The organism is Streptomyces sp. NPDC043861, assembly GCF_056435905.1.
In genome coordinates this window covers 227881-284523 of the sequence record NZ_JBWKDP010000007.1, presented here as the reverse complement: position 1 = coordinate 284523, position 56643 = coordinate 227881, and the positions used below count along the sequence as shown (strand labels likewise).

The 56643-nt window shown below is 70.2% G+C and carries 49 protein-coding genes, 1 tRNA gene and 7 pseudogenes (2 of these 57 cut by a window edge); 30 read left to right on the top strand and 27 right to left on the bottom strand.

Annotation, left to right across the window (positions count from 1 at the left end):
* Window positions 1-624, bottom strand: partial view of a LysR family transcriptional regulator gene (locus AC068D_RS18945; protein WP_478824146.1) — the 5' portion only. Its footprint begins 228 nt before the window's first position; only the first 624 of its 852 coding nucleotides appear in the window; the start codon lies at window positions 622-624; its stop codon lies beyond the left edge, outside the window.
* A gap of 95 nt (window positions 625-719) precedes the next feature.
* On the opposite strand from AC068D_RS18945, the gene AC068D_RS18940 reads away from it, so the two are divergent.
* A complete protein-coding gene (locus AC068D_RS18940) occupies window positions 720-1451 on the top strand; it encodes an SDR family oxidoreductase (protein ID WP_478824145.1) in 732 nt (243 codons plus the stop codon).
* Between the two features lie 393 nt (window positions 1452-1844).
* Window positions 1845-2761 (top strand): annotated as a pseudogene (locus AC068D_RS18935) (IS982 family transposase).
* 881 nt (window positions 2762-3642) lie between these two features.
* Here AC068D_RS18935 and AC068D_RS18930 read toward each other — a convergent pair.
* A complete protein-coding gene (locus tag AC068D_RS18930; RefSeq protein WP_478824144.1) occupies window positions 3643-4017 on the bottom strand; it encodes a VOC family protein in 375 nt (124 codons plus the stop codon).
* A 405-nt stretch (window positions 4018-4422) separates the two neighbouring features.
* Window positions 4423-5160, bottom strand: a complete 738-nt coding sequence (locus tag AC068D_RS18925; RefSeq protein ID WP_478824143.1) for a rhodanese-like domain-containing protein — start codon at window positions 5158-5160, stop codon at window positions 4423-4425.
* A gap of 61 nt (window positions 5161-5221) precedes the next feature.
* Between AC068D_RS18925 and AC068D_RS18920 the strand changes: the two genes are divergently transcribed.
* On the top strand, window positions 5222-5377 hold the full coding sequence (locus AC068D_RS18920; RefSeq protein WP_478824142.1) for a hypothetical protein: 156 nt from the start codon (window positions 5222-5224) through the stop codon (window positions 5375-5377).
* Between the two features lie 494 nt (window positions 5378-5871).
* Here AC068D_RS18920 and AC068D_RS18915 read toward each other — a convergent pair whose 3' ends face one another.
* Together AC068D_RS18915 and AC068D_RS18910 are read right to left on the bottom strand one after the other, a co-directional pair.
* Window positions 5872-6369, bottom strand: coding sequence for a hypothetical protein (locus AC068D_RS18915; protein ID WP_478824141.1), 498 nt, complete (start codon window positions 6367-6369; stop codon window positions 5872-5874).
* A gap of 488 nt (window positions 6370-6857) precedes the next feature.
* Window positions 6858-7139 (bottom strand): hypothetical protein, encoded by a 282-nt coding sequence (locus AC068D_RS18910; RefSeq protein ID WP_478824140.1) that lies wholly within the window; start codon window positions 7137-7139, stop codon window positions 6858-6860.
* A 406-nt stretch (window positions 7140-7545) separates the two neighbouring features.
* On the opposite strand from AC068D_RS18910, the gene AC068D_RS18905 reads away from it, so the two are divergent.
* On the top strand, window positions 7546-7830 hold the full coding sequence (locus tag AC068D_RS18905; RefSeq protein ID WP_478824139.1) for a hypothetical protein: 285 nt from the start codon (window positions 7546-7548) through the stop codon (window positions 7828-7830).
* A 114-nt stretch (window positions 7831-7944) separates the two neighbouring features.
* Here AC068D_RS18905 and AC068D_RS18900 read toward each other — a convergent pair whose 3' ends face one another.
* Together AC068D_RS18900 and AC068D_RS18895 are read right to left on the bottom strand one after the other, a co-directional pair.
* Window positions 7945-8409, bottom strand: a complete 465-nt coding sequence (locus AC068D_RS18900) for a hypothetical protein (protein WP_478824138.1) — start codon at window positions 8407-8409, stop codon at window positions 7945-7947.
* A 149-nt stretch (window positions 8410-8558) separates the two neighbouring features.
* On the bottom strand, window positions 8559-9038 hold the full coding sequence (locus AC068D_RS18895; protein ID WP_478824137.1) for a VOC family protein: 480 nt from the start codon (window positions 9036-9038) through the stop codon (window positions 8559-8561).
* Between the two features lie 310 nt (window positions 9039-9348).
* On the opposite strand from AC068D_RS18895, the pseudogene AC068D_RS18890 reads away from it, so the two are divergent.
* Window positions 9349-9561, top strand: a pseudogene (locus AC068D_RS18890) (IS1380 family transposase); the annotation flags it as partial.
* Window positions 9562-9642: 81 nt separating this feature from the next.
* On the opposite strand, the gene AC068D_RS18885 reads toward AC068D_RS18890, so the two are convergent.
* Complete coding sequence (locus tag AC068D_RS18885; protein ID WP_478824136.1) at window positions 9643-10056, bottom strand: ABC transporter permease; 414 nt, start codon at window positions 10054-10056, stop codon at window positions 9643-9645.
* 82 nt (window positions 10057-10138) lie between these two features.
* Between AC068D_RS18885 and AC068D_RS18880 the strand changes: the two are divergent.
* From AC068D_RS18880 to AC068D_RS18820, 13 genes and pseudogenes are all read left to right on the top strand, one after another.
* A pseudogene (locus tag AC068D_RS18880) lies at window positions 10139-10420 on the top strand (IS5/IS1182 family transposase); the annotation flags it as partial.
* 183 nt (window positions 10421-10603) lie between these two features.
* Window positions 10604-11128: pseudogene (locus AC068D_RS18875) on the top strand (P-loop nucleotide/nucleoside kinase family protein).
* 170 nt (window positions 11129-11298) lie between these two features.
* Entirely contained in the window at window positions 11299-12039 is a 741-nt protein-coding gene (locus AC068D_RS18870) for a class I SAM-dependent methyltransferase (RefSeq protein ID WP_478824135.1), read from the top strand.
* A 925-nt stretch (window positions 12040-12964) separates the two neighbouring features.
* The gene (locus AC068D_RS18865) at window positions 12965-14926 is read left to right on the top strand and encodes an AfsR/SARP family transcriptional regulator (protein ID WP_478824134.1); all 1962 of its coding nucleotides are present in this window, start codon (window positions 12965-12967) and stop codon (window positions 14924-14926) included.
* 133 nt (window positions 14927-15059) lie between these two features.
* Complete coding sequence (locus tag AC068D_RS18860) at window positions 15060-18089, top strand: AfsR/SARP family transcriptional regulator (RefSeq protein ID WP_478824133.1); 3030 nt, start codon at window positions 15060-15062, stop codon at window positions 18087-18089.
* A gap of 326 nt (window positions 18090-18415) precedes the next feature.
* Entirely contained in the window at window positions 18416-19675 is a 1260-nt protein-coding gene (locus AC068D_RS18855) for a cytochrome P450 (RefSeq protein ID WP_478824132.1), read from the top strand.
* A gap of 4 nt (window positions 19676-19679) precedes the next feature.
* Window positions 19680-20813, top strand: a complete 1134-nt coding sequence (locus AC068D_RS18850) for an acyl-CoA dehydrogenase family protein (protein WP_478824131.1) — start codon at window positions 19680-19682, stop codon at window positions 20811-20813.
* Window positions 20803-21996, top strand: a complete 1194-nt coding sequence (locus AC068D_RS18845; protein WP_478824130.1) for a GNAT family N-acetyltransferase — start codon at window positions 20803-20805, stop codon at window positions 21994-21996. The genes AC068D_RS18850 and AC068D_RS18845 overlap by 11 nt, the downstream gene beginning before the upstream one ends.
* Window positions 21997-22114: 118 nt before the next feature.
* Window positions 22115-22567 (top strand): type II toxin-antitoxin system RatA family toxin, encoded by a 453-nt coding sequence (locus AC068D_RS18840; protein WP_478824129.1) that lies wholly within the window; start codon window positions 22115-22117, stop codon window positions 22565-22567.
* 121 nt (window positions 22568-22688) lie between these two features.
* Window positions 22689-23945 carry an aspartate aminotransferase family protein gene (locus AC068D_RS18835; protein ID WP_478824128.1) on the top strand — a complete coding sequence of 419 codons (1257 nt, stop codon included), beginning with the start codon at window positions 22689-22691 and terminating at the stop codon, window positions 23943-23945.
* Window positions 23946-24045: 100 nt separating this feature from the next.
* On the top strand, window positions 24046-24348 hold the full coding sequence (locus AC068D_RS18830; protein ID WP_478824127.1) for an acyl carrier protein: 303 nt from the start codon (window positions 24046-24048) through the stop codon (window positions 24346-24348).
* Window positions 24345-25616, top strand: a complete 1272-nt coding sequence (locus AC068D_RS18825; protein ID WP_478824126.1) for a beta-ketoacyl-[acyl-carrier-protein] synthase family protein — start codon at window positions 24345-24347, stop codon at window positions 25614-25616. The genes AC068D_RS18830 and AC068D_RS18825 overlap by 4 nt, the downstream gene beginning before the upstream one ends.
* Before the next feature lie 21 nt (window positions 25617-25637).
* On the top strand, window positions 25638-26678 hold the full coding sequence (locus AC068D_RS18820) for an SDR family oxidoreductase (protein WP_478824125.1): 1041 nt from the start codon (window positions 25638-25640) through the stop codon (window positions 26676-26678).
* Between the two features lie 284 nt (window positions 26679-26962).
* Here AC068D_RS18820 and AC068D_RS18815 read toward each other — a convergent pair whose 3' ends face one another.
* Together AC068D_RS18815 and AC068D_RS18810 are read right to left on the bottom strand one after the other, a co-directional pair.
* Entirely contained in the window at window positions 26963-27142 is a 180-nt protein-coding gene (locus tag AC068D_RS18815) for a hypothetical protein (protein WP_478824124.1), read from the bottom strand.
* Between the two features lie 24 nt (window positions 27143-27166).
* Window positions 27167-27242: transfer RNA gene (locus AC068D_RS18810), tRNA-Trp, on the bottom strand.
* A 592-nt stretch (window positions 27243-27834) separates the two neighbouring features.
* Between AC068D_RS18810 and AC068D_RS18805 the strand changes: the two genes are divergently transcribed.
* The gene (locus tag AC068D_RS18805) at window positions 27835-28269 is read left to right on the top strand and encodes a VOC family protein (protein WP_478824123.1); all 435 of its coding nucleotides are present in this window, start codon (window positions 27835-27837) and stop codon (window positions 28267-28269) included.
* Window positions 28270-28761: 492 nt separating this feature from the next.
* Here AC068D_RS18805 and AC068D_RS18800 read toward each other — a convergent pair whose 3' ends face one another.
* Entirely contained in the window at window positions 28762-29340 is a 579-nt protein-coding gene (locus AC068D_RS18800; protein ID WP_478824122.1) for a TetR/AcrR family transcriptional regulator, read from the bottom strand.
* A 69-nt stretch (window positions 29341-29409) separates the two neighbouring features.
* Between AC068D_RS18800 and AC068D_RS18795 the strand changes: the two genes are divergently transcribed.
* Window positions 29410-30003 (top strand): dihydrofolate reductase family protein, encoded by a 594-nt coding sequence (locus AC068D_RS18795; RefSeq protein ID WP_478824121.1) that lies wholly within the window; start codon window positions 29410-29412, stop codon window positions 30001-30003.
* A gap of 11 nt (window positions 30004-30014) precedes the next feature.
* On the opposite strand, the pseudogene AC068D_RS18790 reads toward AC068D_RS18795, so the two are convergent.
* Together AC068D_RS18790 and AC068D_RS18785 are read right to left on the bottom strand one after the other, a co-directional pair.
* Window positions 30015-30873: pseudogene (locus tag AC068D_RS18790) on the bottom strand (IS5 family transposase).
* 388 nt (window positions 30874-31261) lie between these two features.
* On the bottom strand, window positions 31262-32221 hold the full coding sequence (locus AC068D_RS18785) for a GlxA family transcriptional regulator (protein ID WP_478824120.1): 960 nt from the start codon (window positions 32219-32221) through the stop codon (window positions 31262-31264).
* A 139-nt stretch (window positions 32222-32360) separates the two neighbouring features.
* Here AC068D_RS18785 and AC068D_RS18780 point away from each other — a divergent pair, with 139 nt between their 5' ends.
* A complete protein-coding gene (locus AC068D_RS18780) occupies window positions 32361-33320 on the top strand; it encodes a proline dehydrogenase family protein (protein WP_478824119.1) in 960 nt (319 codons plus the stop codon).
* Here AC068D_RS18780 and AC068D_RS18775 read toward each other — a convergent pair.
* Together AC068D_RS18775 and AC068D_RS18770 are read right to left on the bottom strand one after the other, a co-directional pair.
* Window positions 33251-33493 carry a Clp protease N-terminal domain-containing protein gene (locus AC068D_RS18775; protein WP_478824232.1) on the bottom strand — a complete coding sequence of 81 codons (243 nt, stop codon included), beginning with the start codon at window positions 33491-33493 and terminating at the stop codon, window positions 33251-33253. The genes AC068D_RS18780 and AC068D_RS18775 overlap by 70 nt on opposite strands.
* A gap of 15 nt (window positions 33494-33508) precedes the next feature.
* Window positions 33509-37108: a WD40 repeat domain-containing protein gene (locus AC068D_RS18770; RefSeq protein ID WP_478824118.1), complete on the bottom strand. Its 3600-nt coding sequence runs from the start codon at window positions 37106-37108 to the stop codon at window positions 33509-33511.
* 466 nt (window positions 37109-37574) lie between these two features.
* Between AC068D_RS18770 and AC068D_RS18765 the strand changes: the two genes are divergently transcribed.
* Window positions 37575-37814, top strand: a complete 240-nt coding sequence (locus AC068D_RS18765) for a hypothetical protein (RefSeq protein WP_478824117.1) — start codon at window positions 37575-37577, stop codon at window positions 37812-37814.
* 265 nt (window positions 37815-38079) lie between these two features.
* On the opposite strand, the gene AC068D_RS18760 is transcribed toward AC068D_RS18765, so the two are convergent.
* Window positions 38080-38202: a hypothetical protein gene (locus AC068D_RS18760; RefSeq protein WP_478824116.1), complete on the bottom strand. Its 123-nt coding sequence runs from the start codon at window positions 38200-38202 to the stop codon at window positions 38080-38082.
* Window positions 38203-38395: 193 nt separating this feature from the next.
* Between AC068D_RS18760 and AC068D_RS18755 the strand changes: the two genes are divergently transcribed.
* The gene (locus AC068D_RS18755) at window positions 38396-41767 is read left to right on the top strand and encodes a tetratricopeptide repeat protein (protein ID WP_478824115.1); all 3372 of its coding nucleotides are present in this window, start codon (window positions 38396-38398) and stop codon (window positions 41765-41767) included.
* 209 nt (window positions 41768-41976) lie between these two features.
* Window positions 41977-44433: a SpoIIE family protein phosphatase gene (locus AC068D_RS18750; protein WP_478824114.1), complete on the top strand. Its 2457-nt coding sequence runs from the start codon at window positions 41977-41979 to the stop codon at window positions 44431-44433.
* Between the two features lie 252 nt (window positions 44434-44685).
* Here the strand turns inward: AC068D_RS18750 and AC068D_RS18745 are convergent, their stop codons facing one another.
* Window positions 44686-45126 carry a hypothetical protein gene (locus AC068D_RS18745; RefSeq protein WP_478824113.1) on the bottom strand — a complete coding sequence of 147 codons (441 nt, stop codon included), beginning with the start codon at window positions 45124-45126 and terminating at the stop codon, window positions 44686-44688.
* 205 nt (window positions 45127-45331) lie between these two features.
* On the opposite strand from AC068D_RS18745, the pseudogene AC068D_RS18740 reads away from it, so the two are divergent.
* Window positions 45332-45451, top strand: a pseudogene (locus tag AC068D_RS18740) (DUF3626 domain-containing protein); the annotation flags it as partial.
* Window positions 45444-45572 (top strand): annotated as a pseudogene (locus AC068D_RS18735) (IS5/IS1182 family transposase); the annotation flags it as partial. The pseudogenes AC068D_RS18740 and AC068D_RS18735, both read left to right, overlap by 8 nt.
* A 68-nt stretch (window positions 45573-45640) precedes the next feature.
* Here the strand turns inward: AC068D_RS18735 and AC068D_RS18730 are convergent.
* Window positions 45641-46060 (bottom strand): STAS domain-containing protein, encoded by a 420-nt coding sequence (locus AC068D_RS18730; RefSeq protein WP_478824112.1) that lies wholly within the window; start codon window positions 46058-46060, stop codon window positions 45641-45643.
* Between the two features lie 118 nt (window positions 46061-46178).
* Between AC068D_RS18730 and AC068D_RS18725 the strand changes: the two genes are divergently transcribed.
* Complete coding sequence (locus AC068D_RS18725; protein WP_478824111.1) at window positions 46179-46514, top strand: MarR family transcriptional regulator; 336 nt, start codon at window positions 46179-46181, stop codon at window positions 46512-46514.
* 125 nt (window positions 46515-46639) lie between these two features.
* Here the strand turns inward: AC068D_RS18725 and AC068D_RS18720 are convergent, their stop codons facing one another.
* Together AC068D_RS18720 and AC068D_RS18715 are read right to left on the bottom strand one after the other, a co-directional pair.
* Window positions 46640-47467 (bottom strand): MOSC domain-containing protein, encoded by an 828-nt coding sequence (locus AC068D_RS18720; RefSeq protein WP_478824110.1) that lies wholly within the window; start codon window positions 47465-47467, stop codon window positions 46640-46642.
* 16 nt (window positions 47468-47483) lie between these two features.
* Complete coding sequence (locus tag AC068D_RS18715) at window positions 47484-48152, bottom strand: O-methyltransferase (protein ID WP_478824109.1); 669 nt, start codon at window positions 48150-48152, stop codon at window positions 47484-47486.
* A gap of 87 nt (window positions 48153-48239) precedes the next feature.
* Between AC068D_RS18715 and AC068D_RS18710 the strand changes: the two genes are divergently transcribed.
* Complete coding sequence (locus AC068D_RS18710; protein WP_478824231.1) at window positions 48240-49133, top strand: winged helix-turn-helix transcriptional regulator; 894 nt, start codon at window positions 48240-48242, stop codon at window positions 49131-49133.
* 160 nt (window positions 49134-49293) lie between these two features.
* Complete coding sequence (locus tag AC068D_RS18705) at window positions 49294-49590, top strand: antibiotic biosynthesis monooxygenase family protein (RefSeq protein ID WP_478824108.1); 297 nt, start codon at window positions 49294-49296, stop codon at window positions 49588-49590.
* A 349-nt stretch (window positions 49591-49939) separates the two neighbouring features.
* Here AC068D_RS18705 and AC068D_RS18700 read toward each other — a convergent pair whose 3' ends face one another.
* Both AC068D_RS18700 and AC068D_RS18695 read right to left on the bottom strand, forming a co-directional pair.
* Window positions 49940-50317 (bottom strand): fic family toxin-antitoxin system, toxin component, encoded by a 378-nt coding sequence (locus tag AC068D_RS18700; RefSeq protein WP_478824107.1) that lies wholly within the window; start codon window positions 50315-50317, stop codon window positions 49940-49942.
* Entirely contained in the window at window positions 50317-50556 is a 240-nt protein-coding gene (locus tag AC068D_RS18695) for a hypothetical protein (protein WP_478824106.1), read from the bottom strand. Before AC068D_RS18695 ends, AC068D_RS18700 begins: the two co-directional genes overlap by 1 nt.
* Window positions 50557-51411: 855 nt before the next feature.
* Here AC068D_RS18695 and AC068D_RS18690 point away from each other — a divergent pair.
* The gene (locus AC068D_RS18690; RefSeq protein WP_478824105.1) at window positions 51412-51975 is read left to right on the top strand and encodes a dihydrofolate reductase family protein; all 564 of its coding nucleotides are present in this window, start codon (window positions 51412-51414) and stop codon (window positions 51973-51975) included.
* Window positions 51976-52045: 70 nt separating this feature from the next.
* Here AC068D_RS18690 and AC068D_RS18685 read toward each other — a convergent pair whose 3' ends face one another.
* The 5 genes from AC068D_RS18685 to AC068D_RS18665 all read right to left on the bottom strand — a co-directional run.
* Window positions 52046-52465, bottom strand: a complete 420-nt coding sequence (locus AC068D_RS18685; protein WP_478824230.1) for a transposase family protein — start codon at window positions 52463-52465, stop codon at window positions 52046-52048.
* Window positions 52466-52484: 19 nt separating this feature from the next.
* Window positions 52485-53129 carry an HAD-IA family hydrolase gene (locus AC068D_RS18680; RefSeq protein ID WP_478824229.1) on the bottom strand — a complete coding sequence of 215 codons (645 nt, stop codon included), beginning with the start codon at window positions 53127-53129 and terminating at the stop codon, window positions 52485-52487.
* 106 nt (window positions 53130-53235) lie between these two features.
* The gene (locus AC068D_RS18675) at window positions 53236-53730 is read right to left on the bottom strand and encodes a hypothetical protein (protein ID WP_478824104.1); all 495 of its coding nucleotides are present in this window, start codon (window positions 53728-53730) and stop codon (window positions 53236-53238) included.
* A gap of 682 nt (window positions 53731-54412) precedes the next feature.
* Window positions 54413-54622 carry a DUF5988 family protein gene (locus tag AC068D_RS18670; RefSeq protein ID WP_478824103.1) on the bottom strand — a complete coding sequence of 70 codons (210 nt, stop codon included), beginning with the start codon at window positions 54620-54622 and terminating at the stop codon, window positions 54413-54415.
* A gap of 90 nt (window positions 54623-54712) precedes the next feature.
* Window positions 54713-56643 carry the final stretch of an SDR family NAD(P)-dependent oxidoreductase gene (locus AC068D_RS18665; protein WP_478824102.1) on the bottom strand. It continues 4405 nt past the right edge of the window, so the window shows 1931 of its 6336 coding nt (coding positions 4406-6336); its start codon lies off the right edge, out of view; it ends in the stop codon at window positions 54713-54715.

The window sequence follows — 56643 nt, the reverse complement described above, 5'->3', positions numbered from 1 at the left end:
TGGGTAGGTGCCGTCGGGGTCGGGCCAGCGTGGGAGGGGCAGGCCCGGCAGCCCGGTGATGTCGGCCATGTGCACATGGGCCCGGGCGGTGAGCGGATGCCCGGCCGGCAGGACCACAACCTGACCCTCCGTGCTGAGCTCTTCGGTGTGGAATCCGGCCGTCGAGTCGAACGGCCGGTGCAGCAGCGCCACGTCGGCCCGGCCCTCGCGCAGGAGTCGTTCCTGCTCGGCCGGACCGCACAGGATGACGTCGACGGGGACCGCGCCGGGTTCGGCGGCGTAGGCGTCGAGCAGTCTCGCCAGCAGTTCCCTGGACGCGCTGGCCTTCGTGACCAGGACCAGGCCGGGGCGGCCGGTCACGGAAAGGGCGGCGCGGCGGGTTCGACGCTCGGCGGCCTCGACCGCGTCGAGAGCCGCCCGGCCCTCGACCAACAGCACCGAGCCGGCCTCGGTCAGCGTGACAGCGCGACTGGACCGATCCAACAGCACTGCCCCGAGCCGGCGTTCGAGCCGCTGGATCGCCCGTGACAACGGTGGCTGCGCGATCCCGAGCCGCTGCGCGGCACGCCCGAAGTGCAGCTCTTCAGCGACAGCGACGAAATACCGCAGTTCCCGGGTCTCCATCCGGCCACGCTATCCCGGATCAATACCCTGACGGTATCGTTGCGCACCCGATCGGTCTTGGACCCCCGCCGAGGCTCGAAGGCAGCATCGTCCCTATGACTGAACGGACGATCGCGCTGGTCACCGGCGCGAACAAGGGAATCGGCTACGAGATCGCCGCAGGCTTGGGCACCCTCGGCTGGAGCGTCGGCGTCGGCGCCCGCGACGACCAGCGCCGAAGCGCCGCGGTGGAGAAACTGCGCGCCGCTGGCATCGACGCGTTCGACGTACCGCTGGACGTGACCGACGACGCGAGCGCGACCGCCGCCGCACGGCTGATCGACGAACAGGCCGGACGCCTCGACGTGCTCGTCAACAACGCCGCCATCGCCGGCGACATGCCACAGGAGCCTACCCGGATCGTCCCCGCCACCATCCACACGGTCGTGGGCACCAACGTGATCGGCGTCATCCGCGTCACCAACGCGATGCTGCCGCTGCTGCGCCGCTCCGCCGCACCACGGATCGTGAACATGTCCAGCAGCGTCGGCTCCCTCACCAAGCAGTCAGGACCCGCCGCCGACCAGACGGCAGGTCCGGTGTCCGCAGCGTACGCGCCGTCGAAGACGTTCCTGAACGCCATCACCGTCCAATACGCCCGGGAGCTGAGCGGCACGAACATCCTGATCAACACCGGCTGCCCCGGCTACGTCGCCACCGACCTCAACGGCTTCCGCGGCGTGCGCACCCCCGAACAGGGCGCGGCGATCGCCATCAGACTCGCGACCCTGCCCGACGACGGCCCCACCGGACAGTTCTTCGACGACGCCGGCGTAGTGCCCTGGTGATGTGCACGACAGCCATCACCCGCCAGGCTGATGCCGCTGCGCCCACGCATCTCGAACAGATCCGTGGTGGCCGTCCCTGCCAACGCTCCGGTGCCCGGGGCAACGCCCCGCACCGCTACCGGCTCCACCATCGTGACCCGGGGGATCCGAATCGCAAGACCTCACTGCTGTTCACCAATCCTCTGACCTGCCGAATCTCCATGCGCTCGGTGACAACTGGGCCGAAAATTCGGAGCAGGTGGCAACGAGGTCGACCATCTGGTGGCAAGTGGCTCGACCGCTGCGCCACCGAAGACCAGGTCGGCCCGCAGAATTGGTGACACCTGTCTTGGCAAGTCACAGAAGGGCTCGCTGGCGCGCATGACATGAAGCGAGGGAGTCCAAAGGTCGGTTGTGACGCCAGACCTGGACTCCCTCGCGACCGCGCTCTACGTGAAGACCGACGACCTGCTGAAGGAATCGCCGTACCTGGCGCCGTGGCGCCCCGTCGTCGGGATCCCGCCCCGGCTCACGGATGCCGAGCTGGTCACCCTCGCGGTGATGCAGGCCCTGCTCGGCTTCACCTCCGAACGCCGCTAAATCCGCCATGCCCAGGCCCACCTGCGGCACCTGTTCCCCTACCTGCCCGGACATCCCGGCCACAACCGGCGCCTGCGCAAGGCCACCGACCTGATCGCCCAGGTCAACCGCCTCCTCGCAACAGACACCTCGCTGTGGACCGACACCGTGTGGGTCGTCGACTCCACCCCGGTGGAATGCGGCCGCTCCCGCGAGACCGCAAAGCGATCCGACCTGGCCGGCTGAGCCGAGTACGGCTAATGCGCCAGCCACTCCCGGTACTTCTGGGGCCTGCGCGCCTGCACCTGGTGTGCACTCTGCACGGCCTGCCCGTCGCCTTCACGCTCGCCGGCGCGAAGGCCGACGAACGGCAGACCCTGCTCGACATGCTCCACGCCGGGCCCGACCTCGTAGCCTCCCGCCCGGGACAGACCCTCATCGCCGACCGGCACTACTACGGCCGCACCTTCGAACACGAGCTCACCGAGTGGGGAGTCCGCCTGCTGCGGCCGGCCCGCAAGGGCGAACCCCCACGGGCCGGATCCGCCCTGTTCAAGCCGCTACGACAGGTCATCGAGTCCGTCAACCAGACCTTCAAGGCCCAACTCGACCTCGAACGCCACCAGGGCCGGACCCTGTGCGGAGTGATGGCCCGCGTCCTACAACGCATCCTCGCCCTGACCAGCGCGATCTGGCGCAACGACCACACCGGCCAGCCCGTCATGCGCTCGCTGACCGCCTATGACCACTAACCTTTCGCATCATTCATCTAGACAGGTCGGGGTGCCGATCGGCGATCGAGGAAGCGGTCCCGACTCCGTGGCAGCCCCGGATACGGGCTCGCGTGCGTGCCCGGGCCGAAGCGGAAGGCTCCGTCTTCCACACCAGGGCGCGATTCGGGTTCGCCGCGCCAGCAGGATCCTCGGACGATCCGGCGGGTGCGGTGGATCACCCAGGACCTGCCGGAGAGGTCGCCGCAAACTGTCCACCGCCCGGGACGCCGGCGCGTGCTCGCAGCAGCAGGATCCTCGGCCCGCGCGCCGGGACACGCCTGCTTCCGCGACGCAGGCCGCACCGGAACGTCTGCGCTCCGGCTTCTCCACGGAACCGGTCTGCTCGGCCTGCGCCGGCCAGAGCCACACCTGCCGCACGCTCACACCCACCGACCCGGCAGCCAACCGCACATGAGCCGTGGTCAACTCCCCCGCCCCGCCCACGCAACTGAAGCAGCCGGGCCACAGCAGCAGGCCGCAACTCGTCCCGATGCGGCCCGAAATCCTCCTGAGAGTTGTCGAACTCGATGAACAGCAGCGGCACCTTGTCCTGCGGGCGGTGAGCACGATGTCGGCCTGGGCGCCGCCCTTGCCGGGCGCGTTCCACGTGCCCGACCGTCATTCTGGAGGCACCCACCCTGTCGGCACCTGCTGAAGCCACCGATGCGGTATCCGGCTGCCTCACCCGCATCGCCGTGGCTCGTCACGGCTTCCTTCCGGTAATGCGCCCCCTGGCCCGCCGCGAACGCGTCTGCGAGCCGATCGCGGCGTTTTGGCCCGCTGAGGCAACAGTAGGGTTTCGCCGGTTGGTTGCCTGGTCGGGCGCCTCGTTTCGGGTGCCCGACCAGGCACTTCCTCGGTTACAGGTACGGGCGGGTGATCAGCTCAATCGCGTGACCGGCAGGGTCTTTGAAGTACACCCCTCGACCGCCGTGCCCGTTGTTGATCTCGCCCGGGCGTTGCATCTGCGGATCGGCCCAGTGCTCGATGTCGCGATCACATAGCCGCCGATACGCCCGGTCGAACAGCTCGTCGTCGACCAGGAACGCGTAATGCTGCATCTGGATCTCCACCGGCGGCTCGGCGAACTGAAGCAGCACGCCGTCGGGGAGCTGGATGTTGGTGAACGGGCCCCAGGACGGTGCTTCCGGGACTTCCAACAGCTCGCGGAAGAACTGAGCCGACTCGTTGCGATCCTTGGCGGCGATGATCGTGTGGTTGAACGTGACTGACATTCAGCTGACCTCGTTGTTTTCGACACGGAGAATGGACTCGCGGTGCGCGAGCATTGGGAGGTCCGCGTGCCGAACTGAGGGGGTGCCTTCTGCGCACCCGCTGTGCGATCAGCCCCCCACCGGGTGGCCAATCTGTGCGTGGCGTTGCGCCGGTCCGGTGTTCACGTCGGCTGACCTTACTTGATCTTGTTGGTTGCGACAACAGGACAGCGATCGCGGGTGGCTCGTCGGCGCCTTGGCCGGGTAGGCGATGCACTGACGGATGAGGCGAGTTGGGGGGCGGAGCGGGTCTTCGGCTCGGCGCGGGCGTGAATGGAAGTTCTGGCGAATCCAGGACACCTCGCAGTCGCCTGAACCGAGATCACCGGACTCTACGAAACTCGAGGCAGCGCAACTCCGAGGCGGTCATGCCGTCGGGGACGGCATGCAGACGCCACGGCCCCCGGCACGGTCGGCAGTGACGAACGCGGTGGCGGTCTGGGGCTTGCCGTCGGCGAGCCAGGCAGCCATCCCGCCGGCGAGGCGGCCGGCCAGGCGTTCGTATCCGATCCTGTAGGACTGCCAGACGATCTCGCTCAAGTCCTGGTCCTTGCCGGTGACCAAGACGAGGGGTGCGGTGTCAGGCAGGAGCCAGCCGAGCCAGGTGGCGAACTGGTCACGCAGCGGGATGGACAGGGCACCGGGGATGTGACCGGCGGCGTAGTCAGCGGCCGGACGGACGTCGACGACGTGGCCACCCCCCGACATCAGGGCCCAGACCTGCTGCGCGGACAGGGCAGGCAGCAACGGGTCCACGGTCAGTACGGCGGAGCCGCGGCGGTTGATCTCGGCGAGCCGGTCGAAATAGGCGGGGTAGGTGCCCAGGCTCGCGATCAGCTGGGACACGAAGGTTTCCTCGTCCGGTGCGGCCAGCAGCGGGTTGGTCTGCTTCTGGGCGCCGATGGTGGTGGTGCGCTCGGTGCCGGGCGGGGCAGAGCAGAAGGACCCGGCGCCGTGGGTGGACCACACCGCGGTCTCGTCCGGCAGCGCCGTCAGGCGCTTCAGCGACCGGTACTGGGCCCGGGCGAGTTCCGCGGTGCGCTCCGGGCCGAGGAGGTCGGTGCGGGCGGCGGAGTTCACGATCAGCGACCCGCCGGTGAACACCCCGAGCTCTCCGGAGCCGTCCAGCAGCAGGAAGGACAGATGCTCGTCGGTGTGTCCCGGGGTGGCGAGAGCCCGCAGCGTCAGCCCGCTCAGGTCGGCCTCGCCGCACCTGACGGACTTCTTCGGCGACCCCTCCAGCAGCCACCCCTACTCGAACGTGCCGCGGCGGGCACTCGTCGAGGACCCCACCCAGGTCGCCGGCCTGCTCGGCGCCTGATCCGGCCAGCTCGTCCTCACCGCGTCCGGTTCCGAAGCAGACCTGCTGGCGCTGCGTGGCGCGGTCCTGGCCGCCGGTCGCCCGCGCCCGCACGTGATCACTCAGGCCACCAAGCACCCTGCCGTGCTGGAGACTTGTACGCACGGGAGCGGCTGTACGGCGCGAGGGTGACGGTGCTTCCTGTCGACGGCGACGGGCTCCTTCGGGCCCAACCTCGCCGCACCCACGGCTCCAGGCGCTTTCCGCTGGCCAGCGGAGCTGTGGCGCGTCGAGTGGGCGGTCGCGTACGGGGAAGACCCGGTGCGGGTCTGCGCCAGCACATGCGGTCGCTGCTCGGCACCTCACCGGGCCTGTACCGGCGCACCTTCCGGTCGGGCGCACAGGCCGCACCGGCACCCACCCGGCTTTACTGCGATCCTGCGCGGAAGCACCGACGCGGCCCGCCGGAGAGAGAGGGCGGCGGGCCGCGGATCCAGGAGGATCAGTGCAGTCGATCAGGAGATCGAGGCAGCCGTGGGAATCGAGCCCAGTGCCACCGGGGAGATGCTGACGATCCTGTTCCACGCGAAGTGGTACTTGTCCATGGCGGCCGGGCTGGTGATCCAGCGTTTGACGCCATTGCTCACGAGATAGACCTCGGGGGCGTTCGGGGCCTTGCCGAGAAATGCGCCGTCGGAGAGCGGGCCGCCGTTGTCGATTGCGGCAGCGTCGACGACGTGTTGAATTCCGTTCCAGTCGCGGAACAGGTTGTTGTACGTTTCGGGGTTCGGGACGTGACGGCGCTTCCCGTCCAGGATGAGGTAGACCGCCGGGCCGCTGACGTCCTTGATGCGCAGGCCGTTCAGGTCGGGCCTGACCCTCGGGGGCTGCGCGGTGGCCGCCTCTGCGGAGGACGCGGAAGTGGCAGCCGTGGCGGCGGTCGCGGAGCCGGTGAGAGCCGCGAGGGTGGCGAGCAGGACGGTCAGGACGGCTAACCGCGGGCGTCTGGGCACAGTACCTCCGTGAAATCGATGAGATGAGCGGAAGGAGCCGGTGCCAGCATTTCACTGGACCCGGTCCGGCTGTCAACGGTGATTTCCTCCGGACGCCCCGGGTCCGCGATTATCAGCCAGAGGTTGAATCCGGAGATATTCAGCATTCATGTTCGGAAAGACATGCGGAGGAGAACTCTCACCCCAGGAAAGCCGAGTTGGTGAATACCGCGAGCGGCTGGGAGGAGGGCGACGGCCGGGTGCCGTACCTCGCACGTCCGCGTACGCCGCCGTCGTACGCCCTCCACTCCCAGACAGGGTCTCGACGACACCGACGGGAACGAGCCGGGGCAACGCGGGCTCCGGCTCCCCGCGAAGGGAGCGCAAGACAGGCCGGCAGGTGCCCGAGTCCGTGACCGGCCCATTCCACCGCCGTATGCCCGGAGCAGGCAACGGGTCGCCACGTCCGCTCGGTGTGCGCGACGGGCTTTGGTGGAGCTCGATGTAGGTCACCCACAGCGGCTGGCCCTCGTCGTGCACGTCGTCGAGAGCAGATTCCACGGCCCGCCGAGCTTGCTGATCAGCGCTCCGTTCGTGAGTCTCGGGCGCCAGCCCCGGCCTCCGCCACTGCGGCCGCCGCCGCTGGACACGTGGGCGACTAGCAGGCGGTTGCCTCGGGCGAAGTGCCGGGCCCGGGCGGTCAGGTCATGGACCAGCACGTAGAGACCGAACAGCGTGTGCCGGATGTCCCGGCTGGAGAGTTGGCGGCCGCGCACTGGAAGCGGGCTCAAGGACCGATCAGCAACCCGTCCACGCCTGCGCGCTGTGCACCCACCGCCACGGCACCACCGGAACCACACCACCCACCGCCGGCACAGCCGCCTCGCTCGGGGATACCCAGGACGACCATGGGCAAGACCGGTGCGCGTCCGCACAAGGGCTTGGATCTGCAGCTCTCGTCCACCGCGAAGACCCCTCGGGCGTCTCAATGCCACATGGCCGCCTGCCGCGCACCGACCGCTCCAGCCACCTGAGTGCGCAACGGCTGGAAAGGTACCGGAAACCACCGTTTCGGAGCACCAGAAGACGGCCCTTCCGGTGATTGCCGCACGCCTTGCGAGCAAAGTGGGCGTCACGGGGGTAAGGCGTCTGCGCCAAGAACCGAACCGCGCACCCAAACCCGCGAGGAGATCCGCCATGTACGCAGCAGTCCGGCGATACGAAGGGGTGACCGATCCAGCCGAGGCGGCACGCCTGGTGAACGAGGGATTCGTGCCACTGATGCGCCAGACCCCCGGGTTCGTGGCGTACTACTGGATCGATGCCGGGAACGGGGTCATGGTCTCGACCAGCATTTTCCAGGACCAGGCCGGAGCCGAGGAATCAGTCTCGAAAGCGGCAGACTTCGTCCGGGACAACCTCGCGTCCCTGCTCCCCAACCCTCCCCAGGTCACAGCCGGGAAAGTCGTCGCTTCCGCATGACAAGGCGCGGTCGGGACGCGGGCCGCTTGCCCCGAGTCAGGGCGCTGCCAGGGGGCGTGGCGAAGGTCCGAGGCTGCCCGACCCACCGAGCAGGTCAGATGGTGGCGGCGAAGGTCACGGCTGCTGATCCCATGCGGTCACCAGGCCGTAGGTGACCAGGCCGAAGACAAGGTGCGGTACCACGTCCGAGGCCCAGTCGCCCGCTGACCAGGTGCGAGGATGGCTGATCCCGAGGCGGGCAATCGGCACGTCGGCGACGACCATCACCAATGCTCCGGTAAGAGCTCCTCCCAACCACAGGGGCATCCGAGCGCCTGTCCGGTGGACCAGCGATACAACGGCGCCCGTCGCGCATCCCACGGCGGTACCCGTCACCGCTGCGAGACCGGTGAGCCGGTTGCCCTTTTCTTCCGAGTCCGGGAGCGGAAGCCCGATCCGGGTGGCGATCGTGTCCACCAAAGTTTCCGGCACACTGCTGGCGGGCCTTCCCCGCAAAGCCATGTCGGCATAGGACACGGTGTTCAATGCGGTCGTCCCCGCGGCCCCCGCTGCGCAGCCGCGCACAATGGCTCGGATCATGCTCCTCGCAATCCCCGGCGCTGCCCGTACCCAAACAGCCACAGGGACCAGACCACTCGGATCACGGACGACGTGCGGCCGACTGGACGGCGCCTCTCGCAGCACGGCGGCCACCGTTCCCGGACCCGGCCTGGCCGCCTCCTGGCTCGTCATCGTCCAGGTAGTCGCTCCTGCACCTCTTGCAGCACCCATCCGTTTCCGTCCGGGTCGCTGAACGAGGCGTAGGAGGCGTAGCTGCGGCCGTCTGGATCGCGGCCGTCGACCCGTACTTCAGCGCCGGTGTCGTAGACCTTGTGGAAGATCTTGCTCACCTCAACACCGCGGCTGGCGAGGTCGGCGCGGGCCTTGTCGAGGTCGAAGACCACGAGGTAGCCCTCTGCGGATCCAGGCGCCGCGGAGATGACCCCGCGGCCGAAGATGATCGAGCACTCCGACCCGGGCGGCGTCAGCTGAACGATGCGGAATTCTGGGCCGGCCTCGAAGTCCGCATCGAGTCGCCATCCCAGGCTCTGGTAGAAGCGCAGGGCACGGTCGACGTCAGCGACCGGGATAATGTGGACCTCGATCTTCATATCCACGATCGGCTCTTTGACGCCACCCTGTGCGCCGCCCTGCTCTTGAGTGTTCATATCGTTCTCCCGCGCCCGATGCCCTGAAATCCATGAGGACGACGTGGCCGCGCAGCTCTGGGCGGCCGAGCAGCTCGGCATTGACGCCCCGGGCATGCGTCGTCGGTGGGCACGGGCCTACCGGAGGGGCTGAAGGCGTGCGCCACTCGTCCACGAGGATTTCCGGCTGCTCCCAGCGGCGAAGTGCCGTCCCTGGGCAACTCGTTGCAGTGTCAACCCCATGCCACCTACATCTCCACGTTAGACCGACGGGGTACGCGATGCACCCGGGGTGCATCCCGTGGCTGCACCCCGGGGGTATGGACTTCGTCTCGAACTGCGTCACCGCCAGCGGGCACGCGCCGAGGAGCGCATCCGAGATGCCGCCGCGCCACCGGCCTGCCAACCTGCCCCTGCACAACACCACGCCGAACCAGAGCTGGCTGGAGATCGTCGAGACAGACCTCGACCTGCCGACCTGGATGCCCATGCCGCTCTGACCGGCAGAACCCGCAGGTCGGAACCCAGCCATCTCCGACTCCGCCGACGAGGCCTGTGCCTGGACGGGCAGCCCGACTTCGCGGACCTGGCGGATCTGCCCCAGCGGCTCGCGCTCCGCCGGACGCTACTCGGTGCGCAGCGCCGTGGCCGTACGCGCCCTGGCCGCCCAGCCGGCCGGGACCAGCGCGCCCAGTACCGCGATCACGACCCCGCCCAGCCCCAGCAGGAGCAGCTGATCAGGCTCGTACACATCGAGGACCGGCGACGGCAGACTGGTGCCTACGGCACGCCCCATCACCGGCATGATGAGGCCGTGCAGCGCGTACCCCGCCGGCACGCCGATCAGCCCGCCGAGCACGCCGATCGCGGCCACCGAGGAGAGCACGAGGCTCGTGATCTGCCGCGGTGACATGCCGATCGCCTTGCAGACGCCCAGGTCGTGGATGCGTTCCCGGGTGTCCAGGATCACGGAGTTGAGTACGCCGAGGCCGGCCACGCAGACCAGCATCAGGGTGAGCAGCACCGCCATCGCGGACATGATGAGGATGACGCCCTCCTGCCCCGAGGAAGTGTTGGTCGTGGCGTCGCCGCCCAGCGGCTGTACGACGGCGGCGACCTTCCGGGCGTACTCCCGCCGCAACCGCCGCTACCTGCGCCGACGCCAGATCAAGCACACCATCCCCGAACCCAAGGACCAACGGGCCCACCGCAAAAGACGCGGCAGTCGCGGCGGGAGGCCCACCGGGTTCGACAAGACGATCTACAAACGCAGGAATGAAGTGGAGCGGACGATCAACGCTCTCAAGAACTTCCGAGCCGTGGCCACGAGGTTCGACAAGCGCGCCTACGTCTTCTACGGCACCGTCACCGTGGCTTCGATCCGCCTGTGGCTCAAGCCGTGATCAGCCGGTTTGTAGGGCATCGGCCCGCCTGTTCCTACGACGTCGTGATCACCGGAGAGAGCACCTGGGGGGCGTGCGCCACCGCCACTCACGCCACCGCGCTGTCGGGGCCGCGATGGGGCCCCGGCGATCCCGGCAGAGAAAACAGTTGTCGTCCACTCGATTTCCCTGAACGATGCGGGTGTGACCATGTTGTTCTTGACGGTCGGCCTGCCAGGGGCTGGAAAGACCACGAAGGCTCGGCAGCTAGCCAAGGAGCACAGGGCACTGCGGCTGACGCCGGATGAGTGGATGATTCCACTGTTCGGCGAGCCGGAGGCAGACGGGAAACGCGATGTGCTGGAAGGACGGCTGCTCTGGCTTGGACTGGAGGCGCTGAGGCTTGGAACCAACGTGGTCCTGGATTTCGGATGCTGGTCTCGTGACGAGAGGTCCGCGATCCGCTGGTTGGTGACGTCCGTGGGTGCGTCCTGTCACCTTGCGTACGTGCCCGTGGACCATGAGACCTAACGTGCTCGGGTCGTCCATCGCCACTCGACCACGCCGGATCAAACCTTCCCGATGAGCGAGGCGGACCTCTTGCACTGGAGGACGCTGTTCGAGGAGCCCGACGCCGCGGAACTCGAGGGCCATCAGGTCGGCGGTCCGCCTCCTGGGTGGCCGGGATGGCGGGAGTGGGCGGCCGATCGGTGGCCATCGCTCGTGTGACTATCCGGACCAACCACGGTATGACCTGGCTCTGAGCGGGCGGGAGCTAGGGGTAGGCCGTGGCTGCACTCGGGTAGCTCGACAAGTGCCATGCGTGCCGCCCGGGAAGATCCGCCGGACAGGCCCTAATCGTGTTGACCGCCCCCGGCAGGCAGTGCTGGAGTCGGCACGTGGACAGCATCCCCGCCAACCGGCGGCTCTGGAACCAGATCAGCAGCGCCTACCAGCACGAGCACGACCCGCAAATCGGCGCCACACCCCGGCTGTGGGGCATGTACTCCATCCCCGACGCGCACCTGCACGCCCTGGGCGACGTCACCGGCAAGCGCGTCCTCGAACTCGGCTGCGGCGCCGGCCAGTGGTCCAGGGCGCTCGCCGCCGAGGGCGCCACCGTGGTCGGTCTCGACCTGTCCGAAGCCCAACTCTCCGCAGCGGCCCGCACGATGGGAGCGGCCCGCTACCCGCTAGTGCAAGGCGCCGCCGAACAACTCCCCTTCGCCGCCGACAGCTTCGACCTGGTGTTCTGCGACTTCGGTGGGCTCAGCTGGGCGCCCCCGCACCTGGCCGTCCCGCAGGCCGCACGCGTCTTGGGCCGAGGCGGGCGCCTGGTGTTCAACGTCGCCAGCCCATGGTTCGAAGCTTGCTACGACGAAGCCGCCAGCCGCGTGACCACGACGCTGCAGCAGGACTACTTCGGGCTGAACACCATCGCGGAAGGCGGCGGCGCGACCAGCTATCAGCTCACCTACGGCGACTGGGTCAAGGTCCTGCGCGGCGCGGGTCTCATCATCGACGGCCTTATCGAGCCGCGGCCCGAACTCGGAACACCCAACGGCTACAACGAGACCGACCCACCCGACTGGGCACACCGCTGGCCGGCGGAACTGCTCTGGGTAACCCACAAACCGTAAGTTCCGCCGCGCCGAGACGTGAAGGCATCCCCCGCCGGGCAGGCCCAGGGGCCTGCCCAGCTGATCATGGGCGGAGCCAGAGCCGGATCGAGGCGAGGGTGACGGTCCGTGCGCCGACCAGGGTTTCCTCCTACGGCGCCGAACCGTAGACCTCGGACGTCCCGGCGAGGAGTCGATCGCGCTCCCCCCCGTGGCGGGTCCCGTGCGGTCGCAGCGAGTTCGGCGACGATGGCCTGTCCGCTGTCCGGCTCGGGGCGGTTGCTCGCGTGGACTCCGGCCGGCGGTGCAGCCTTCTGCGAAGGCCGTGTGCCGTTCGTGCGACCGACGTGCGCTTCCAGCGGCCGGAGTTCGGCGGTCAGGGCCGGTGGGGCGGTAGGAGTGTCGATGACGCAGGTCGGTGCTTCTCAGGAAGGTGGCCGAGTCGAGGGTGTCGGGCGACTCGGGAGAAGCTGGCGTCAGAACGTGCACCCCAGCGGGACCCGTTCAGGGATGCATTGCAGGGGTCGTGGCCGGCCTGCCGGTGCAGAGGGCCGAAGTGCGGGGAGCACGGGACCTCCGGGGAAGGCATCCCGTTCCGCTGAGTGTTGCCGCCCGTCAGCCGGCTCCCTCGGACCGGCGTTGTGTTGTGCATCACTCCCCCGGTCCTGAGCGGCGGTTGCCCACCGGGCTCGTCGACGACGTCCGGGCTCGATCGCGGCGTGCCGACCGGCGGCTCCCCCATCCCCGGACGCACTTTCGGGCCCCCGCCCCGGGTGCCGGTCGGCTCCTTCGCACACCACCGGTATGACAGAGATCTCTTCCCGGACGACAAACAAACCGCAGCGGCGATTCATGGCTCCTTCCCTGGTGGGGGATGTTTTACCGAGGTGGCCGGCGGTGCCGGACGCCTCCGGGCCTGCTGAGCGAGACAGTGCATGGGGAACAGATGACCGCCGGGGCTGAGACAGTGCGCTACGCGCTGCTCGATCGATTGCGCGCGTGGCGCGGCACGGAGGAGTTGGAGTTGGGGTCGCGCCAGCAGCGGACGCTGTTGGCACTGCTTCTGCTCCGCCAGGGGGCGCCCCTGTCGGTGGACGGGCTGGTGGCTGCCGTCTGGGGGGAGGAGCCACCGCTTCGGGCCGTCGGCGCATTGCGTACGTATGTGTCCCGTTTACGGAAGCTGCTCGAGCCCCGCCACGGCGCCGGCCACGCGCCGACCGTGCTCGTGTCCGAACACGGCGGCTATGTGCTGCGGGTTCCGGTGGAGGAGGTGGATCTGGGACGGTTCCAAAGGGACGTGGCCACGGCGGAGCTCGCGCGGGCGGCGGGCCGGCCGGGCGAGGCGCGGGATCTGCTGCGTACGGCACTCGCGCTGTGGGGCGAGGAGCCCCTGGCGGGCCTCGGCGGTCCGGGTATCGCGGCCGAGCGGGCCCGGCTGGCTGCTCGGCGGCTCTCCGCCCTCGAGTCGCGGCTCGCGCTGGATGTGGAACTGGGCGAGCAGGCCGCGGTGCTCGGCGAGCTCCGTGAGTTGACGGATCGTCATCCCTTGCGGGAGCGGCTGGGCGAGCTGCTCATGCGGGCGCTGGTGCTCAGCGGGCAGGAGTCGGAGGCGTTGGCCGTCTACGAACGCACTCGGCGGGTCCTCGCGGCGGAGTTCGGTCTCGACCCCGGGCACGAGATGTCCTCGCTGGCCGGGAGCCTCCCTCTGCGCGGGGCCCCGGCTGCCGTTCCTGCGCCCGGCGACCTCCCTGGAGCAGTCACGTCGGCCGGGATCGGAGCGGGCAGGGACGGTGTCCTCCGTCCGGCCCAACTCCCGCGTGACCTTTCCGACTTCTCCGGCCGGGGCGATGCCGTCGGGCGGGTTGCCGGGGCGCTCACCAGGGCCGTCGGTCATGCGGCGCCCGTGGTGCTGGTCTCCGGCATGGCCGGGGTGGGCAAGAGTGCGTTGGCCGTCCATGCCGCCCATCGGGTGCGCGGCCACTTCCCGCATGGGCAGCTCTACGCGGATCTGCGCGGCCGGGACAGCAGTCCCGCCGACCTCTCGGCGGTCCTGGGGTCGTTCCTGCGCGCGCTCCGGGGGCCGGTCGAGCCGATCCCGGCGGACTTGGCCGACCGTGTCTCCCTGTACCGGACGGAACTCGCCGAACGTCGGGTCCTGGTGCTCCTGGACAACGTCACCGACACGGACCTGGTCGGCCCCCTGCTGCCCGGTGGTTCTGCCTGTGCCGCACTGATCACCAGTGGCATCCGGCCCACGGCGCCGGCCGGTGCCGACCACACGCATCTGGACGTGCTCGGTCCGGACGAGGTCCTCGCCTGGCTGGAGAAGGTGATCGGTCCAGAGCGGGTCGCGGCGGAACCCGAGGCGTGCGCACGGCTGGCGGAGGTGTGCGGGGGGCTGCCTCTGGCCGTGCGCATCCTCGCGATGCGGCTCGCGACCCGGCCGTCGTGGACGGTCGCGTCCGTGGTGGAGAGTGTGGCCGGCCGGCAACGGCCTGCGGGGCTACGTGTGGCGGACCTCTCCGTGGAGGAGGTGTTCCAGCGGGAGTACGCGCGGTTGCCGATCCGGCTCCGCCGGGCGCTGTCCGCGGTGGTCCGGTCCGTGAAGCCGGACGGATCCATCGAGGTGGCCGCGGTGGCAACGGTCATCGGCAGGTCCCCGCACGACGTACATGATCTCTGTGAGGAGCTGGTGGATGCCAGCTGGGTCGAGTCCGCGGCGCCCGGCCACTACCGGATCCACGGTCTGCTGGTGGAGTTCGTCGGCGCCCGGGAGGCGGGCGGCGGCCCGGGGCGGGACGACGGTCCGTCGCCGGAGATCCACTTCGCGCCCGGGGACCAAGGCCGCTGCGGCGGTGAGACGACGCGGCGGTTGCGCCGGGGCGGGCACGACGACCTGGCCTCGTGAGAGCACCGGCCGTTCCCGCGCGGCCCGCACAACCGATAATGATCATGGACGGAGCATCAGGCAGGCGGCTCCGCCGGCCAGTTGCAGCCTGCGGGCCCGGTCACCGGGCCACTGATCCACAGGGAGGCCCTTCGTGCCGTCGCACCGCCCCGTCCCGGCGTCCGGATCTCCGGGTCTGTCCTTCCGGGTGCTCGGCCCCCTGAGCGTCCGGGCCGACGGCCGGGACACCGAGGTACGGCCGCCCCTGTGTGCGGCCCTGCTCGCCACCCTGCTGTTGCGCCACGGCCGCGGAGGCAGCACCTCGACGCTCATCGACGCGGTCTGGGGAGACCATGTGCCGACTCGTGCCGCCGGTTCGCTGCGCGGCCATGTCGCCCGGCTGCGAGAGTTGCTGGAGCCCGGCCGCCCGCCCCGCGCTCCGGCACGTGTCCTGCTCACCCGGTCCCACGGATACGCCCTGCGGCTGGAGCCGGACGCCCTGGACCTCACGGTCTTCGACCGCCGGGTGGGCACCGCCGAGCGAGCGCTGCGCGCCGGGCGCCCGCAGGAGGCACGGCGCCTCTACGACGCGGCGCTGGGCCTGTGGTACGGCGAGCCGCTGGCCGGTGTTCCCGGCCCGTTCGCCGCCGCACAGCGCGCCGCCCTGCACGAGCGGCGGCTGGCGGCGGTGGAGGCGCGCTGGGACATCGAGCTGACGCTCGGTGGCCACGCCCGTGCCGTTGACGAATTACGGGCGCACGCCGAGGAGCACCCGCGGCGCGAGAGGTTGCAGGAACTGCTGATGACCGCGCTGCACGAGACGGGCCGGCAGACCGAGGCCCTGGACGTCTACGCCCGCACCCGCCGCGCCCTGAACGGGAGCGGAGGCGCCGTACCCTCCACCGGACTCGAGCGGGTGCACCGGCGCATTCTGGCCGGTGACCGTGCACGTGAACACGACTTGCCCGTTCCCCGACGCGCCGCACTCCGCGGCGGTCCTGACGACCCGGCGGCGGCCGCCGTGCGCTCCGCGGCACCGTTCCGACCGGTCGCCCCGGTGTCCGTCACGCTGAACCTGCCGTCGGACATCACCGACCTCGTCGGCCGGGACGCCGTGGTGGACCAGTTGCGGAACGTCCTGGAGCGCGGCCGGGTGGTGGCGCTGAGCGCCATCAGCGGCATGGGCGGCGTGGGCAAGACCGCGGTGGCCGTACGGGTCGCCCACGCCGTCCGCGCCCGCTTCCCGGACGGGGTGTTCTTCGTCGACCTGTCCGGCATGGACTGCCGGCCGGCGGACCCGAACCAGGTGCTGGGCGACATCCTGCGGGCTCTGGGCGTGGCTCCGGCCCACCTTCCGGTGGAATCCGCCGAGCGCGCCGCCCTCTACCGGTCACTGCTCGCCGACCGGAAGGTCCTCCTCGTCCTCGACAACGCCAGGGACTTGGACCAGGTGCACGATCTGCTGCCCGCCGGTCCCGGCTGCGGCGTCCTGGTCACCAGCCGGACCCGGCTCGCCGGACTGAGCGGCGCCACGCTGGTCGACCTGGAGGAGCTGACGGAGAGCGACGCACTGGCGCTGCTCGCCCGGCTCGTCGGCGAACGGCGGGTGCGCTCCGAGGAGGAGGCGGCCCGCGGACTCGTCGCCGACTGCGGCCGACTCCCCCTGGCCATCCGGATCGTCGCGGCGCGGCTGGCGGCGAGGCCCACCCTGCAGATCGCGGAGATCGGCCGGGCACTCGCCGACGAACGACGGCGGCTGGCGGAACTGAGCGGCGAGACCGCAGCCGTCGAGCCGACGTTCCGGCTGGGGACCGGGCTGCTCACCTCCGAGCAGCTGCGAGCGTTCCGGCTGCTCGCGCTGCCTGCCGTGCCGGAGCTGTCCCGGGCCGCCGCGGCCGCCCTGCTGGACCGGCCCGAGCACGTCGCCGAATTCCTCTGCGAGGCGCTGGTGGACGCGAGCCTGTTGCAGTCGCCCGGCCCGGGCCGCTACCGCTATCACGACCTTCTGCGGCTCTTCGCCCGGGAGTCCGCGGCCGTCGGCCTTCCCGCCGCGGAGCGCGACGCCGCGCTGGTCCGGCTGCTGCGCTCGTCTCTGACCCTCGCCCGGGACGCCTATCGGCTCGCCGCCCCGGGCGACGCGTTCCCCACGGACGAGGAGCCCGCGGGGCTCGCCCGGCTCGGCGCCGGGCCGCGGGCCGTTGCGGCGTTCGCCTCGCAGGAGCAGGCCACCGCCTGGCTGCTCGACGAACAGGCCACGCTGCTCGCACTCGTCGAGCAGGCCGCCGGCATCTCCCGGGCTCCTGCGTCCCTCTGCGCCGAACTGCTGCTGGCCACTGACCCGTTGGGCCGCAACAGCACCCGGACGCAGAATCTGGAACGGGCCTCGCGTGCCGTGCGGGAGGCGGCCGAACGCTCGGGTGACGCCCTTGCCGGGGCCGTCGCGCACTACATGCTGGGGGGTGCTTTCGCCATGCGGTTCGAGATGGCTGCCGCGGTGCCCCATCTGCGCACCACGGCCGACATCTGCCGTCGCGAGAGCCGCCCGACGCTGCTGGCGCACGCCCTGAACGCCCTCGGCGGCTGCGCGCTCGCCCTGCGCGACTTCCCGGCCGCTCTGGAGCACTTCACCGAGGCGCTGCCGTTGGCCAGGGAGAACCACAGTCCCGGCTGCGAGGCCCTGGCCCTCGGCTATCTGGGCCTCGCCCTGCTGGCCACCGGGCGCGCCGAGGAGGCCGTGCAGTCGGGGCGGGCCGCGGTCGCGCTCGCCCGCTCCTGCGACGACAGCGGCGGCGAGGCCAACGCGCTGCGGGCGCTCGGCCAGACCCTGCTGTACGCGGGATTCCCGGACGAGGCGCTGGAGTGTCTGCACTCCAGCCTGGAGCTGTGGCGCAGGACCGGGTCCTCCTTCCGTGAGTCGCTGGTCCTCGGTGGGCTCGCCGAGGCCTACAACCTGACGCGCAGGCCCGAGGAGGCCGTCGGATACGCGTCCGAGGCCAGGGAGATCGCCATGCGGCACGGCGACGCGTACCTGCTGGGCAGGGCCCTCACCCAGCTGGGCCACGCGTACGCCGCCCAGGGCCGGGCGGAACAGGCGGCCTTCCACTACCGGTCGGCGCTTCCGATCTTCCGGCGGCTGGGGATGCCGGAGGCCGGTGACGTCGAGGCCCGGCTCGGCGCCGGCTGACACCGGCGGCCACCGCACCGCACCCCACCGTCGGCGCCCCACCACTTCCACGCGGTGGGGCGCCGCTTCGTCGTGTCTGCAGGCAGCTCCCCGCCGCGGGCGATGCGGTGGGTGATGCCGCGCTGTGCCCGGACCCGCTGCGGACGAGGCGTGAACGGAGCGCGGTTGATGTGCCGTTGATGCGCTGTTGAGGCCGTGCGAGCACAGCGCTGACAGGCTCTGACCAACGCCTGACGCAGACGTTCGCCGCACCGGACGAGCGCGTCACGGCGGCCCGGGCATCGCGCGGTATCCCGGGACCGCACGCCGATCTGCTGAGGAATCCCTTGGACCCCCAGGCTCTGCTTTTCTCCCTCTTCACGCCGGAAGGGCGGGAGAACCCCTTCCCGGCGCTGGAAACGCTCCGCGAGACCGCACCCGTCTACTACGACAAGGATCTCGACACCTACTTCCTGACCACCTACGAGCACTGCCAGGCGGTGCTGACCGACGCGACCTTCCGCACCCCGGATCTGAGCTGGTGCGAGGAGCACCTCTCGGACTGGCGCGAGCATCCCGCGGCCGAATTCTTCTACGCCTCGATGCTCCGGGCCAACCAGCCCGACCACACCCGGCTGCGCCGTCTGGTCGGCTCCGGATTCACCCCACGCCGGGTGGCGGCCCTGCGCGCCGCCGTCGAGGGACTGACCGACGGGCTGCTCGACACCTTCGCCGACACCGCCGCGCGCAGTGGTACGGCGAACTTCCAGGAGCTGGTCGGCTACCCGCTGCCCGTCGCGGTCGTCGGGGAGCTGATCGGGGTCCCGGCCGAGGACCACCCCCGGTTCCGCCGACTGGGCGGCGACGCCAGCCGGCTGCTGGAACCGGTTCGCACGCCCGAGGACTGGGCGCGGGCCGACGCGGCGGTGGTCGAACTGCGCGGCTACTTCGAGGAACTGCTCGACCGTCGGCGGACCGATCCCCGCGAGGACCTCGCCACGGCTCTGCTGGAGGCCCAGGAAGGCCAGGAGCGGTTGTCCCGGCGGGAGTTGGTGGACACCCTGCTGCTCGTGTTCGTCGCCGGATTCGAGACGACCACGGCCATGCTGGGCCTGGCCACCCACGCCCTGCTGACCCACCCGGAGCAGCGGGCCCTGCTGACGGCCGATCCTGAGCTGGCCGCCCAGGCGGTCGAGGAGGCGCTGCGCTGGGACACCCCTGTCCAGATGACGGAGCGGATCGCGGGCGAGAGGACCGAGATCGGCGGCGTGACGATCGCGGCCGGCGCCAATGTCACCACGGTGCTCACGGCGGCCAACCGGGATCCCGCCCAGTTCGCCGACCCGCACCGCTTCGACATCCGCCGCACCGGCAGCAAAGTGCTGAGCTTCAGTGCAGGCCCGCACTACTGCCTGGGTGCCGCGCTGGCCCGTCTGGAGGGTGCGGTGGCCGTGAACCGCCTCTTCACCCGCTTCCCCGGACTCGCCCTGGCCGGCCCCCCACTGCGCAGGGAGTCCTTCAGCCTCCGGGTGTACGAGGACCTGCCCCTGACGACCGACGGCCCCGCGGTCCGCCGGCCGCTCACCCTGACCACAGCAAAGGACTGACGCCATGGGTTTCCTGGACACCGAGCGCGAAGCGCTCGACACACTGCTGCCGGGCCTGGACGCCGCGCTCGACCGGCACACGCTGGGTGAGCTGGAGCGGCCCGGCAGTCCCGCGATCGCCGCGTTCCGCGAGGCCGGCGGTCCGGGCCTGCTGGTGCCGGCGCAGAACACCGGTATCGGCGCGGACCCCTTGCAGGCGGTACGGGTCCAGCGGGCCGTGGGCGCCCGGTGCCCGTCACTGGCCGTGGCCACCACGATGCACCACTTCTCCGTGGCCAGTCTGGTGGAGACCGCCAAGCACGGGGCCGGCTTCGAGTGGATGCTGCTGGAGGCGATCGTCGGCAAACGCATGCTGCTGGCCTCCGGGTTCGCCGAGGGGCAGACCGGTCAGTCGATCCTGCGGCCCGCCATCCGGGCCGAGCGGCGCGACGGCACAGTGGTACTGAACGGCAGCAAGAAGCCGTGCAGCCTGGCGCACTCCATGGATCTGCTGACCGCTTCCGTGGAGATGACGGACGACAGCGGCGAGCAGCGGCTGGCCGTGGCCATCATCCCCGCCGACGCCGACGGGGTGTCCGTGCGCCCGTTCTGGGGCAGCACGGTCCTCGCCGGCGCCGAGAGCGAGGAGGTGGTCCTCCAGGACGTCGCGCTCGACCCGCAGATGGTGGTCCTCACCGACGTCGGAGCCGACGCCGTCCTGGACTCGCTGCACATCGCCGGTTTCCTCTGGTTCGAGCTGCTGATGACCGCCGGATACCTGGGCACGGCGAGCGCTCTGGTGGAACGGGTGCTACGGCACGGCCGCGCCCCCGCCTCCGTCCGGGCAGAGCTGGTGACGGACCTGGGCGCGGCGATGCTCGCTGTCGAGGCGGTGGCCCGGGCCATGCGGGAGTCGCAGAACTGGGGCGAAGAGCTGCTCACCGGCGCTCTCACGGCCCGCTACGCCGCGCAGGACTCCATCGGGCGCACCACCCGGACCGCACTGGAGACGCTCGGCGGGTTGTCCTTCATCTCCTCCGACGAGGGTACGTACCTGGCATCGGCTGCCGCAGGCCTGAACTTCCACCCGCCGTCCCGTGGACGGATGGCGGAGTCGCTGTGCGCGGTTCTCGACGGCGAGCCGCTGCATGTCGGCTGAGGACGTCCGTGCGGGCGGCGGCCCGGCGCATCCGGCGACGGGTGCGGCAGCGGCCCCGCACTACGCCGTGCAGCGACTGACAAGCACCGACGACGTGCCACGCGAGGTCTGGGACGCGCTGACGCCGGCCGACGACCCGATGTGGGCCAGGGGGGTGTTCGCAGCCATGGAACGGTCCGCGATCGGCCCGGACGCGTATGCCTGCCTCCTGGTGCGCCGGGACGGAGACCCCTGTGCCCTCCTGCCGCTCAGCGCGGTGAGCGGCCTGCAACTGGAGCGCGTCGTAGGACCTCACGAGCGGCGTCTGCTGGCCCCGGTGGCCCGCAGGCTGCCCCGGCTGACCCGGGTGCCGATGCTCTTCTGCGGCAACTTCCTGGGCCAGGGGCACGTCCCCGGCCTGGGCCCGCTCCCGGCCCCGGTGGCCGCGTCACTGGTGCGGGAGGTCCTGGACTTCGCCCGCGCGCACCGCCTGGGCACGGTCGTCTTCAAGGACTTCGCCCCCAAGGAACTGGACACGCTGCGTCCCGCATTGGACGACGCAGGATTCTTCACCGCCGCCGGCCTGCCCGACACCGAACTCCCTTTGGGCCACCGTGACTTCGAGGAGTACCTCGAATCACTGTCGGCCAAGCCGCGGCGCAACGCCCGCAGCAAGATACGGAAGTTCCGCGCGCAGGAGGACCTTCGGATCGAAGTACTCGAGGAGTTCGGCCATCTGGTCCCCGCCATGATGGATCTGTACCGGCAGGTCATGGACCGGGCCGACCAGACACTGGACGTACTTGACGAAACGTTCGTCCGGGCGCTCGCGGACACGGGCGACGTGGACCAGCGGCTGGTCGCCTGCTTCGAGGGCGACCGCCTCGTCGGCTACCTCCACTGCCTGTTCCGGGGCCGGGGCGCGGTCGGAGCCCGGATCGGCCTCGACTACCGGCTGGCCCACCGGGCGCGGCTCTACCACAACCTCCACTACGCGGCGATCGAACTGGCCATCAGCCGGGGCTGCCGCCACATCCGGTTCGCACAGACCGCCTACGAACCGAAACGCGAATTCGGCTGCGAACTGGTCGAACAGGGCTACGCAATCACCCACACCCGACGGCTGCCGCGCGCCGTACTCCGCCTGCTGCTGCCCCGGGCCCTGGAAGCCGCCCGGGAGCAGGCCCTGGCCCCAAGGTCCTGAGGGCCCGCCCCGAAGTCCCCTGCCGGCAGCCGAAGTCCGGGGGACGACAGCCCTTCGGTCGGCCGACCCCGGCCGACCCCGGCCACTCATCAGCACCTCTCATCGAAAAGAGACCACCATGCCCCGTGTCGACGTAGAGATCCATATCGCCGCCCCGCCGGAGGACAGCTGGCAGGCAGTCGTCGATGTCGAGGCCTACCCCGCCTGCATGGACAGCGTCGAGTCCGTCACGGTCGTCGAGCGCAGCGGCGAGGACCGCAGGACCACGGCGTGGTCCGTCCATCTGAAGGGCTCCGTCCTGGAGTGGGTGGAGGCGGAGCAACTCGACCACGCGTCCTTGCGCTTCGACTTCCACCAGGTCAGCGGCGACCTCGCCCACTTCGTCGGCCACTGGGCCGTACGCCCTGGCGACGACGGCGGCAGCCTCGTTTCGTTGACCGTGGAGTTCGAGATCGGCATCCCGTTGCTCGCCGAGATGCTCAACCCGGTCGCGGCCACAGCGCTTCGGGAGAACGCCGAGCAGATGCTCCAGTCGCTCGAACGGCGGCTGACCGGCGCGGCCGGCCAGTGAGCCGCGGCGTGCCGACGGCACTCCTGCCCGGTGCCGTCAGCGCAACCCCCGTATCCGGCCCGCCTTCCCCGTCCGCCACTGCCCCGCCTGCCGGGCAGCCCTACTCCCGCAGGAGGTCCCCTTGGGTCCCCATGCCATGACCGCCTCGCCCACCGGCGACGTGTTCGACAAGATCCGACGCCATCAGTCCCCGAAGCTGGCACTGACCGGCAAGTTCGCCGGGCGGGGTGCTGTCGAGTCCAGCGCCCTGGGCTCCCGCGTCACCCTCTCCGACGGCCGCTCGGCACTCGACTTCGGCTCCTACGCCGTCACGCTCGTCGGTCACCGTCATCCCCGGGTCGTCGAGGCCGTCGCCCGACAGCTGGAGGTGATGCCGACGTCGACCCGCAGTCTGGCCAATCCGGTGGCCGCCGAGGCCGCAGCCCACTTGGCCGACTACCTGGGCGGCCGGCTGCCCAAGATCTACTTCGGCCTCAACGGAGCCGACGCCGTCGAGGTCTCGGTGAAACTCGCCCGGCTCGCCACCGGGCGGGAGAGGGTGCTCGCGGTCACCGGCGGCTACCACGGCAAGACCCTGGGAGCCCTCTCCCTCACCCACAGCCCGCTGTTCCGGAGCGGGCTGCTGGGCTGTGCGGTCGACGTGGTCCACCTCGACCCCGACGATCCGGATGCCGTCCGACAGCAGGTCGCGAAAGGCCCCGTGGCTGCGGTGGTCTTCGAACCCGTGCAGGGGGAGAACGGCGCCGTGCCGCTGCGCACGGAGGTCCTGCATCGGTGGTGCGAGGACGCCCACGCACACGGCGCGTTCGCGATCGCCGACGAGATCCAGTGCGGACTGCGCCGCTGCGGTGAGCGCTCGGTCGCCCTCGCCGACGGGCTGCCCGTGGACGCCGTACTCGTCGGCAAGCCGCTCGGCGGCGGTGTGATGCCGTTGTCGGCCGTGGTCTGCACCGAGGAGCTGTACCGGCCGCTGGCGGCGGACCCGTTCCTGCACTCGGCGACGTTCGGCGGGCACCCGCTGAGCTGCGCCGCGCTGCCGGCCGCGCTCGAGACCGTGGAGGAACTCGCCGACCACGGACGGTTGCTGTCCGACCGGCTCGCCGCCGGCCTGCGTGAACTCCGGGCGCGTCACCCGCAGGTGATGAGCGGATTCCACGGCAGGGGGCTGCTCTGGGGCATCGACCTCAGCACTCCCGGAGCGGCGGGTGAGGTCGTGGTCGCACTGGCCGCCGACGGGCTGCTCGTCTCGCCCTGCCTGAGCCGGCCGACGACCATCCGTCTGCTGCCGCCGCTCGTCACCGGCGAGGCGGAGCTGGACGAGGCGCTGAACATTTTCGACACCGCACTGGACGCGGCGGCCGCCGGCCTCCGCGACTGAAACCACTGCCGTGGGGGCGACCCCCGGCACCGGCTCCGGACGGCCGCCCGTCCGGAGCCGAACCACCAACCCGTCCCACCCACACCACCAGGGAACCCAGTTGACTCACACCGGATCCACCGAAGCCCGGCCCCAGGACCCCGCCACCCTGCGGTCCCACGCCGACCTGCTCGCCGCGGTCCGCGAGGCCGCCGCCGAGGTCCTGGGCACCCCGCTCGAGGCCATCGTGGCCGAGACCGACCTGCGAGCCGAGTACGGCATCGACAGCCTGGAGCTGATGTCGATAGGCGCCCATCTCGAACGCGCCCTCAATGTGCAGATTTCCACCGAGGACCTGGTCCGTGCCGAAACCGTGGGCCAGGCCGCCGAACTCCTCGCCGCGCGCACGGCCGACCGGACATGACCCGGCGCCCGCACTCTCCCGCGGCCTCCCGCCTGCCTTCGGACCGGCCCCGGGTCGTCGTGACCGGCATCGGTGTGAAGTCCCCGGCCGGAGTCACCCTCGACGAGGTCATGAGTACGGTCCTCGCAGCCCGTTCCACGGCCGCCGCGCACCGGAAGGAGTTGATCGAGGAGGGCTCCCCGGTGCACTTCGCCTGCCAGGTGCCCGACTTCGACCTCGGCCCCTACCTCACCCACCGGGAACTCCGGCAGATCGACCGCCCCACCGAACTGGCGCTGTGCGCCGCGGTGGACGCCGTCGGCCAGGCCGCGCTGCCCGAACTCCCGCCCGGACGGGTGGGGGTTCATCTGGGCACCGGCATCGGCGGACTCCCCACGATGGAGGGGCTGGTGCGCAGACACGACGAGGCGCCCACCCTCATGCCCGTGTTCTCCGTGCCCCGGACCATGGCCAACTCGGCCGCCGCCCGGGTCGCGATGCGCTACGGGTTCCAGGGCTCGTGCGTCACCTACACCACCGCCTGTGCCAGCGGCGCCACGGCCATCGGCGAGGCCACCCGCCGGATCCGGTACGGCGAGCTGGACGTGGCCGTCGCCGGCGGCTTCGACTCCGCGGTGACCACCTTCATGCTCAGCGGCTTCTCCCGGATGCAGGCACTGTCCACGCGCAACGACGACCCGGAGCGGGCGAGCCGTCCGTTCGACGCCGACCGGAACGGATTCGTCATGGGTGAGGGCGCCGCCGTCCTCGTCCTGGAGCGGCTCGAGTCCGCCACCGCCCGCGGAGCGCGGATCCTCGGCGAGGTCGCCGGGTACGCCACCAACGCCGACGCCCACCACATCGTCGCCCCGCACACGGAGGGCGAGGTCGCGGCCGCGTGCATGGCCGGGGCGATCGCCGACGCCGGACTGCTGCCGTCCGACATCGGCCAGATCAACGCGCACGGAACCTCGACCCAGGCCAATGACAGTGCCGAGGCCGCCGCGATCCACCGGTGTTTCAACGGCCAGGCTCCGCCGGTGACCGCCGTCAAGGGTGTGACCGGGCACCTCATCGGCGGCTCCGGCGCCCTGGAGGCCGCGATCGCCCTGGTCTGCGCCGAGCGCGGGATCGTCCCACCGGTCGCGAACCTCACCGTCCCGTCCGAGGCCGACAGGATCGACGTGGTCGTCGGCACCCCACGCAATGTGGACTGCGCCCCGGTGCTCTCCAACTCCTTCGGCTTCGGCGGACAGAACGTCTGCCTGGTCCTCCAGCCCGCCACCTGAACGAACCCAGGAGCTCCTGTCATGCGCATCCTTGTCACCGGCGCGACCGGTGTCGTCGGCACCGAGGTGGCCGGCCGCCTCGCCGCCGAGACCGCCGACCGCGCCGGCGCGCAGATCGTGCACACCGCCCGCCGCACCACCGGGGACACCCCCGTACGGTGGAACATCGGCGCCGAACCGGCGCCGGACCCCCTGACCGAACGGCCATGGGACGTCATCGTGCACACCGCCGCCTCCACTCGCTGGACCATGAGCCGCGACGAGGCCACCGACGCCAACATCCGCCCCCTGCGGGACGTTCTCGGACTGGCCGGCACCGACACCCACGTGGTCCACGTCTCCACCGCCTACGTCGGCGGCGTACGCGCCCCGGAGGATCTGCGGGGCGAGGAGTTCGAGGGCTACCGCAACGGCTACGAGTGGTCCAAGTCCCGTTGCGAGGAGATCGTCGCCACCGAGCACCGCGGGCCGGTCACGATCGTCCGCCCGCCGCTGGTCATGGGACGCCGCGGGGACGGGCACATCGCCCGCTTCTCCGGCCCGTACAGCCTCTTCCCCGCCCTGGTCTCCGGGCTCGCGGCCGTGGTCGTCGGCGATTCGGGAGGCTTCGCCGAGATCAGCCCGGTCGACGAGGTGGCCGAGGTCATCGCGACCGCCGCCCTGGGCCCCGCCCCTTCCGTGCCCTGCACCGAGGTGATCGCCGCGGGGCCGGACAGCCTGCGGCTGGGCACCCTGGTCGAGATCACCTGCGACACGCTGAACGCCTTCCGGGCCGAGCACGGCGTGGAGCCGATCGCCAAGCCGCCGACGGTGTCCACGGACAGCTGGAACCGCTTCTTCCTGCCCCTGGCCGAGCAGTGGCTCTCCCCGGTCCAGCAGCAGGCAGTGAAGCTGCTCGCGATGTTCCAGAGCTACACCAGCATGGGCGAGCCCTTCGAGCCGACCCGGAAGGTGACCGACCCGGGCGGGGTGCTGGCCGCATCGGTGCGGCACTGGGCGGAGAGCAAGCAGCGCCAGGCACTCGGCAGCCCCACCCCGTGGACCTTGATCAACGCCGGGTGACGGTGGCGCACGGGAGGCGTCAGGCGCCCGACCGGACTCCCTGTCCGCCCGGGCCCGGGCGCGGACCGCCTCCGCCGGCCGGGGCGGCATCGCGGCTGGCGGGCCGACCGCTCACGGCAGCGTGCTGCGACCGGGAGCGTCGTCTGCGGACTCCTCCATACGGTGGCGCGCCGCTGGGCGGCTGGGTCGTGCCCGACCAAGTCACCGCCTTCCCGGACGACTTCGCCGGGAACACCAACGGCACAACGTCCCGGACCCCTCGCCGCTGCACCGTGGCCACGCGCTCACCGCAGCGCTGCACCACTGCGCAACGACGCTGCGGCGTCGTCGCCGGGCTCCGCAGCACGGCTGCGGCGGCCCCGGTCGTCGGCGTAGGCAGCCGAGTCCGCGTGGCGCGCGATCCGCGCGGCCGCGGACGAGCGTGCCGCGGCCGGGACCGCAGCGCCGCGGGTGGGGGATGCCATGGGACAAGCGGAAGCTGTGATCAGTGGCAGGGGTGGCAGGAGTCGAACCTGCGGCATCCGGTTTTGGAGACCGGCGCTCTGGCCTCTGAGCTACACCCCTTCGACGGATGTCAGACTGACACGCCCGGCAGTCCGGTCGCCACGGGTTTTCTCGTGGGGAACCCATTGCCGCGGGAGGGGCCCGCGCCGGTCATCCTCCGGCACCGGGGCCGGACACCAACGGGGACACGGACGACGGACCCGGTCGCCGGACGACAGCTGACGGTGGCGTCGGGAGCGGGCTCGACTGGCCACTGAGCACTGGACCCGGCTGGTCGAACTCAGCACCGAGGAACGGCGGCAGGTCATCACTCCGCCGCCGAGCATCGCCGAACTGACGGCGGTCGAGCGTTTCGTGCTCTACGGCAGCACCCTGGTCGGAACACCGCCCGAGATCGGTGCAATCAGCAGCCCGGAGGAGTTCACCCCCTGCACCTCATCCCGGCTGCGCTGGTTTCCCTACGCGATCACCCGAAGCTCCAAGGCGGCCCGGGGCAGGGCAAACACCCGCGCCCTGTTCGGGAACCACAAGCTCCGTCCTCCCTTCCCCCGGCTCCGACCCCTGTTAGGACTCCGTTGCCGATCTCGACCTGACAGCGTGCGATGCCAGCCGCTGGGGGAGACGCCGAAGGACCCGCTTCTATGATGGACCGATGGCGTCGATCAAGCAGATCCAGGTCACCTTCGACTGCGCAAAACCTGAGCGCGTCGCTCGTTTCTGGTGCCAGGTGTTGGGGTATGTCGTACCGCCTCCACCGGAGGGGTTTGCTACTTGGGACGATTTCGATCGCGCGCTGCCGCCTGAGCGCCAGGGTTCAGCGTTCGCATGCATTGATCCCTCAGGTGTCGGCCCGCGACTGTTCTTCCAGCGCGTTCCCGAAGGGAAGATCGTCAAGAATCGGCTGCATCTTGACGTGCGGGTCGGCATCGGGCTCGTGGGTGAGGAGCGCCTGGCCGCACTCGAGGCCGAATGCGCACGACTGGTCGCGCTCGGCGCGGTACGCGTGCAACTGCTGCCTGCCGATGGCGACAACGAGTCGTGCCTCGTGATGCAGGACATCGAGGGCAACGAGTTCTGTCTTGACTGAGTGGCCGCGAACCTCGCACCTTCGCGAGCCGACTGGTGCAGCTCGCGATCACGAGGGGTCGCCGTCGTCCCGCGGCGCGCCAACGGTCCTGATCCAGAACCACCCCTCGGTGCCCACGAGTACGAATCTGGCGCGACCGGCGCGAACATCCGCTCATGCCGCAGGCGATGCACGCTCACGCACCTCCGTGCACCCCTTCATCCGCGGTCCTGCGCCGACACGTCCGAGGGTATCGGCGACGATGTCCCCTCCGTCGCTCCTACGACCTCGTGCGTAGTTGGCGGTGACGGTGGTCGGGCTGGGTCGTGGGGCTGTGTGCGGTGGGGGTTGAGGTACGCGGGTTGATCATGCACGCGGGCCGATCATGTCGGAGCGTGAGCTAGGCCGTTTCGTTCGAATCAGCAGACGGAACCAAGAGCGGGTGACTGCCGAGGCCGGTCCGGTCCAGCTCACTTCCACCGCAGCAGACTGGAGTCATCCTGGGCCGGGCAGCTACTTCGCCGTCACGATGCGCTCCACTGCGGCCGTTACCAGTTGTTCACGCTCCGCCTCCGTGAAGACGTCCGGCAGGGTGAGCTGTTCAACGATCAGCCAGTTCAGCGTCAGCATGAGCAGCTTGACCGCCGTGGTGTCACCGGGGAGACCGGAAGTCTCGTGATAGGCGACGTTGGCATCCACGTCGGCCCGGACTCTCTCCGTGAGGACCTTGCGCAGTTCGGGGCGGCGAGTGGCTTCGAGGCGGAGTTCCAGCAGCGCGAGGTAACCGGTGCGGAACGAGGCGATGCGGCCGACGAGTTCGCGCATCAGCTCTACGTAGGTGTCCCGATCGCGGCTGGCCGCCTGCTGCCGGGCAATCGTGGCCTCGTCGGGCTGGAGTCGCTCGTAGACCCGGGCGCCGGCCTGAGTGAACAGGTCGTCGCGACTGGAGAAGTAGTTGGACGCCGTACCGGCGGGAACGGCCGCCTCAGCATCCACGGCCCGGAAAGTCAGGCCGCGTGCGCCTTCCCGGGCCAGCACCTCGATCGCCGCGTCGACGAGAGCCGCGCGCCGCTGGTCATTCCGTCTCGCCATTGACACCACTCCAGATGTAGTACTACGTTCAAACCACTTCAAGCAGAGTACTACGTGTGGGGGATCACTATGCGAAAGCTCGTGTACTACATCGGCGTCTCGCTCGACGGCCGCATCGCCGGCCCCGGCGGCGAGTTCGACTTCTTTCCGCAGGGCGACGAGCAGCAGGCCGCCGCCTACTCAACCTGGATGAACGCGCTGTACCCGGAGACCATCCCCACCGCCTATCGCGCGGCCGTCGGCGTCGCGGACGCACCCAACCGGCGTTTCGACACCGTCGTCATGGGCCACGGCACCTACCGCCTCACGCTCGACAACGGAATCACCAGCCCATACGCGCACCTGCGCCAGTACGTGGTGTCCAGCACTCTCAAGCCGGACACCGACCCAGCCGTCACCGTCGTGCCGAGCGACCCGCTCGCACTCGTCCGCGAGCTCAAGGGCGAGGTGGACGCCGTGCCGAACATCTGGCTCTGCGGGGGCGGCCAGCTCGCCGGCACCCTGCTGCCCGAGATCGACGAGCTGCTCGTCAAGACGTATCCGGTCATTGCCGGTACCGGAATCCCGGTGGTCGACGGTGCCTTCGACCCCACCGTCTTCGACGTCGCCGAGCGCACCGCATTCCCCAACGGGGTCACCCTCACCCGCCTCACCCGCCGATAGGAGGTTTCGATTCAGCGGCCGGACCAGAGGAATATGCCCGCGATGTGGAGCCCGGCCAGGTAGATGGTCGCCGTCTTCTCGTAGCGGGTCGCGATGCCCCGCCACTGCTTGAGGCGGTTGATGCACCGCTCGACGGTGTTGCGCTGCTTGTAGGCGTCGCGGCCGAAGGCCGGCGGCCTGCCGCCTTGGCTGCCGCGCCGTAGCCGGTGGGCCTGCTGGTCCGCCGGGACGGGGATCACCGCGCGGATCCCGCGCTTGTGCAGGTGGGCGCGGATCGCGCGTGAGGAGTACGCCTTGTCCGCCAGGACCACGTCCGGCCTGGTGCGGGGCCGTCCGCGTCGGCGCGGAACACGCAGACGTGCCATCACCTGGGCGAAAGCGGGTGCGTCGCCCGCCTGTCCAGCAGTGAGATGAAAGGTCAGGGGGCGGCAACGCCGTCGGCGGCGAGGTGGATCTTCGTGGTTAGTCCGCCGCGGGACCGGCTGATGGCGTGGTCGTCCGGTTCGCCGACCGGGGCCCCCTTTTGCGGGCCCCGGCGGCGTGCTGGTGAGCACGCACGATCGTAGAGTCCACCGACACGACCCAATTGAGGTCCTCGTCCGCGTCGGCCTGGGCGATCAGCGTGGTGAATACCCGCTCCCAGGTGCCGTCGCGGGCCCACATCCGCAGCCGGTTGTAGACGCCTCGCCAGTTGCCGAACTTCTCCGGCAGGTGGACCCACGGCGTTCCGGTCTGGAACTTGAACGCGATCGCGTTGATCACCTGTCGGTGGTCTCGCCAGCGGCCACCCCGCTTCGGCGTCCGGTCAGGGAGCAAAGGCTCAATCCGCGCCCATTTCACGTCAGTCAACGAAACGCCCGGCCCAACGATCCGATGATCCAAACGAAACGGCCTAGCCGCGATGCGCGGCCCGTCCGCCCGGCACACCGCTGTGAACGTCGGCGGAACCGCGCCGGAGAGCACTCCCAGACGACCGGCGAGCTCATCCTCCCCGCCCTGAGCGAGGTCCTCCTTCCACGGGTCTCGCCGACGCAACTGGGCGACCGGGCGGCCGCTGGACACTGCTCCGCACGACTTCCGACGCACGTTCATCACTGACGCGATCCGCTCCGGCCTGCCACCCCACATCGCGGGATTGAAGGAAGCGTAGCGTCAGGTCCATCTGCGTGAGCATCGGCCGGCACCATACGCCTTCACGCTCCGCATGGCGTTTCCGGCGAGCACAGCCCAAGCCGGGAGCGGCGCTGCCGAAGCGATGTCATGACTGCTGGTGTGAAGGGCGGAAGGCGCGTCGGTATCCCTGGGGTGTGATTCCCAGGCGTCGGGCGAAGTGGTGGCGCAGGTTGTCGACAGTGCCGAAGCCGGTCCGTCGAGCGATCGTGGAGATTGGGTCGTCCGTGCTCTCGAGGTGATGCTGGGCGAGCAGGACGCGCTGGGCTGTCAGCCATTGCGCGGGGGTGGTTCCGGTTTCCTGCTGGAAGCGGCGGGCGAGGGTACGGGGGGACAGGTGGGCCTGGCGGGCCATTGAGGCAACGGTGAGATTCTGGTCGAGGTGGGCTTCCATCCAGGCCAGGAGCGGACTGAGAGAGCCGGTTCCCTCCCGGGGCTGGGGACGTTCGCGGTATTGGCGCTGGCCGCCTTCCCGGTGCGGAGGAGCGACCATGCGGCGCGCGACGGCGTTGGCGACGGCACTGCCGTGTTCCTTGCGGACCAGGTGGAGGCACGTGTCGACGCCGGCGGCGGTGCCGGCACCGGTGACAACCGGGTCCTCGTCGACGTACAGGACGTCCGATTCGACCCGGGCCTTCGGGTAGCGGCGGGCGAGTTCCTCGGTGTAGCGCCAGTGGGTGGTGCAGCGCCGCCCGTCCAGCAGGCCCGCGTCGCCCAGGAGGAAGGCGCCGGTGCAGATGCTCAGGACGCGGGCGCCGCGCTCGACGGCGACACGCAGCTCATCGGCCAAACCGGCGGGTTGCCGCACCCCCGGGTCGTAGGCCGGGATGCAGATGAGATCAGCGGACGACAGCCGGTCCAGGCCATACGGGGTCCGGACGTCGAAGCCGTGCCGCGTGGGCACGCTGCCGCCGGTGGCCGAGACGAGGGCGAAGTCGTAGACGGGCAGCGCCTCGTCGCTGCGATCGATGCCGAAGACCTCACAGAAAATGCCCAGCTCGAAGGCATGACTGCCTTCGAGAGCCAGGACGGCGACATCGCGCAGCATCGGTTCAGGCCTCCCCTCGGCATACCGCCACGATGATGGCGGTTTTTTCAGCCTACCTGTCATTTCTGCCACTCCCGCTGGACACCTGTCCTTGGAAGGCTTACGGCCATCCCGTACGACATCCGCAGCGAGGCGCCCAATGACCACCGAACTTCCCACTACAGTCACCACCGCCCTCTCGTCACAGGCGGCGCAGATACTGCGGAGGCTCGCACTCGACGAGGAGCTGAAGTGGCACATCCCACAAGACCCGGTTCTGGGCCCGTTGGCCCGCAAGGTCGCCCGGCGGTTCGTGGCCGGCGAAAGCCTCAACGATGCGCAGGACCGCGCCGAGGACATCCGTGCCGACGGCCACCGCGTGAGTGTCGAGTACATGGGCGAGAGTTGCCGTGACCCGCGGCGGGCCACAGCGGAGACCGAAGTGTTCCTCGACGCTGCCCGACTCCTGCCTCCCGGCTGCTCGATCTCCCTCGATCTCTCCCACATAGGCCTCGCCGTCGATGACGAACTCACGCTGGACAACGCCTCACGCATCGCGGAGGCCACCGCCCGGACCGGCAGGGAGATGATCCTCTCGGCCGAGGGCTCCGACCGCACCGACGCTGTGCTGGCCATACACCGGGGTCTGTGTGAACGGTTCGAACACGTTGGCGTCACCGTCCAAGCGCGACTGCACCGCACGGCCGAAGACCTACCAGAACTCCTTGCTCTCCCTGGCCGTATCCGCCTGGTCAAGGGGGCCTTCCTCGAACCCGAGACCGTCGCCCACCCACGCGACGCCCCCGCCCTGACCGCTGCCTACCTCATGTATGCGGAGCAGCTTGCCGCCTCCGGGCACCTGTGCTCCTTCGCCACCCACGATTGGGACCTGATCCACCACATCGACCGCCACCTCGGTGGAAAGGGTCACGAGAACGCCCCCTGGGAATTCGAAACACTCCTGGGTCTCGGGCCCGACCGGCTCCATGCCATGGCTTCGCAGGGCCACCCCACCCGCGAGTACGTCGTCTTCGGGACCGAGTGGTGGCTCTACGTCTGCAACCGGCTCGCCGAAGACCCGCAGCGCGTTCTCCAGGCCCTCATCGACGCCGCTTCCTGACGAAGGACGGACTCGTCGCTGCGATCGCGTACGGGCTCCCGCGTCAGCCCGACACCCTGCTTCCGCAACACGTCCCCCGCCGTGCTCCGGTCGGTGCCGACCAGGCCGAGCAGGATGTGCTCCGTATCGATGAAGTCATGTCCGAGAGGGGTCGCCTCCCCCTGGGACGACACCACAGCGCGCCAGTGTCAGGTTGCGGGCCGGAAGCGGTAGACGTAGAGACCGCGGTCGCCACCGACGGCGAGTCCGTTGCTGTCCGGCCGCCAGCTGCAGGACCGCAGTGGGCCCTCGGTGCGCTGAGCGGCCACCACCTGTCCGCCCCGGCGGTCCCACACTCGTACGGTGGCGTCCTCGCCCGCCGAGGCGATCCAGTGCCCGTCGGGGGAGGCAGCCACCGCGTGGAGTGGGCTATTGCTGCCGGTGCGCAGGCCCCGGTAGGCCCCGGTCTGCGGGTTCCACAGGCGTAGGGTTCCGTCTGCGCCCCCGCCGAACAGCCAGCGTCCGTCCGGTGACACTGACAGCGTCAGCACCGCACCAGCCCCGCCGGTCAGTTGGTTCCTCCGGGTGCGGGTGGCCAGGTCCCAGACTGTGACCACCCCGTCGTCGCCGCCACTGGCCAGCCAGGTCACGTCAGGGGAGACCACGACCGCGTGCACCGGGACGTCGCAGGTCAGCTCAGCGTGCGGCTCTCCTGAACCAGGGTCCCAGAGCCGTATCCTGCCGTAACGGTCCGCACTGGCCAGCCAGGACCCGTCCGGCGCGGCCGCCAAAGCGTGCACCACGTCGACATGGTCGCGCATGTTGGCCTTCACGCACCTGGCGGCGAGGTCCCACACACTGATCTCTCTGTTCCGGCTCGGGCAAGCCAGCCACGAGCCGTCGGGACCGAACGCCAGCAGATGTGCGCCCTCCGGCCCGCGCCGCATTCCGTACCACTCATTTCCGAGTGTCAGTGAAGCGGTACCGTCCTCCGCCCCGTAGAGCCGCACGGTGGCGCCGTCGCCCACCGTGGCCACGTGCGACCCGTCCGGTGTGAACGCGACTGATGCCACGGGCCGGGTTCCGGCATCGACGGGCCCCACCTGCCGCTCGGGCGGGGTCTCCCACAGCCTGGCCACCCCGTCAAGGCCCAAGGTAGCCAGCCAGGAGCCGTCCGGGGCGACGGCGAGGCCGACGACGGCATCCGTGTGCCCCGTCAACACCGCACGGCGGCGCCCGTTGGGCAGGTTCCACAGGCGGACGAGCCCGTCCGCGTCGCCCCAGGCGGCCCACGTACCGCACGGCGCAATGGCCAGCGTCGTGACCGAGCAGGGGTGGCGGGCGAGGAGCGTGGAGGAAGCCTCGGACCTCATCATCGTCGACTCGTGGCCGACGAGGTTCCACCGGCGGACGTTGCCGTGGGTGTCCGCAGTGAGAAGGAAGTCCCCGTTCGGGGAGAAGGCCGCGGCGCATACGGCAACCGAGCTGACGAGAGTCTGCATCGGCGTTGTGCGTGAAGCCACATCCCACAGGCGAACCGCGTTGTCGGGCCCGGCTGTTGCCAGCCGGCGACCGTCAGGAGCGACAGCCAGTGGTTGCCGGGCCATCGTGTCCCACCGTTGCACCTGGTTGTCGGGCACGGCGGGTGGCTCGACCGCGAGGGGCGCGGTGGGGAAGTTCCGGAACGTCCTGGTGAAGTCAGGCCCTCGGCCCAGGGCGGAGACGGATGTGCCGTTCTCCACATACGTGAACCCGCGCTCATCCGCCGCCGCGCACCAGCTCCCGTCCGGTGCGGTCGCCAGTTCCCGAATCTCACCGAGGGCGGTGAACAGCGTCTCGGCCGGACGTCCACCGAGCGGGTCGATACGCAGGACCGAACGGCCTGCACCGACCATCAGCGAACTGCCTTCAGGGCAAGGAGTCATGGCCCTGACCGACCTTCCCGTGCGATCCCTCTCCCGCGCGAGGACGGTCCCTGTCCCGGTATCCCGGATCACCACTTCGCCGCGGGCGTCGCCGGTGGCCACCCAGGCCCCGTCCGGTCCGATCGCCAGCGACAGCACCTGGCGGGCGAGGATGCGTGACGGTGAGGGGTCCAGGAGGTCGGGGAGCGGCCAGTGGTTGGCCAGCAGTGGTCGGAGGCCGGGATGTGCGGCCTGCCGGACGGCGATCTGCCGGTCCCAGTGCGGGAGTTCGGCCAGGCGACTGTGCAGGACGGCGGTCAGGATCCTGTCGGATTCCATAGGGGTGAGCAGATGGGCGGCACGGGAGAGGTCGCGGGCCAGGGCGGCCGCGGTGGCGGTCGGGATACGGGCGAGGTCACTCACAGGGGCGGTGGGGCCGCGTTGATGGAGGCGGGCCTCGACCCAGCGGATGTCGCCCGCGATCTGTTCGGCTCTGCCGATCTGCCCCGCGGCCAGCAGATGTTCGATCACATGGTCCAGAAGGTAGCCCTCCTGGATTGCGAGCCAGTCGGCCGGGAGAGCTGCGTCCACCAGGACGCCATTCAGGAGTTGCAGTTCGGCGGCCCCCAACTCCTCGCGCAGGTAGTCGCGGAGAACGTCGTGGAGAGTGATCCGCCCGCCGTGCTCCGGACCAAGGGCGACGAGGGAGAACCGGTCGAGCTGGGCGCACAGGTCTCGCGCTTGGGGCTCGGTGAGGCCGCCCGTGGCCTGCCACAGCTGTACGACGATCGGTACAGGGATGGCCTCGTCCTCCACGAACACGGCCAGCTCGGCCAGGCGCCGGGTGCCGCCCTCCGAGAGGAGGCTGGTACTGGCCTCGATGGTTGCCCGGACGGCACGAGCCCGGCGGGCGGGGTCGTCCAGGTCAAGCGGCTCGGGCGGGGCTTCCCCGGCGGCCGGGCCCCCCGTCTGCAGCCCCTCCAAGGCCCCCAGGGCGACCGCCGCCGCATCGGCTCCAGTGGCGACCTGCCGGGCGATGAGGCGGTTCGTCAGCCGTAGCAGCAGAGCCCATCGGCCTGTGGCCCGTAAGAGACCGGCCACGGTCTCCTCGGGCAGCTCGGGTAGTTCCCAGGTGAGAACCGACCGGGCCTGCTCGGGAGACATCTCATCCACCGGGAGCCGCTCCGAGCCTTCCGGCAGGATGGCAGGCACGCGCGTGGTCACCAGCCGTACGCAGTTCTCACCACCCCGCAGGAAGGGTGCCAGCTGTTCCGGCTCCCACACGTCGTCCAGCACGATCAGGGTCCGTGGCCGCCGTTCCAGCAGCCGCCCCAGATGGTCACCGGCCCGGTCGGGATCCTCAAAGGCGGTGGTGTCCCCGGTGATGAATGCTGTTGCCTCCGCAACCTTGGCCGCGATGGCCGACCTGCCCCGTACGTCCCGTCCTATGGTGATCGTGTAGACCCGGCCCCGGAACCGGCGCCGCACGCGCCGGTTCGCGCAGACAAGCGTGGCGAGAGTGGTCTTGCCGAAACCGCCCGCACCTTCCAGAGCGGTGGTGATGCCCACGGCCGCCGCCTTGCGTCCGCACACGGCGGCCACGGCCAGCCGGATCTCCGTGCGATCCACCACCCAGGCGGGGATGGCGGGCGCGCCGGGTGGGGGTGGATCCTGGGCGGTCACCGAGGGACCACCACTGATCAGGGCCGAGGTCACGGCCAAGGCCACCGCCCCGGCCCCGAGCCCGCCCACCCAGGGCCAAGGGCTGGCCCGGATAGCATCGAGGACGCCGGGCCAACGGTCATGCGCGGTTGCGGCGTTGGCTGCGAGTGAAGCCAGCACTGTGACTGCCGCGGCCAGCGCCGCCGCCAGGCATATTGCCACCGTCTTCACCACTTGCCGCATGGCCCACCCCCTGCCGCAGGAGGTATCTCGGCTGCCCCATGAGCTGGCCACGCTTGGATGGTGGCTCCGACGATGGCGACGATGTCGCCGAAGGCAACTCCGCCGAGCGCGCCGAAGGCGGACATCCGAGCTAATGTCACTTCAGGTTCCACGACGGCTGATCATGCCCTACGGGCTCATGCAATGGGCCGTAATCGAGGGCTGCGGTCAACCCGTTGTGCCAGTTCGCTGGGGGGCAGACACACGGCAACGACTCCTCTCTCCCGGATCCGAGGTACTGGGTTGCCCCGCGCCACCAGGCCGGCGACGACGACGCTCTCGCCGACCGGGTCGGTACGGCCCTCGGCTCCGCAGGCTGGCGGAGGCGGCCGACCGCCCGCAACACCTCTCGCTAGCGAGCCCGAACGAGTTGTGCAGCGCCGAGTGGACACGCGCCGCCTGCCCCTTCGAACCGGGGGACCTTCCCGTGGCCTTGCAGATCTCAGCCCCTTCCTGTCGCGCCAGCGCCCTGCCGGAGTGGAACCCGTACTTCACCGCTGGCATCCCCTGCAAGGCGTTGACCGACTTCCTCCTCGCCCTCGACGCCCGCCGGGAACCCGGCTCCTTCGATGAGCCCGAGGCCGTCCTCGCGGCCGCCTGTGCCCAGGGGTGGTTCGCGACACGTGAGCCGGTGTGTGCCGGTCACAGCCGCGGTGTCGCGGATTGAGCCTTTGCTTGCCGATCGGACGCCTGAGCGGGGCAGCCGTTGCGGGACCACCGTGAGGCGATCGAGGCGATCGCACGGAAGTTCCGCGCCGGATCGCAGTGGGGCCACCTGCCGGACAGGTGCGGCAACTGACGGGGCCGGCTGGGCTCCCTGTCCGGCGCCGCCCTGCCCGGGCAGGGCGGCATTGTCCGAGTTTTCCCACCCGGATCGGCCTGTGTGACCTACGGTGTGGCACACGGCGGACACGCCGTGTGCGGGCGGGACGTCAGGACGTCATCTTGTCCAGGAGCCAGGCGGCCACGGCGCGCGCCGCGCCGCTGACGGCGGCGTGGAGTGCGGTGGCGGCCAGAGCACACCGGGCGCGTCGGGACAGGCGTGGTGCAGGCATCGTCGTCTCCTTCGGGGAAGCCTGCCGGGGCGTTGGTGCCGACCGGCGGGAACGAGCATCGGAGAGGCGGTCCACCCGGCGTACGTATCCGGGACGATCCGGGATGCGTACGGCATTGGAGCCTGTACGGGCCTCGGGCCCAGGAGGCGACCCGGGACGATCGGGGACGCAGCGCATACGGACGGGGGCGAGGATGACGACGGCGGCGCAGAAGGCTCGGGAACGCTTCGCGGACAACCTGCGGGAGGTGCGCAGGGATGCCGGAAACCCTTCCTACGGCGCGTTGGTGAAGCACAGCGGGAACCGGCTCAGCACCACCGGCATCGGCAGGGTGCTCAACGCCCAGTTCACCGCGCTCATCGACCTGGACTTCGTCAACGCGTTCCTGAGTGCCTGTGAGGTGTACGCCGAGAAACAGAAGAGGACGGTCTTCGCCGCACTGTTCGACCGTGAGCTGTGGCGAAGGCGCCATGCGCAGTTGACCGAGGTCCTCGAGCTGCTCGGTGAGGAGCGGTCTGCGGCGCCGCCCACGCCGTTCCGGGTGGCACCCTTCCCGGCCACCGGCACACCGCCGATGGAGGCGTGGCACAACCAGCCCAGCCAGTTGCTCCTGGCCCGCCACCAGATCGTCCCGTTCACCGGGCGGGAGCAGGACCTGGCAGCCTTGGAACAGTGGCGGGACGGGGCCGAACCCGCTGTCGCTGTCGGCCTGTTGCACGGGCCGGGCGGCCGGGGCAAGACCCGCCTGGCGGCCCGGCTGGCGAACACCGCAGGGGCGGGATGGAGGGTGTGGCAGGCGGTGCGCACCGGTGAGGGTGCGTCCGACGCGGGCGGCACAGCAGCCTTGCCCGACCTGGGGCGCAGATCCCTGCTGATCATCGACTACGCGGAACGCTGGCCGGCTACGGAGCTCGGGACACTCCTGCGAAACGCCGCGGCGCGGCCCGGTGAACGGCTGCGCATCCTGCTGGTTGCCCGCTCGGGAAACTGGTGGGCGAGCCGGCACGAGGACCTGCGGCGGTGGGGGTACGTGCCCGACGCCTTCGCCCTGCCACCCCTGCCGGACGGCGACGCCGACGCCCGCCGCGAGGCGTACACCGTCGCCCGTGACTGCTTCGCCGAGGCCCTCGGCCTACCGGATCCGAAGGCCGTTCCCCCGCCCGCGGACCTGAGCGCACCGGCCTACGGACTGACCCTGACGGTCCACATGGCCGCCCTGGTGGCCGTGGATGCCCGCCTGCGCGGCACCAGGCCGCCGGGCGACCCCGACGCGCTGTCGGCGTATCTCCTGGACCGCGAACGCGACCACTGGAACCGGATCCACCGCCAGGAGATCGGCGGCGCCCGCCCGGCGGTCGCTCCCGAGATCATGGCTCAGGCCGTGTACACCGCGACCCTGACCCGGGCGGTGGACTACGACACGGGGTGCGAGGCCCTCACCAGGGCCCGGGTGGAATCCTCCGGCGCCCTGCCCGGAGAGATCCTCCGTGACCACGCTGCGTGCTATCCCCCGGCCGATTCCGCCACCTGCCTGGAGCCGCTGTATCCGGACCGCCTCGGCGAGGACTTCATCGCGCTGACCACCCCCGGGCACGACCGTTCCCACCTGTCGACCCCGTGGGCCGCCGCGGCCCCCTCCCGACTCCTCGGCGCGCACACCGAGGCCCCGCCGCCCGCCCTGCCCTGGAGCCGTGACGCCCTCACCGTACTGATCAACGCCGCTGACCGCTGGCCCCATCTGGCCGCCGGTCCCCTCACCCGCCTGCTCACCCGGCACCCGCAACTCGCGCTGCAGGCCGGCGGCGCCGCCCTTGCGGTCCTCGCCGAGGTCGACGGGATTGGCCCGGAGGTGCTGGCGGGAATCGAGCCGCACTTTCCCGAGGCCCGCCACACCGACCTGGACCCGGGCATCGCGGCCGTCGTCTCGCGGCTGGCCCGGGAACGTCTGGACTCCACTGAGGATCCCCTGGTCCGCGCCGGCTTCCTCGACGACCTCGCCCGGCGCCTGAACTATGCAGGACGGCGCGGGGAAGCCGTACGCAGGGCCGAGGGCGCCGTGACCGCCTGGCGCGGTCTGGTGGCCGCCGATCCCGCTGCCCACGCGGAGAAGCTGGCGCGGGCACTGGCCAATCTCGGGGCGTACCTGGTGGACGCGGGACTGCGCCGGGAAGCGCTCGATTCCGCGGAGGAAGCGGTGGTGGTCTACCGCCAGTTGGCCGCCACCGATCCCGGGCACCACCTACCGGACCTGACACGGGCACTGACCAATCTCGGTGTCTGCCGGGCGGAGGTGGGCCGACGGGAGGAGGCGATGGCCGCCACCGAGGAGGCGGCGCACCTCTGCCGTCTGCTGTCCCGCGTCGACCCGGCCCACTATGGACCGGACCTTGCGACCACCCTGTCCAACCTGGCGGTCAGGTTGTCGGAGCACGGCCGGTGGGACGAAGCCCTGACGGCGTCCGAGGAGGCCGTCGCGGTCCTGCGCCGGCTGGCGGAGGCAGCGCCCGCGACCCACCTGCCGCAGCTCGCCCCCGCGCTCACCAACCTGGGCGCCTTCCTGGCCCGCGCAGGCCGGAGGACCGAGGCGCTCGTGATCGGCGAAGAGGCAGTCACGGTCTGTCGGCGCCTTGTGCAGGGCAACCCGGTGGCCTACGAACCCCATCTCGCGATGGCGCTGACGAACCTTGGTGTCCGCCTGGGCGGACTGGATCGGCGTGAGTCTGCGCTGGCCGCGGCCGAGGAGGCCGTGGCCACCTATCGGCGGGCGGCCGACCCCGCCGCCTGCGCACCCCACCTCGCGATGGCGCTGAACAATCTGGGGATCCGACTCATGGCGGTGGGACGCACGGCCGAGTCCCTGGCGCCGGCCGAGGAATCCGCCGAGCTCTACCAAAAGCTGGCGCAGGCCCATCCGGACGTGCACGGCGACCGGTTCGCGGAGGCTTCGCGGACGCTTGCCCTCCGCCTGTCGGCAGCGGGACGCCTGGCCGACGCGCTGCCCCACGCCCGGGCTGCCGTAGCAGTCCGCCGCCGGTCGGCGCAGGCCGACCCCGCAGCCCCTGCTCCGCACCTGGCCATGGCGCTCAGCTGCCTGAGCGCGTGCCTGATGGAGCTCGGGCTGTGGGACGAAGCAGCCGGCCACGCCCGCGAGGCCGCCACCCTCTACCGCCCCCTCGCCAAGACGGCCTCGGCCACGCAGGGCGGCGACCTCGCCATGGCTCTCGGCATTCTCAGTGCCTGCCTGGCCGAGCTGGGCCGCTGGGCCGAGGCCCTGGCCGCCGCGGAGGAATCCGCCACCCTCTACCGGCGGCTGGCCGTCCACGATCCCGCATCCCACGAACTCCGCCTCGCCCTCTCCCTGTGGACCTCCGCCCGGGCGCGCGTGGGCGGCGGGCACGATGTGCCGCAGGCCCTGTCCGCGGTGACGGAAGCCCTGACCATCCTCCGGCGGCTTGCCGCCGCCGGGCCAGGGCCCGCCGAAGGCCACCTCAGAAGGGCCGAGGAGACGTGGGCGGAGGTGCTTCGCGCCCTCGCAAGCGCTGGCCAGGCAGACAACAGGCCCTAGAAGTCTGATGAAGGTCCGCTTGGGGACCGTCCGGGCGATCGGCCGCTTGGCCGGCCCGGCGAGCGCGCGGCGATGCCGCGGCCCGCACGTGCCGGCCGGCATGTGGGACGCCATAGCTGCTCGCCTGGGCTCTGTCCGGTCTGTGACCAGTACGTCTCGCTGGGTCACCGCGTTGGCCACCGGTGGGCCGGCCCGCGCAGACTGGAAATATGCGCAGGACGATCGTCGGTGAGGCGGTGGAGCGTGAGGGTCTGCTCGCCGCAGCGGTCGTCGAAGCTGTCCAACGGACCAGTGCGTATGCGGGGAGTGTCTTCCTCCGTTCCCGCGACCGCCGGTCGATAGTGCTGGCCGCTACGTGTGGTACGCCGCCCTCGCTGCTGGGTGGCTGGCGCCTTATTCCGGTCAGCAGTCCCATTCCGGTCGCCGTGGCGTACAGCTTGGGGCGCACAGTGCATCTGGCCGACGCCGAGGAGACAATGCGCCGGTTTCCCCAGCTCGCGGTGGCCCTGCCGTACGCCTTCGGCTCCTGCTCCGTGCCCGTGGCCGCAGGCGGGGAGACCTTCGGGGCCCTGGCGATCGTCTGGGCGGCCCCGCCCGGCAGCGAGGGGCTGTCCAAGACCCAACGACGCCAGGTGCGGAACATCGCCGGACGACTCGGCGACTCTTTGGCCGATCTCCGTACCCGTACCGGTGATCCTGTGGAATGCGACCCGCAGACGGTTCCCGTTGAGAACCCGGCCTACTCGGCGACGGCCGTGCGGGCCGGCCTGTTCGACTGGGACCTCGTCTCGGGCACTCTCACCGTGGACGACGAATTCTGCGCGATCTTCGGTCTCGACCCGGGTACCTTCGACGGGCAGGCTGAGACGCTGGCTTCCTGCCTGCATCCCGGCGATCGTGCTGCCTTCCGCGCCGTCGGCCGGGAGGCAACAGGCCAGGGCCGAACCACCGCGCGGCGCCTGCGCATACGGGAGGGCAGCGACCGCGACGAGAAGTACCGCACGGTCGAGCTGTGGGGGCGCGTATCAGAGATCGTCCACGCAGGGGCAGGGACTCATCTGACCGGCGCAGTTGTGGACTACCGGGTCGGTCATGGGGCCGTCGCTGCGGTCGAGCGGCTGCGGGACGGGCTTTTCTCCCTTGCCCCCAACGGGCAGGTCACCTACGCCAACCACAGTGCCCTGCAACTGCTGGGCGTCTCCGGCGACGAGGTGCTGGGCCGGTTTCTCTGGGACGTACTGCCGTGGCTGTCCGACCCCGACGTCGAATACCGACACAGGTCCGCGATGATCTCGCAGACGCCGTCCTCCTTCCTGGCCCGCCAGCCGCCCGACCAGTGGCTCACCTTTTACCTCCACCCCCAAGCGGACGGAGTGACCGGCCGGGTGGTCCCCATCACGCATCCCTCATCGGCCGAAACCACCCCTGCCTCCCCAGGCACCACATCGCCAGTGCGCATGGGCGTCATGTACCACGTCCTGCAACTGGGAAGCGCGCTGACCGAGGCGGTCACCGCACAAGAAGTCTGCGAAGTCGTCGCCGACCAGCTTCTGCCAGCCTTCGGAGGCCAACAGCTGGCGATCTACGTGGTCCGCGACAAAACAATGCACCGGCTCTTTCACACCGGCCACCACGAAGACTTCCTCGACTGGCTGGAGGGAGTACCGCTGCACGCCCGCCTGCCCGGTACGGATGCCCTGACGTCCGGCGCTCCGCTCTTCATCGAGTCGCAGCAGGACCTGTCCCGAGGCTATCCAGGCATCCCCACCGGGGAGGTGAGCTCATGGGCGTATCTGCCGCTGATCGCCTCCAGCCGCCCCGTCGGCACCTGTGTCCTCGGCTTCGACGAGGTCCATCGGTTCACGGAGAAGGACCGCGGCGTACTGACCGCACTCGCCGGGCTGATCGCCCAGGCGTTGGAACGAGCGCGGCTCTACGACTCGGAGTTCGCCGTCGCGCGCGGCCTGCAGCAGGCGCTCCTTCCCCACCGGTTGCCAGGAGTCCCGGGCATCCGTACCGTCGCGCGCTATCTTCCCGGCACCAGCGGAATGGACATCGGCGGCGACTGGTACGACGTCATCCGCGCTGACACAGGGGTGTGTCTTGTCATCGGGGACGTGGAAGGGCACAGCATCGCCGCGGCTGCCACCATGGCCCAACTACGCAGCGCAGTCAGGGCCTTCACGGCTGTGGGCCACACGCCCGGCGATCTGATGGCAGGCGTCAACCGAACCCTCCTTGACCTCGACCCCGGACTGCTCGCCAGCTGCTGCTACCTCCACCTCGAACCCCGCAGCCACCACGCCTACGCCGTCACCGCCGGCCATCCCCCACCCCTACTCCGCCATCCCGACGGCACGACCCACGCCCTTCACCTCGACATCGGCCCAGTCCTCGGCGTGGAGCACACGAGTACCTACCCCACAACCAGGATTGCCCTCCCACCAGGATCAGTCCTCGCCCTCTACACCGACGGCCTGGTCGAGGAACCCGGCACCGACATCGAGGCGGGGATCGACCGCCTTCGAACATCCCTCGCCCACGCCCGCGCAGACTCACTCGACGAACTCGCCGACCGGCTCCTGCACGACGCCCGCGGTTCCTCCTACCGGGCCGACGACATCGCACTCCTCCTCACCGAATTCCGCTCAACTCGCCCTGGATGACACCCCGAAAGCAGTACGCCGACCGTCACGACGAGCTCCACGAGGCCGGGTCCTTCCTCGGCTCGGGCGCCAATACTGCAGCCGTTCATCAGGGAACTGCGGTCAGAGCCCCGGCTCTCCCCACTCCGGCGCTCCCGGGTGGGACGCCTCTGCTCAACGAGATTCCCCATCCCCAGGCAGCGGCCCGACCCTGTGCGGCCGGTGGTGCCGTCGCCCGTTGCCCAGCTCCTCGAGGCAGATCGGGTTGCCTGGCTACCAGGACAGCCGCGGGTCCTGCGCATGCTCCGGCGAGTGCCGCAGTTCGTCCCTGCCGTGATCAGTCCGGATCAGGACGCCGGGATGTGGGTCCTCCCGCCACAACGGCGCAGGCGTGTGGACCCGCTGAGTGCCCGGGATCGCCACCTCCGCCAGTGCGCCGTCACGGAACATCCACAGGCCGAAGCAATCGTCTTCCTCATCGTGGAGCATGACCTGAACACACTCCGGCTCGTTCCACGGCAGCGTCTCGAGGTCCTTCAGTACTCCGTAGCGGTTTCTCCACCGCTCGAACTCGATGTACCAGCCTCCGACGAACCAGCCGGGAATCTGCTGGAACCGGCCGTGCCAGGTGCGGGCTTCGTCGTCCCTCGTCAGCGGCTCCATCACCTCGCCTTCATCCCGTGCCAGCACGATGATCTGCGCCATTCTGCTCATGACCGCATATCACCGTGCGCCGCACCCGCGGACAAGTTGTTTACAGTTCAGCAGCGGGTTCACGGCCGTTGATGGGACATCCCCGCAGGCACGGGGGGGACCAAGAGATCGTCTCGATGGGCGATCAACGCTCCGTGACGCCGGAACGGGCTGTCGGCGGGCAATCCGCGTGCGCCGGTCGATTGCCTTGGGGAAGACTGTGCGGATGAGCTCCGCAGCCTCCCGGACATCACAGGAACGGGCCCTTCGGCATGTCGCGGAACTGGCGTCGGGCCCTTCGATGGACCCGGCGCTGCGGGTGACCCTCAACTTCCACCCGGACCGTTTTGGCCTGGCTGTCCGGGTGCCGTCGCCTGCACCGCCGCGACGAACGCAAGGCTGAACACTTCTTCGCCTTCGCCGGCATCGCCGCCACCCTCATCTGCTACCGGAGATTGACCAACTGAGAGGATCGCCAAGCGGGCCTCAGATGGCTCAGGTGGAGAGGACCTCGAGGATGTCGCCCGCAATCACGTCAGCCGCCCCCCAGGGCCCCGGGTGGACTCTCTGCTGAGCACCGGGGAAACAGCGCGGCAGTTTCCGTGAGGCTGAGGAGCCTTGCGACAACTGCGCTGTGAGGGCCCAGGGCGATCGTCTTCCCCTGTGCTCGCGCCTCGCGCCGCAGCGCAAGCAGCACGTTCAGACCTGCGCAGTCGATGAAGACCACAGCGCGCAGGTCGAGGTCGAGGCCGGCACGCGACCGCTCCAGGGCTTCCTGCAGAGCGCGTCGCAGGACAGGTGCGCTGTCGTGGTCGAGTTCGCCACGGACCACCATCGCCAGCCGGCCGCCGGCTCGTAGGTAGCTGTCGGTCGAGAGGGGCTGTGGTACGGCCCTGGGGGCGGTTGCCCGGACGCTCCAGGAACTGGATCCATGTCCGTGTACATGCTTTCCCATGGCGGCCCCTCCCACGTCCACCCCTCCAAGGTCACCTCACGTAGATAACCCGACCACTCTTACATGAAACTCAGTTCATGTCTTCTGGTGCGTCCTTGTTCGGCAATAGGATCGAGTCATGGGAGGAGTACCAGAACCGCACAACGGATGGACGTTCATCACGAACCACGCCCGCGTGCTCGCTGCCATTGCCGACAACCCGAGCGTGCGTATCCGCGACATGGCGGCACACTGCCGACTGACGGAACGTGCAGTCCAGAAGATCATTGCCGACCTCGAGCAGGCGGGGTATCTGTCCCACACGCGCGAGGGCCGCTCCAACAGCTACCGGATCGAGCAGGGGAAAGTGCTGCGGCACCCCGCCGAGGCTGGGCTCACGGTGGCCTCGCTGCTCTCCCTGCTCGCCGCAGACGAGGTGGACCGCGCCGTCAGCCCGGACACCAGGGCACCCTGATCCTCGACGCCGGGGCGAGCAACTACCATGCGGCGCAGCGGCGCTTGTCCTGGTGGGGCCAGGGCTTCGGCGGGGTTGGCCGTTGCCGAACGCAGCTCTGTCGGCCCGACGGTGCGCTCAAGCGTCTAGAACTCCGATCGGCCCCATGCGGTCACGGTCACTTCGTCGCCGACGGACATTTTCCCGGGGCTGAGGACGGCGAACTTTGCACCGAACGCGATGCCGCCCTCGGCGGCCCGCCGGTAGGTGGCCAGTGTGCGCAGGGGTTCCGGGCCGGCTCTTGTGCCCGTCTCCTGGTCGACCATGGTGACGGCGCAGCGGATCGCCGGCTTGGCGTAGCCGAGTTCGGCCGCACCGATGGTGAAGCGGTGGGCGCGGTCCTCGGTGTGCGGATCGTCCCAGCCGTCGACGACCACGTTGGCGCGAAAGCGATTCGTGGGGACGGGTGGTGCACCGCGGGCGGCCAGTCTCGAGTCGAGCAGGTCCAGGGTGGCGCGGGAGACGACGTGGAGCGGGCAGCTGTCGGCGTAGCCGGAGGTCCCTGAGGTCATGCCGTCTGTTACGCGGTCGTGTTCCGGGGGCACGCGGACCAGACGGCTGGGAGCGCGGAGTACGTCCGAGAGCCACGCAGCCGCAAGGTCGCCCTGGTCGATGCCCTGGTACGGGTCACCGAACAGGTCCACCGCCCTGCGGGCACCCGACGTGTCCACGTCGATGGTGAGCGGCTCGGTGCCGGGGGTGCGGAGGGTGAGCCGTCGGCCGTCCGGGTCGACGGCGGGCCGGATCAGGGCCAGACGGGGGTCGCGGCGCTGGGTGCGGAACACACCCTGCTCGCTGACGACCATGAAGCTGCGGTCGTGGGCGAGGCCGGCGGGCGTCAGGAGGGCCTCGGACACCGACGTTCCGGCGCAGCCCTTTACGGGGTAGTACGACAGCTCGACGACGCGGGCCATGGGGCGGGGTCCCGCGTCAGTCGGTGACGAGGGCGAGGGTGAAGCCGTCGTAACCCTTGGCGCCGACGGTCTGCACCGTGGTGGCGGTCAGCCGGGGGTGGGCGGCGATGAGTTCGGTGAAGCGACGCACGCCCTGGACCCGGGGATCGGTGCTGGCCGGGTCGGTGACCGCGCCGTCGCGAACGACGTTGTCGCCGACGATGACGCTGCCGGGGCGGGTCAGCTTGAGGGCCCACTCCAGGTAGTCGGGGTTGGAGGGCTTGTCCGCGTCGATGAAGACGAGGTCGAACGGGCCAACGCCCTCCTGCGCGATCCGGGGCAACGAGTCAAGGGCCTTGCCCACCCGGATGTCGACGACGTGCTCAAGTCCGGCGCGCGCGATGTTGGCGGCGGCCACGGCGGCGTACTTCTCGTCGGCCTCCAGGGTCACCAGGCGGCCGTCCTCCGGGAGGGCTCGGGCGAGCCAGATGGTGCTGTAGCCACCGAGAGTGCCGATCTCCAGCACCGTGCGGGCGTTTCGGAGCCGGGTGATCAGCTGCAGCAACTTGCCCTGGTTGGGGGCGACCTGGTGCGAGGGGAGTCCAGCCTCGTCACTGTCCCTGGCTGCTGCGAGCAATGGACCGTCCTCGTCAACGAGGAGGCCGTTGAAGTAGTCGTCGACCGCTGTCCAGGTGGCCAGTGACACAGTGGGTTTCCTTTCGATACTCACTAGGTTCAGAAGGAACCTACTATGGCCTTTCGGTGGGCTGTCAACGGCAATTGGAGCGGAACGATGGGTGCACGGCTGGTGGCCGACGACGCCTGCGGAATCGCGCAGGCCGCGGCGGTCGTAGGCGACTGGTGGAGCCTCCTGGTGCTGCGCGAGATCGCGCGCGGGCACAACCGCTTCGATCGGCTCGCGGACGAACTCGGCCTGTCCCGCAAGGTCCTGTCCGAGCGCCTGCGCACCCTGACCGACCACAACGTCCTGGAACGCCGCCAATACCAGGAGCGCCCTCCCCGTTACGAGTACGTTCTCAGCGAGCAGGGCCTCGGCCTCGTTCCCGTGCTGGTTTCGCTCCAGGACTGGGCCGACCAGTGGCTCCTGGGGGACGGCACTCTCACCGGGCTGGCACCGGACGACGGGGCCGAGGCCCGCCGCGTTGCGGCCCTGATCGGAGAGCCGGTCCCCGACGGGCTGCGGCTGCCGGGGACCGACGGTCGCGAGCACGACGCCGTCGCCACCGACGCCCGCGCGACGATCCTCTTCGCCTACCCGGCCACCGGAATTCCCGGCACCCCCGCCGACCTCGCCGGCCCGCAGGTGCCCGGCAGTCCCGGCTGCACGCTCGAGAACCGACAGTTCCGGGCGGCCTGGCCGCGACTGCGGATGGAAGGCGTCGCGGTCCTCGGCGTGAGCACCCAGTCACCGCAGGAACAGGCCGCCTTCGCCAAGGCGGAGGACCTGCCCTTCCCCCTCCTGTCCGACGCTCAGCTCCACCTCACCGCGGCACTGCGCCTGCCGACCTTCCGGGCCGGGCAGAACCTCCGCATCAAGCGGCTCATTCTGGTGATCGGCCCCGACCGGGTCGTACGGCACACGCTCTTCCCCGTGACGGATATCCCCACCGCCGTGGAGCACGCAATCGTCGTCGCGGGCGCGATGGGCGCGACGACTGACGCCTGATCCACCGCGCAGACTCACGACTGTGTCCCATGTGGTGATCGGTCGTTGGGCCGTTCACGTGGCCGGGTGAAAATCACCCCTTGGTCGCGGCGGCGGACGGCCTTCAGAGCACGCGGCAGGAAGATGGCGCCGCGTCTGCTTACGTGACACCCTGACGACCGTGATCATCAGGGTGAGTGAGGCACGCATACGTCCTGAACGCTTCGAAGCGTTCCGCGACATGATCGTCTCTGCGGTACGCGAGTTTCCCAGCCGCTACCCAGGGCTGGTGGACCACGAGGTACTGCTCGCGCCGCCTGATTCGCTGCTGTACGTCAGCCGCTGGCGCAGCGAGCAGGATTTGGTCGGCTACGCCGGCGAGCACTGGCGTGACCAGCCCGTGGTTCTGCCGGGCGAGGACGAGTACCTCGTTGCACCACTTCAGGTCCGGCACTTCACGCTTGCACCTCTCGGCTAGCGAGTGAGCCGCGTTCGGATCACGAGTTCGGCAGTTCTGCTGCCCCGGCTGGACCGGGGCGGTAGACACGCGGGACGATTCGGGGCGATCTCACGGACGACGAGTGGGCGGTGGTTGAGCCGCACCTGCCGTTGGGCGGGCGCGGTCCGATCCCCGACCTGCGGCTGCTGGTCGACGGCGTGATGTGGCGTGGGACGCCGGAGGGACCGTCTGCGTCGCGCGGGCTCCGTCGACGGGCGTCCCTCTGTGTCACTCCCTGGCAGAGCGCGTCGCGGAGTTGTCGTCGGGCGACAACCACCCCCGCCGACGCAGCAGGCACGGACACGGGCCGCAGCGGAGCGAGCGGACGTCAGGTGGCCGCAGGCCAGGTGCGCAGCAGTGCGGCGATCTCTCCGGCGGTGCAAGTGGGTTCAAGGAGGAGGTCTTTGAGGGCGATGGCGTCGTCGCGGGTGGGCTTGACGGGAATGCCTGCAGCTTCGAGGTACATGACGCCGGTTGCGGCGGCGACGGCGAGGTTGGAGCGCTCCAGCCAGCGGCAGCGGCCCAGGTTGTGCACGAGGGCGGCTGCTTTGGCGTACGGGCCGTCGTAGACGGGCTGTTCGAACAGCTCGGCCCGGTGGCGGGCGACAGCGGCGACGGGGACGCCGTAGTCGTCGGGAACGGGATCGTGCGCGCCGGCTGCTTCGGCGACCTGCAGGATCCAGGGGACGTCGATGTGCAGTTCCATCAGGCGGCGCGCGCCCCGTGGGGCGTCTGCTGGGAGTCCTCGGCCTCGTCAAAGACGTCCTGGTGCTCGGCGAGGAAGCGGGCGGCTGCGTCCACCGCGCGGGCGCGCAGGCCACTGGCGTCGTCCTGGACAAGGCGGGCGAGGTAGTCCCCGATACTCAAGCCCAGGTCGGCAGCGCGCTTCTTCGCAAGTTCCGCGACGTCCGCATCGACGCGGGCGCCCAGCTGTGTCTTGGCCATGCACGAATGGTAACAGCTGTTACCAATATGTCCAGGTGGCTGCGGCGGGACCGGTGGTCCCGTCCGCCCAGACCCCCTCGAAAAGGGCCGCGCCCAGGCCTTCGTGACCGCGTTGGTCCAGGTCCGGTCCGTGTCCCGGTCTGGGACGCGCCAGGGACCGATCCTGACGCTCTCGCCATCGACGGCGATCTCCCCCCGTGCGGTGGGCGCGCGCCTTCGCACTGCAGGAAGGTTCAAGAAGCTGGACGGTCTGCTCGAAGGTGCGGCAGGCCTCGGTCAGGGGTTCGTGTCGGGTGTCGGGCCGAGGCGGGCGAGCAGCTGCCGGCGGGGATGGGCGGTGCGCCAGGTGGTGAGCTGGCGGTGGAGCCAGGAGCCGATTCGCGCCGGGCCGAGGTGGATGTCGCGGTGAGCGCGACGGGGTCGCGGCCGTGGTGGTGCAGGAGGCGGGATCGGGCCTCCGCCGGCATCGCGCGGGTCGGAGGTGATCAGGTCCCTGCGCATGCGATGCACTCGGGGTGGACGGTGAAGACGAGGTGCCGGCGGTGCTCGGTCAGCTCGCTGGTCTCGCGGCCTGTTCCCCGCCCCCGGGTGTGGGCGGCGGGACGGTGGCGGACTTGGTCCGGGAGACACCTGTCGGCGCGGATGAGGTAGTGGACGTTCTCCGGGAGGGACAGCGAGCCTTCAGTTGTGCCGGTGGTCCCGGCGGAGCTTTTGCGCTCCTGGCGGGGCTCACGGAGGTCTTCTCAACAAAATGATCTCGTGAGGTGACGCGGCCCAGGGGATCCCGCGAGCCGCGATGAGTCCTGCGGCGTCCGGCGGTCGTATGGTCGAATCCGTTCCCGAGGAGGACTTCTGATGCGCAGCGTGACCTATTCGATGAGCGTCTCACTTGACGGCTACATCGTCGGGCCCGACGGCGGCTTCGACTGGACGGCGCCCGACCAGGAGGTCTTTCGCTTCTGGATCGACGAGATTCGAGAGGTCGGCGTCCACCTGTTGGGACGACGGCTGTACGAGACGATGCTGTACTGGGAGACCGCCGACCAGGATCCATCGATCGACGACTCGGAGCTCGAGTGGGCCGCGCTCTGGAAGCCGCTCCCAAAGGTGGTGTTCTCCACCTCGCTGTCGGCGGTGCAGGGCCATGCCCGCCTGGCCTCCGGCGGCCTGGCGGAGGAGATCGAGCGGTTGCGAGCCGAGCCGAGGGAGGACGACATCGCGATCGGCGGCGCGACTCTCGCCGCCGAGGCGGCCGCGTTGGGTCTGATCGACGAGTACCGGGCCGTGGTCTACCCGGTGCTGGTCGGCGGCGGCATTCCGTTCTTTCCCCGACGCGAGCGCCGGGTGGATCTCGAACTCGTCGAGACCCGCACCTTCAGCTCGAGATTCGTCTACCTCCGCTACCGCGTGGCGCGTTAGCCGGCTCGTCCGCCGAGCCCTAAGAACGGGCCAGTCGGTGACGTCTTCCCAGTGAAGATCACTTCCAGTGTCAGCTGAGGACGAGGGCGGCGCCGGTGATGTCGCCGATTCGGCTTGGGCTGAGGGTGACAAGTTGCAGGGTGCGCCAGCGTTGTTTGAGTTCGGCAGCAGTGCGTTCGCCCAGGGCGCGGACGTTTTCGATCAGAGCGTTCGTTGCGCGAGTGTCGGCGTGCAGGGCCTGCTCGGACTGGCCCTTGGGGCGGCGGACGGGGACCCGGACACCGATGCCCGCACTGATACAGCCCCTGTCCGCCAAAGTCGGCATGCCCTCGGCGGCTGCGTTGTACAGCGCCGGTAGCGCGTGGCGGCAGGCGGCGGTGATATCGGGGGCGGAACCGGGCTCGACGTCGGAGACCCACACGAGTGCCGTCCGGGGCGGACTGGACTGCACGTTGCCACCGAATGCCGTGTGCTCCTTGCCGAACCACAGGTTCCGAATGCTGTCGCGTTCAGAGCTCCTGAGTCTGAGGGTTCGGCCCGCTGAGGAGCGGCGAGAGTGCGAGGCGCAGATCGTCGAGCTGCCGGTAGTGGAGTGCAGTCATGCCGGCTTCGTGGGCCGCCACGACGTTGGCTTCGGTGTCGTCGATGAACAGGCAGCGGTTGATCGCGGCTCCGACGTGTTCTGCAGCGATGTGGTAGACCCGCGGATCGGGTTTTGCGACGCCGATGCGGGCTGTGTTCACGACAGTGTCGGCCAGGTCGGCAAGTCCTTGTCGGGCAAGGTCCTGCTCCAGCCGGGTGGTCGCATTGGACAGGAGCGCGACGGACGCAATTTTGCGTACCCGTCTGAGCAGCGCGACAACCTCTTGGTCGACTGCCGGTACGAGTTGCGACCAGGCCGAGACTGCAGCGCGGGCCCGGTCTTTCGATCCGTAGCGGTCGGCGAGGTCGGCCGCGACCGCCGACCGCCATTGCTCGTCGGTGATCTCGCCCGTGATGGCGGGGTGCAGGCGGGCCGGTGCAAAAGCCGAGGCCGCAAGGGCCCCGACGGGCAACCCGTGGGCTTGTTCAAGCGTGTCGGCAGCGGGCCAGTGCCGGAGTACTCCGTCGATATCACAGAGCACGGCGTCGTACGGGAGAAGAGGCATGTCCATCACTCCTTGGCGATCGTTCGGCGGCTGACCCCGGCAGCGTCGCCCCGGTCTCCGGCCGGACGGGGACCGGGGTGCACAGCCCGGGGCGGGACGGCGTGCCCGGCGATCAGCGGCGCAGCGCGTGGACCGCCGTCATGAGGTTCTGCATCGCTTCGTCGGCGTCGGCGCGGTTGCCCGAGTCGAGGACGGCGAGCGCGGCTGCTGCGGCTTCTCGTACGGAGTGGGGCAGTTCCTCGGTCGCGGCGACCTGGTAGGCCGTGGCGCGGCGGGCGCTGCGCTCTTCCGCGGTGACTGCGCCGTCTCCTGCGAGGGGGAAAGCGGCCGCCTCGTACGTGGCGATCTTCACCAGTGCCATGTGGGCGACGCCTTCGGCGTAGCCGAGCGCGGAGGCTTGGGCGCGAGCCCTGACGATGTTGGCCATGGTGTGTCGCCGGACCAACACGGTGCCGATCGCTGCGCCACTGCCCATCGTCCCGGCGCCGATGAGGCCGAGCGCCGGCCCGTCGAGGGCAGCACCGATGGCCGCGCCGATCGCGGCCGTGCAGATGACCATCCCCGTGAGGACCAGGCGGTAGGTGCGTTGGGGTTCGGGCGAGACCATGGGGCGCAGTCTGCCAGGGAGGCGCGAGCACGCAGGGGGCGGGTGCACCGTTGCCTGCCCGCCTCTGCGGGTCGATTGCAGCGCGGCGAGGATCACCATGCGGTGCCGCTTGCACGCCGGCGCCGTCCCGGTGGCGCACAGGGCCTCGTCGGACTCGTACAGGGCGACGGCGACGCACTCGTACAGTGGCGTTGTTTCGGCGGCGTGGTTCGGCGGCGTCGGCCTCACCGAAGTGTCGGTGCACCTGCGCGAGTGTGCGGGCCGTACCCATGGGTACGGCGCTTCCTGCGGTCGGCCCTGGGGCATCCCGACTCTTCTCGCCATGGGAACGAAACCCCGACCCTTTACCTCTGGCGCAAGAGCCCCGATGAGATCCTCGACCGACTCGGCGGGTACTGCCGCTCCCCCAGCACATGGCGAGTGCTGCGCCCTGACAGGACGCCGGCTCGTCAGGGCCCTTGGTGCAGAGCAGCCTGCATCCGCTGCCCGATGCCGCAATCAACCACAGCCGTGCGGTCGGCTCGAGGTGAACGTCACTACCGGCTTCCTCGCTCGCCTCCAGGGGGCCGATGAGGAGCACTGGTTCGACGATTGGAGGCGACGAGGTCGAGGGCGTGATCTCACGCTCACCTTCATGCGTGCCAAGCGCGACAGAACCCGACGGCGAGCCGGTGGATCCGCGTCACTCGGCGATATAGGTGCGGTAGGTCCAGCGGTAGACCGGCAGTGATTCGCCGTGCAGGGTGCGGTACTCGCCTGTGAACTCGAAGTGCTCATAGGCGTTGTGGCGCAGTATCTTGACCGGCTCTCCGCATCCGCCGGGCGGCGCCGCCCAGACTTGGGGAAGGTCGTCGGGACCTCCTCGAAGGAGCACTACGTTCGATGGATCCATGGCTCGTGCCTCCAGCAGCCTGGGACGAGACGGAGTGGAGCGGCGTCGAAGGACGAGCCGGCGGGCGAGCCTTGCACGGCTCGCCGGGGCTCATGATCCGGATCGGTCCTCGAGTGTGACTCCCATGTGGTCGGCGAGACCTGTGGCGAGGGCTGCCAGCGTCGGGTGCTGGTAGACGAAGTTGGCGGCGATCTTGATGCCGAGCGCTGTTTCCAGCCGGGTTCGCAGTTCCAGGGACAGCAGGGAGTCGAACCCCAGTGACTTCAACGGGGTCTGGGGGTCGAGGGTGGTGTTGCCCAGCCGGAGTACCGCGCGGATGTGGCCGGCGATGTGGGACTCGAGGGCGGTACGCCGGGCCAAACCTTCCGGGAGCGAGTTCAGCTCCGACAGGATGCCGGCGCCGGTGTTGTGACCGGTGTCTTCGGGCCTGCTGTCGGCGAGGAGGCTGAACAGCGACGATCGCCGCACCGCGGGGAGGATCCAGGTGCCGGGTTCCCCGGGGATGACGCCGGTGCGTATGCGCCGGTGGATGAGCAGTGCGTTCAGCGCTTGGAGTCCCTTCTTCGTGGGAATGGTCCGGTAGCCGCGTTCGGCGAAGTCGACGGCGGCTCCTGTCTCCCCCCATGCGCCCCAGTTGACTGCGAGAGTGTGCATGCCCTGGCTCGTACGCCAGTTGGCGAACCCGTCGAGCCAGGAGTTGGCGGCGGCGTAGGCGCCCTGGCCGGGGTTGCCCAGCAGGGAAGCCATGGATGAGAACACGGCGAACCAGTCGAGGGTGTGACCGGCGGCAGCTTCATGCAGCCTCCAGGCCCCCGTCGCCTTGGGCCGCCAGACGCGCAGGAGCTGCTCGTCGGTGATGTTGGCGATTGCCGCGTCGTCCAGGACCATGGCGGCATGCACGAGGCCCCGCAGGAGCGTGCCGTTCGCGGTGGCGGCGGTCACGAGGCGCTCGGCGGTACCTGGTTCGGCGATGTCGCCGAGAATGACGGTGATGCCGGTCCCGCGGGCGCGCAGCTCCTCAAGGGTCTGCTCGGTGGACTGCGAGGGGGGCGTGCGGCCGTTGAGGACGACGTGGCGGGCACCCTGTCGGGCGAGCCAGCAGGCTGTTGCGAGTCCGACACCACGCAGGCCGCCGGTGACGATGTAGGCGCCGTCCGGGTGAACAGCCGAAGGCTCCTCAGGGAGCACGGCGGTGGTGTCGCCGCGGTCGGGGACGGTGAGGATCAGTTTGCCGATGTGGCTCGCAGCGGCCATGGAGCGTAGTGCCTCCGTCGCCTGAGCCAGTGGGACGCTTCGGTAGGGCAGCGGCCGCAGCCGTCCTGAGGCGATCTCGCCGAGCACCTCACGGAACACGGCGGTGAACACCTCGGGACGCTTGTGCTGGAGCTCGATGAGGTCGACGGTGGTGAGGGTGATGTTGTGCCGCAGCGGTGACAGCCCGACGGGGGTGTCGGAGAGAATGTCCCGGACCCCGAGTTCGACGAAACGGCCGAAGGGGCGCAGGGTTTCGAGGCCGGCGCGGATCGCCGGGCCGGAGAGGGAGTTGAGGACGACGTCCACGCCCTCGCCCGCGGTGGCGGCGCGGGTCTGATCGGTGAAGTGCAGGGACCGGGAGTCCATGACGTGCTCGATGCCCATGCCGCGCAGATAGCCTCGTTTCTCCGCGCTGCCGGCTGTGGCCAGCACCTCGGCACCCAGCAGCCGGGCGACGCTGACGGCGGCGAGGCCGGTCCCGCCGGTGGCGGAGTGGATCAGGACCCGTTCACCGGCGGTGAGGCGGGCGACGTGGTGCAGGGCGTACCAGGCAGTGATGTATGCAGCGGGCAGTCCGGCTGCTTCGGTGAGGGCGACACGGGCCGGTACGGGAGCAATGGCGTGCACGGGCACAGTGACGAAGGAACCGAAGGCACCGCCGTGCAGGTCGATGGCGAGCGCGGAGTCTCCGACGCGGACGGTGTCGACGTCCGGACCCACCGCGGTCACCGTCCCTGTGCACTCGAAGCCGATGCGGTGCCTCGCGT

Excerpts from the sequence above, each read along its gene's own strand:
- AC068D_RS18900 (WP_478824138.1), bottom strand. The coding sequence starts at position 8,409 with ATGATCCGAGCCATTGTGCGCGGCTGCGCAGCGGGGGCCGCGGGGACG.
- AC068D_RS18670 (WP_478824103.1), bottom strand. The coding sequence starts at position 54,622 with ATGGATCCATCGAACGTAGTGCTCCTTCGAGGAGGTCCCGACGACCTT.
- AC068D_RS18805 (WP_478824123.1), top strand. The coding sequence starts at position 27,835 with ATGGCGTCGATCAAGCAGATCCAGGTCACCTTCGACTGCGCAAAACCT.
- AC068D_RS18785 (WP_478824120.1), bottom strand. The coding sequence starts at position 32,221 with ATGCTGCGCGATGTCGCCGTCCTGGCTCTCGAAGGCAGTCATGCCTTC.
- AC068D_RS18725 (WP_478824111.1), top strand. The coding sequence starts at position 46,179 with ATGGGAGGAGTACCAGAACCGCACAACGGATGGACGTTCATCACGAAC.
- AC068D_RS18905 (WP_478824139.1), top strand. The coding sequence starts at position 7,546 with ATGTACGCAGCAGTCCGGCGATACGAAGGGGTGACCGATCCAGCCGAG.
- AC068D_RS18895 (WP_478824137.1), bottom strand. The coding sequence starts at position 9,038 with ATGAACACTCAAGAGCAGGGCGGCGCACAGGGTGGCGTCAAAGAGCCG.
- AC068D_RS18700 (WP_478824107.1), bottom strand. The coding sequence starts at position 50,317 with ATGGAACTGCACATCGACGTCCCCTGGATCCTGCAGGTCGCCGAAGCA.
- AC068D_RS18690 (WP_478824105.1), top strand. The coding sequence starts at position 51,412 with ATGCGCAGCGTGACCTATTCGATGAGCGTCTCACTTGACGGCTACATC.
- AC068D_RS18845 (WP_478824130.1), top strand. The coding sequence starts at position 20,803 with ATGTCGGCTGAGGACGTCCGTGCGGGCGGCGGCCCGGCGCATCCGGCG.
- AC068D_RS18840 (WP_478824129.1), top strand. The coding sequence starts at position 22,115 with ATGCCCCGTGTCGACGTAGAGATCCATATCGCCGCCCCGCCGGAGGAC.
- AC068D_RS18770 (WP_478824118.1), bottom strand. The coding sequence starts at position 37,108 with ATGCGGCAAGTGGTGAAGACGGTGGCAATATGCCTGGCGGCGGCGCTG.
- AC068D_RS18815 (WP_478824124.1), bottom strand. The coding sequence starts at position 27,142 with ATGGCATCCCCCACCCGCGGCGCTGCGGTCCCGGCCGCGGCACGCTCG.
- AC068D_RS18885 (WP_478824136.1), bottom strand. The coding sequence starts at position 10,056 with ATGTCCGCGATGGCGGTGCTGCTCACCCTGATGCTGGTCTGCGTGGCC.
- AC068D_RS18730 (WP_478824112.1), bottom strand. The coding sequence starts at position 46,060 with ATGGGAAAGCATGTACACGGACATGGATCCAGTTCCTGGAGCGTCCGG.
- AC068D_RS18675 (WP_478824104.1), bottom strand. The coding sequence starts at position 53,730 with ATGGTCTCGCCCGAACCCCAACGCACCTACCGCCTGGTCCTCACGGGG.
- AC068D_RS18825 (WP_478824126.1), top strand. The coding sequence starts at position 24,345 with ATGACCCGGCGCCCGCACTCTCCCGCGGCCTCCCGCCTGCCTTCGGAC.
- AC068D_RS18780 (WP_478824119.1), top strand. The coding sequence starts at position 32,361 with ATGACCACCGAACTTCCCACTACAGTCACCACCGCCCTCTCGTCACAG.
- AC068D_RS18800 (WP_478824122.1), bottom strand. The coding sequence starts at position 29,340 with ATGGCGAGACGGAATGACCAGCGGCGCGCGGCTCTCGTCGACGCGGCG.
- AC068D_RS18710 (WP_478824231.1), top strand. The coding sequence starts at position 48,240 with ATGGGTGCACGGCTGGTGGCCGACGACGCCTGCGGAATCGCGCAGGCC.
- AC068D_RS18755 (WP_478824115.1), top strand. The coding sequence starts at position 38,396 with ATGACGACGGCGGCGCAGAAGGCTCGGGAACGCTTCGCGGACAACCTG.
- AC068D_RS18865 (WP_478824134.1), top strand. The coding sequence starts at position 12,965 with ATGACCGCCGGGGCTGAGACAGTGCGCTACGCGCTGCTCGATCGATTG.
- AC068D_RS18680 (WP_478824229.1), bottom strand. The coding sequence starts at position 53,129 with ATGGACATGCCTCTTCTCCCGTACGACGCCGTGCTCTGTGATATCGAC.
- AC068D_RS18695 (WP_478824106.1), bottom strand. The coding sequence starts at position 50,556 with ATGGCCAAGACACAGCTGGGCGCCCGCGTCGATGCGGACGTCGCGGAA.
- AC068D_RS18850 (WP_478824131.1), top strand. The coding sequence starts at position 19,680 with ATGGGTTTCCTGGACACCGAGCGCGAAGCGCTCGACACACTGCTGCCG.
- AC068D_RS18940 (WP_478824145.1), top strand. The coding sequence starts at position 720 with ATGACTGAACGGACGATCGCGCTGGTCACCGGCGCGAACAAGGGAATC.
- AC068D_RS18930 (WP_478824144.1), bottom strand. The coding sequence starts at position 4,017 with ATGTCAGTCACGTTCAACCACACGATCATCGCCGCCAAGGATCGCAAC.
- AC068D_RS18760 (WP_478824116.1), bottom strand. The coding sequence starts at position 38,202 with ATGCCTGCACCACGCCTGTCCCGACGCGCCCGGTGTGCTCTGGCCGCC.
- AC068D_RS18750 (WP_478824114.1), top strand. The coding sequence starts at position 41,977 with ATGCGCAGGACGATCGTCGGTGAGGCGGTGGAGCGTGAGGGTCTGCTC.
- AC068D_RS18745 (WP_478824113.1), bottom strand. The coding sequence starts at position 45,126 with ATGAGCAGAATGGCGCAGATCATCGTGCTGGCACGGGATGAAGGCGAG.
- AC068D_RS18795 (WP_478824121.1), top strand. The coding sequence starts at position 29,410 with ATGCGAAAGCTCGTGTACTACATCGGCGTCTCGCTCGACGGCCGCATC.
- AC068D_RS18720 (WP_478824110.1), bottom strand. The coding sequence starts at position 47,467 with ATGGCCCGCGTCGTCGAGCTGTCGTACTACCCCGTAAAGGGCTGCGCC.
- AC068D_RS18820 (WP_478824125.1), top strand. The coding sequence starts at position 25,638 with ATGCGCATCCTTGTCACCGGCGCGACCGGTGTCGTCGGCACCGAGGTG.